At 70.7% G+C, this 57,671-nt stretch carries 38 protein-coding genes and 2 pseudogenes (1 of these 40 cut by a window edge); 14 read left to right on the top strand and 26 right to left on the bottom strand.

What is annotated here, in order from left to right; genetic code table 11:
* The 3 genes from WMF39_RS17395 to WMF39_RS17385 form a co-directional block, all read left to right on the top strand.
* Positions 1 to 1,025, top strand: partial view of a serine/threonine-protein kinase gene (locus WMF39_RS17395; RefSeq protein WP_437746611.1) — the 3' portion only. The gene continues 3,103 nt to the left of window position 1, outside the view; only the last 1,025 of its 4,128 coding nucleotides appear in the window; the start codon falls outside the window, past its left edge; it ends in the stop codon at positions 1,023 to 1,025.
* Positions 1,026 to 1,058: 33 nt separating this feature from the next.
* A complete protein-coding gene (locus WMF39_RS17390) occupies positions 1,059 to 1,796 on the top strand; it encodes an OmpH family outer membrane protein (protein ID WP_437746610.1) in 738 nt (245 codons plus the stop codon).
* A gap of 121 nt (positions 1,797 to 1,917) precedes the next feature.
* Complete coding sequence (locus WMF39_RS17385) at positions 1,918 to 3,099, top strand: hypothetical protein (RefSeq protein WP_437746609.1); 1,182 nt, start codon at positions 1,918 to 1,920, stop codon at positions 3,097 to 3,099.
* Between the two features lie 30 nt (positions 3,100 to 3,129).
* Here WMF39_RS17385 and WMF39_RS17380 read toward each other — a convergent pair whose 3' ends face one another.
* On the bottom strand, positions 3,130 to 4,224 hold the full coding sequence (locus WMF39_RS17380; RefSeq protein ID WP_437746608.1) for a hypothetical protein: 1,095 nt from the start codon (positions 4,222 to 4,224) through the stop codon (positions 3,130 to 3,132).
* 38 nt (positions 4,225 to 4,262) lie between these two features.
* Positions 4,263 to 6,374 carry a hypothetical protein gene (locus WMF39_RS17375; RefSeq protein ID WP_437746607.1) on the bottom strand — a complete coding sequence of 704 codons (2,112 nt, stop codon included), beginning with the start codon at positions 6,372 to 6,374 and terminating at the stop codon, positions 4,263 to 4,265.
* Between the two features lie 64 nt (positions 6,375 to 6,438).
* Here WMF39_RS17375 and WMF39_RS17370 point away from each other — a divergent pair, with 64 nt between their 5' ends.
* The 3 genes from WMF39_RS17370 (at position 6,439) to WMF39_RS17360 (ending at position 10,591) form a co-directional block, all read left to right on the top strand.
* Positions 6,439 to 6,891 (top strand): hypothetical protein, encoded by a 453-nt coding sequence (locus WMF39_RS17370; protein WP_437746606.1) that lies wholly within the window; start codon positions 6,439 to 6,441, stop codon positions 6,889 to 6,891.
* 73 nt (positions 6,892 to 6,964) lie between these two features.
* Positions 6,965 to 8,605 (top strand): hypothetical protein, encoded by a 1,641-nt coding sequence (locus tag WMF39_RS17365; protein ID WP_437746605.1) that lies wholly within the window; start codon positions 6,965 to 6,967, stop codon positions 8,603 to 8,605.
* A gap of 237 nt (positions 8,606 to 8,842) precedes the next feature.
* Positions 8,843 to 10,591: a glycoside hydrolase family 43 protein gene (locus WMF39_RS17360; protein WP_437746604.1), complete on the top strand. Its 1,749-nt coding sequence runs from the start codon at positions 8,843 to 8,845 to the stop codon at positions 10,589 to 10,591.
* A gap of 47 nt (positions 10,592 to 10,638) precedes the next feature.
* Here WMF39_RS17360 and WMF39_RS17355 read toward each other — a convergent pair whose 3' ends face one another.
* From WMF39_RS17355 to WMF39_RS17310, 10 genes are all read right to left on the bottom strand, one after another.
* On the bottom strand, positions 10,639 to 13,617 hold the full coding sequence (locus tag WMF39_RS17355; RefSeq protein ID WP_437746603.1) for a hypothetical protein: 2,979 nt from the start codon (positions 13,615 to 13,617) through the stop codon (positions 10,639 to 10,641).
* Between the two features lie 247 nt (positions 13,618 to 13,864).
* Positions 13,865 to 16,615 carry a hypothetical protein gene (locus WMF39_RS17350; RefSeq protein WP_437746602.1) on the bottom strand — a complete coding sequence of 917 codons (2,751 nt, stop codon included), beginning with the start codon at positions 16,613 to 16,615 and terminating at the stop codon, positions 13,865 to 13,867.
* Between the two features lie 248 nt (positions 16,616 to 16,863).
* The gene (locus tag WMF39_RS17345; protein WP_437746601.1) at positions 16,864 to 21,135 is read right to left on the bottom strand and encodes an RHS repeat-associated core domain-containing protein; all 4,272 of its coding nucleotides are present in this window, start codon (positions 21,133 to 21,135) and stop codon (positions 16,864 to 16,866) included.
* Positions 21,136 to 21,205: 70 nt separating this feature from the next.
* Positions 21,206 to 21,778, bottom strand: a complete 573-nt coding sequence (locus WMF39_RS17340; RefSeq protein ID WP_437746600.1) for a hypothetical protein — start codon at positions 21,776 to 21,778, stop codon at positions 21,206 to 21,208.
* Positions 21,778 to 24,543, bottom strand: a complete 2,766-nt coding sequence (locus WMF39_RS17335; protein ID WP_437746599.1) for a type VI secretion system Vgr family protein — start codon at positions 24,541 to 24,543, stop codon at positions 21,778 to 21,780. The genes WMF39_RS17340 and WMF39_RS17335 overlap by 1 nt, the downstream gene beginning before the upstream one ends.
* A gap of 13 nt (positions 24,544 to 24,556) precedes the next feature.
* Complete coding sequence (locus WMF39_RS17330) at positions 24,557 to 26,830, bottom strand: type VI secretion system Vgr family protein (RefSeq protein WP_437746598.1); 2,274 nt, start codon at positions 26,828 to 26,830, stop codon at positions 24,557 to 24,559.
* A gap of 28 nt (positions 26,831 to 26,858) precedes the next feature.
* Positions 26,859 to 29,084, bottom strand: coding sequence for a type VI secretion system Vgr family protein (locus tag WMF39_RS17325; RefSeq protein WP_437746597.1), 2,226 nt, complete (start codon positions 29,082 to 29,084; stop codon positions 26,859 to 26,861).
* Positions 29,085 to 29,411: 327 nt separating this feature from the next.
* Positions 29,412 to 30,626: a cytochrome P450 gene (locus WMF39_RS17320; RefSeq protein WP_437746596.1), complete on the bottom strand. Its 1,215-nt coding sequence runs from the start codon at positions 30,624 to 30,626 to the stop codon at positions 29,412 to 29,414.
* A gap of 78 nt (positions 30,627 to 30,704) precedes the next feature.
* Positions 30,705 to 30,959, bottom strand: coding sequence for a hypothetical protein (locus tag WMF39_RS17315; protein ID WP_437746595.1), 255 nt, complete (start codon positions 30,957 to 30,959; stop codon positions 30,705 to 30,707).
* A 162-nt stretch (positions 30,960 to 31,121) separates the two neighbouring features.
* Complete coding sequence (locus WMF39_RS17310; RefSeq protein ID WP_437746594.1) at positions 31,122 to 35,915, bottom strand: alpha-2-macroglobulin family protein; 4,794 nt, start codon at positions 35,913 to 35,915, stop codon at positions 31,122 to 31,124.
* Here WMF39_RS17310 and WMF39_RS17305 point away from each other — a divergent pair.
* On the top strand, positions 35,914 to 36,069 hold the full coding sequence (locus WMF39_RS17305; protein WP_437746593.1) for a hypothetical protein: 156 nt from the start codon (positions 35,914 to 35,916) through the stop codon (positions 36,067 to 36,069). The two genes, WMF39_RS17310 and WMF39_RS17305, sit on opposite strands and share 2 nt — an antisense overlap.
* A 30-nt stretch (positions 36,070 to 36,099) precedes the next feature.
* On the opposite strand, the pseudogene WMF39_RS17300 reads toward WMF39_RS17305, so the two are convergent.
* A pseudogene (locus tag WMF39_RS17300) lies at positions 36,100 to 37,233 on the bottom strand (IS1 family transposase).
* 285 nt (positions 37,234 to 37,518) lie between these two features.
* Between WMF39_RS17300 and WMF39_RS17295 the strand changes: the two are divergent.
* Positions 37,519 to 38,106, top strand: coding sequence for a hypothetical protein (locus WMF39_RS17295; RefSeq protein WP_437746592.1), 588 nt, complete (start codon positions 37,519 to 37,521; stop codon positions 38,104 to 38,106).
* Between the two features lie 185 nt (positions 38,107 to 38,291).
* On the opposite strand, the gene WMF39_RS17290 is transcribed toward WMF39_RS17295, so the two are convergent.
* From WMF39_RS17290 to WMF39_RS17265, 6 genes are all read right to left on the bottom strand, one after another.
* Positions 38,292 to 39,326 (bottom strand): DUF4238 domain-containing protein, encoded by a 1,035-nt coding sequence (locus WMF39_RS17290; RefSeq protein WP_437746591.1) that lies wholly within the window; start codon positions 39,324 to 39,326, stop codon positions 38,292 to 38,294.
* A gap of 150 nt (positions 39,327 to 39,476) precedes the next feature.
* A complete protein-coding gene (locus WMF39_RS17285) occupies positions 39,477 to 39,650 on the bottom strand; it encodes a hypothetical protein (RefSeq protein ID WP_437746590.1) in 174 nt (57 codons plus the stop codon).
* A 1,208-nt stretch (positions 39,651 to 40,858) separates the two neighbouring features.
* Positions 40,859 to 41,302: a hypothetical protein gene (locus tag WMF39_RS17280; protein WP_437746589.1), complete on the bottom strand. Its 444-nt coding sequence runs from the start codon at positions 41,300 to 41,302 to the stop codon at positions 40,859 to 40,861.
* Positions 41,299 to 41,448: a hypothetical protein gene (locus WMF39_RS17275; RefSeq protein WP_437746588.1), complete on the bottom strand. Its 150-nt coding sequence runs from the start codon at positions 41,446 to 41,448 to the stop codon at positions 41,299 to 41,301. The genes WMF39_RS17280 and WMF39_RS17275 overlap by 4 nt, the downstream gene beginning before the upstream one ends.
* A gap of 36 nt (positions 41,449 to 41,484) precedes the next feature.
* Positions 41,485 to 42,207, bottom strand: coding sequence for a hypothetical protein (locus WMF39_RS17270; protein ID WP_437746587.1), 723 nt, complete (start codon positions 42,205 to 42,207; stop codon positions 41,485 to 41,487).
* A 177-nt stretch (positions 42,208 to 42,384) separates the two neighbouring features.
* Positions 42,385 to 42,858 carry a hypothetical protein gene (locus tag WMF39_RS17265; protein WP_437746586.1) on the bottom strand — a complete coding sequence of 158 codons (474 nt, stop codon included), beginning with the start codon at positions 42,856 to 42,858 and terminating at the stop codon, positions 42,385 to 42,387.
* A gap of 89 nt (positions 42,859 to 42,947) precedes the next feature.
* Here WMF39_RS17265 and WMF39_RS17260 point away from each other — a divergent pair.
* Both WMF39_RS17260 and WMF39_RS17255 read left to right on the top strand, forming a co-directional pair.
* Positions 42,948 to 43,260 (top strand): annotated as a pseudogene (locus WMF39_RS17260) (IS1 family transposase); the annotation flags it as partial.
* A 413-nt stretch (positions 43,261 to 43,673) separates the two neighbouring features.
* Entirely contained in the window at positions 43,674 to 44,216 is a 543-nt protein-coding gene (locus WMF39_RS17255) for a hypothetical protein (protein WP_437746585.1), read from the top strand.
* Positions 44,217 to 44,712: 496 nt separating this feature from the next.
* Here WMF39_RS17255 and WMF39_RS17250 read toward each other — a convergent pair whose 3' ends face one another.
* The 4 genes from WMF39_RS17250 to WMF39_RS17235 form a co-directional block, all read right to left on the bottom strand.
* On the bottom strand, positions 44,713 to 45,774 hold the full coding sequence (locus tag WMF39_RS17250) for a beta-ketoacyl synthase N-terminal-like domain-containing protein (protein WP_437746584.1): 1,062 nt from the start codon (positions 45,772 to 45,774) through the stop codon (positions 44,713 to 44,715).
* Positions 45,771 to 46,802 carry a DUF2169 family type VI secretion system accessory protein gene (locus WMF39_RS17245; RefSeq protein ID WP_437746583.1) on the bottom strand — a complete coding sequence of 344 codons (1,032 nt, stop codon included), beginning with the start codon at positions 46,800 to 46,802 and terminating at the stop codon, positions 45,771 to 45,773. The genes WMF39_RS17250 and WMF39_RS17245 overlap by 4 nt, the downstream gene beginning before the upstream one ends.
* 64 nt (positions 46,803 to 46,866) lie before the next feature.
* On the bottom strand, positions 46,867 to 48,324 hold the full coding sequence (locus tag WMF39_RS17240) for a YkgJ family cysteine cluster protein (RefSeq protein WP_437746582.1): 1,458 nt from the start codon (positions 48,322 to 48,324) through the stop codon (positions 46,867 to 46,869).
* Between the two features lie 114 nt (positions 48,325 to 48,438).
* Complete coding sequence (locus WMF39_RS17235) at positions 48,439 to 49,740, bottom strand: DUF1566 domain-containing protein (protein ID WP_437746581.1); 1,302 nt, start codon at positions 49,738 to 49,740, stop codon at positions 48,439 to 48,441.
* Between the two features lie 563 nt (positions 49,741 to 50,303).
* Between WMF39_RS17235 and WMF39_RS17230 the strand changes: the two genes are divergently transcribed.
* The 3 genes from WMF39_RS17230 to WMF39_RS17220 are packed head-to-tail and all read left to right on the top strand — an operon-like array spanning position 50,304 to position 53,970.
* Positions 50,304 to 51,323, top strand: a complete 1,020-nt coding sequence (locus WMF39_RS17230) for a sugar-binding protein (RefSeq protein WP_437746580.1) — start codon at positions 50,304 to 50,306, stop codon at positions 51,321 to 51,323.
* A 32-nt stretch (positions 51,324 to 51,355) separates the two neighbouring features.
* Positions 51,356 to 52,858 (top strand): sugar ABC transporter ATP-binding protein, encoded by a 1,503-nt coding sequence (locus WMF39_RS17225; RefSeq protein WP_437747992.1) that lies wholly within the window; start codon positions 51,356 to 51,358, stop codon positions 52,856 to 52,858.
* The gene (locus tag WMF39_RS17220) at positions 52,855 to 53,970 is read left to right on the top strand and encodes an ABC transporter permease (protein ID WP_437746579.1); all 1,116 of its coding nucleotides are present in this window, start codon (positions 52,855 to 52,857) and stop codon (positions 53,968 to 53,970) included. The genes WMF39_RS17225 and WMF39_RS17220 overlap by 4 nt, the downstream gene beginning before the upstream one ends.
* A 283-nt stretch (positions 53,971 to 54,253) precedes the next feature.
* Here WMF39_RS17220 and WMF39_RS17215 read toward each other — a convergent pair whose 3' ends face one another.
* Positions 54,254 to 55,303, bottom strand: coding sequence for a hypothetical protein (locus WMF39_RS17215; RefSeq protein WP_437746578.1), 1,050 nt, complete (start codon positions 55,301 to 55,303; stop codon positions 54,254 to 54,256).
* Positions 55,304 to 55,372: 69 nt separating this feature from the next.
* Here WMF39_RS17215 and WMF39_RS17210 point away from each other — a divergent pair, with 69 nt between their 5' ends.
* Positions 55,373 to 56,449 (top strand): glycosyltransferase family protein, encoded by a 1,077-nt coding sequence (locus tag WMF39_RS17210; RefSeq protein WP_437746577.1) that lies wholly within the window; start codon positions 55,373 to 55,375, stop codon positions 56,447 to 56,449.
* Positions 56,450 to 56,498: 49 nt separating this feature from the next.
* Here WMF39_RS17210 and WMF39_RS17205 read toward each other — a convergent pair whose 3' ends face one another.
* Entirely contained in the window at positions 56,499 to 56,756 is a 258-nt protein-coding gene (locus WMF39_RS17205; protein WP_437746576.1) for a hypothetical protein, read from the bottom strand.
* Between the two features lie 107 nt (positions 56,757 to 56,863).
* A complete protein-coding gene (locus WMF39_RS17200; RefSeq protein ID WP_437746575.1) occupies positions 56,864 to 57,655 on the bottom strand; it encodes a Stp1/IreP family PP2C-type Ser/Thr phosphatase in 792 nt (263 codons plus the stop codon).
* Positions 57,656 to 57,671: the final 16 nt, after the last annotated feature.

The following is a 57,671-nucleotide window of genomic DNA, read 5'->3' as shown; positions in this document are numbered from 1 at the left end:
CCGCGCTGATGCACGCCGGCGATCTGGCCGCCGCGGCCTCTCTGGGCGCGTCGCTCGTCGCGGACGCCGACGGGGCCGGCGACGCCGTCATCGCGGCAAGGGCCCGCCTGAACACCGGCTCGGCGCTGAACCAGCTCGGCCTGTTCGAGGAGGCGCAGGCGCTGCTCGAGCGCGCGCTGCTCGACGCGCGGAGCCGGAAGCTCCGGGCGATCGAGGGGTTCGCGCTCCACAACCTCGGGATGTCGTACGCGCGGCTCGGCAACATCGAGGAGGGCGTCGCGCTCGAGCGCCAGGCGAGCGGGATCGCCGACGCGTGCCAGATCTCCCGCCTCAGGTTCGCCGGCCGGCTGTACGAGGCGCTCTTCCTCGTCTGGCGCGGCGCCCCCGGCGACCACGCGACCGCCCACGCCGTCGCGCGCTGGCTCTGCGAGGAGGCGGCGCACCACGCGGCCGCGCTGCAGGCGATGGCGAGCTTCGCGATGGCGCGCGTCCAGCTGGCGCGCCGCGAGCTCAGGGCCGCGGTCGACGCGGCGCGCGAGGCGTCGCGCCACCTCGCGGGTGGGCCCATCGAGGAGTGGAGCGACGCGATCCGCGTCACGCTCGTCGAGGCCCTCCTCGCGATCGGGGACGAGCGCGAGGCGAACGCCGCGCTCGACGCCGCGTTCTCCGCCCTGGCCGCGCGCGTCGAGGCCCTGCGGGATCCCCGCCAGCGCGACGCGTTCCTTCGGGGGAACGACGACGTCGGGCGTCTGATCGCCCTCGCTCGAGAGCGCCTCGGCCGGTCGCTGCCCTCGACGTCGCGGCCGCCGCACGCGGCGGACCCGTCCGCCCAGCGGGCCGCCGGGGCGCCGTCACGGAGCAAGGTCGCGAAGACCGCCGGCGCCTTGGGACGGAAGGAGCGCGCCGAGGCGCCGAGCAACAACGATCCGGCAGCGCACCGCAGCGCGAGCCCTGCGCAGAGCAAGGACGCGCACCCGGAGGGCGCGGCGGCGGCAGCGCACGAGAAGGGCGCGCCACGTTCTTGACGTTGGGTGGCCGGGTAGCTAAGGCCATCCGCGATGCGAAACAACGCTCCTGAGCGGCTCGTCGCGCGCAGTTCCACGTTCTCCACCCCTGCGCGTCCGGCCGGCGCGAGCCAGGGTGCTGCGCTGGCAGCCCGCCCGACCTCGGGCCGGTGGCTCACGGCGCGCGTCCTGCCGCTGCTCGCGGCCGCGGCGCTCGGCAGCGCGGCGCTGCTGTCGCCCGCGCCCGCGTCCGCGCAGTCGAAGATCGCCGTCGTCGACGTGCGCCGCGCCATGCTGGAGACCGAGGAAGGGCTCCGCGTCCAGGCGACGCTCAAGAAGCTGTTCGACAGCCGCCAGGTGGAGCTCGACACGAAGCGCCGCGCGCTCGACGACGAGCGGGACAAGCTCGACAAGGAGGCCCAGGCGGGCAAGACGCCGAAGGACGTCCTCCAGCGCAGGTTCGAGACCTGGCAGCGCCAGGCCGCCGAGTTCCAGGCGACGACGCTCGACGCCCAGCGCGAGATGCAGCGCAAGGAGAGCGAGCTCACGACGCCGATGCTGCAGAAGGTGCTCGGCCTCCTCCGGCGCCTCGCGGCGCAGGAGGGTTACGACCTCATCCTCGACAAGTCGGCCGTTCCCTACTACCGCGCCGATCTCGAGCTCACCGATCGCGCGATCCAGATGTACAACAGCGGGCAGGCCGGCGAGGCGCCGCCCGCGAAGGGCGCGCCCCCGGCCAAGGGCGCGCCGCCCGCCGCCCCGGCGAAGCCGGCCGCGCCCGCCAAGAAGTAGCCGCGCAGCGTACGTCACTCGCGGGGCGCTCGTGGCTCACGCCGCGCGGCGCGATATCCTCTGGGCGGGGGCACGGAGCGCGAACGGGCGCTGCGCGGCCACCTGGCACGGAGGTGGTTCGGTGGGCTCTTTTCTCGTCGGCCGGGGAGCGCACCTCACGGCCTGCATCGGGCTCGGCGCCGCAGGCGCCCTGGCCGCTCCCGCCGCCTGCCTGTACCCCGAGTACACCTTCGATGAGCCCGAGCCTTCCGGCGGCACCGGGGCCATCAGCAGCTCCAGCGGGGACGGGGCGGAGGACTGCGCGAACGGCGCCGACGACGACGGCGACGGCCAGATCGACTGCGCCGATCCCGCGTGCGGCGATTTCGTGTGCACGGCGGCCGTGCCGGAGGGCTGGAGCGGCTACTTCGCGCTGTTCGACGGTGAGCCCGCGATGGACCCGGGCTGCCCAACCGAGTTCGCTGCGGGGCCGCCGTTCGTCGGAAACCGAAGCCTGTCCGCGCCGCCGGCGAGCTGCACGTGCTCGTGCGGTCCCGCGGAGGGGCAAGCCTGCGACCCGGTGGACGGGATCACGATCACCGTCGCGGACGCGCCTTGCGGGTCGGAGCCGCACTGCCTCTTCCCGCTCGCGACGCCCGGCTGGGCGGCCCAGGTGTGCAGGGGCCCCGACGGAGTCTTCAGCGACAGGCTGACCTGCGGGCCGAGCAGCAACGCGGAGTGCTCGGCGACCACCGGCGCACCGTGCGCCGTGTCGGTCAGCGTGAGCCCGCTCGCGGCCTCCGGCGGCGAGTGCGCGCCGAGCGCCGTGCAGGTGCAGAGGCCGGACCCGCGGTGGACACGCCTCGGCCGCGCGTGCGCCGCGGCCGAGCCGCTCGGCCGGGGCTGCAACCTCGGCCAGGTCTGCGCGCCGAAGCCGGCCGCGCCGTTCGAGGGCGGCCTCTGCATCGCCAGGGACGGCGACGCCGCCTGCCCGCCGGGCCCCTACACGGAGCGGCGCGTCTTCTTCACCGACATCGAGGACAGCCGCGGCTGCGACGACGACTGCGCGTGCGGCGCGCCGTCGGGCGGGACGTGCCCGACGACCGTCGCCCTCTACTCCGACGTGCAGCTGCACACCTGCGCGATGCAGGTGACGGAGCTGCCTGCGGGCAGCTGCGTGGACCTCGAGGACAACCCTTCCGTCGTGGGCCGCAAGGTGACGTCGCTCGGCGCGCCCACCGGCGGCGCGTGCCGGCCGAGCGGCGGCACGCCCAGCGGAGAGGCCCGCGGCGCGAGCCCGCGGACGTTCTGCTGCCGCCCCTGATGCGCCCGGCGGCCCGGAGGGCGCCCGGCCTCAGAAGCTGCCGGCGACGCTGAGGCCCGCGAGGTCGGCGCCAGGCGCCTGCGGCAGGACCTCCGCGCGGCGGACGCCCGCGCGGGCGCGCCGCCCGGCCGCGGCAGCGGCTGCGCGGGCGCTCGCGTCCGGCGCGGCCGCGGCCGCGCTGCCGCTCATCACGAGCAGCGTGATCCCCGCAGCGACGCCGGCGACACCGAGCCCGATCGCCGCCTCGGCGACGCCCGTGTAGAGCCGGCCTCGATCGGCGACGGGCCTCGCGGAAGGAGGGCAACTCCTGTCGCCGCCGCACAGCGCGTCGAGATCGCTCAGCGTACCGGCGCGGAGGCCGAGGAAGACCCCACCCACGGCGCCGCTCGCGATCCCGGCGCCGAGCACGGCGAGGCCCGGCACCTTCGACGGACGCGTCGCCGGCAGGCGCGCCAGTGTGGCCCTCGGCGGCACCTCCACGGGCGCGCCTCCCGGCGACGCGCTCGCGGGCCGCGACGCCGCCGGCGGATCGGCGATCGCGATCTCCACGGTCTTCGCGTCCCGCTCCGCGAGCGTGACGGTCTCCCGCGCCGCCTCGCGATCGCCGACCCGGGCCGAGACCACGTGGGGCCCTGGATCGACGGGGATGTCGGCGCTGATCTCCGAGGCGCCGAGCGCGGCGCCGTCGAGCAGGATCGTGGCGGTGAGCGCCCCCGCGCCCCGGCGGATCGCGAGCCGCGGGATGCGCGCCTCGAGATCCTCGATCCGCGCGCCGACGTTCGCGCTGACGTCGTTCGCCCGGGGGTCCCCGTCGGCCGCGGCCGCGGCGATGCGGTAGTTGCCGAGCGCCGAGACGAGCTTGCCGAGCCGCGCCTCGCACTCCGCGATGTTGAACAGCACCTGCGGCGTCCGCCGCACGCTCGCGACCGCATGGAACTTCGCGAGCGCCGCGGCGCAGTGGTTCGCTGCGCTGAGCGCGACCCCCTCCTGGAAGAGCGCCCGCGCCTCCGCGAGCTCCTCCTTGGACTGGGCCCGCGCCGAGGGCGGCGCGATCAGCGCGGCGCCGAGCGCCGAGGCCGAGATGACCTGCCGCCAGCTGATCCTCCGAAGTCCGCGTCGCTCCATGCATCCCCCCTCGCGAGCACCGCCTCTTCGCGCTCGGTTTACCCTACGCGCCGGCGGGGCCGCGTCCAGCGGCCCGGGGCGCCGGAGGCGCGCGCCGCGATCGGCCGCCAGGCCTGGATCGCCTCCTCCTGCGCCACCACGAAGTCGTGCGGATCGAAGCGCACGAAGTGCCCGGTGCGGAGGATCAGCTCGCGCTGGAGCAGCCGGCGCTCGCCCGGGGTGACCCGCCCCGTGTCCAGCTCGTCGAGCACGACGTCGGGTGTGTAGGGGCGCCCGCGGCGGTAGCGCGCGCTCATGTCCCAGCCCTGGCAGCGCTCGCGCCAGAAGGCCCGCCAGCGCGCGGCGTCCACCGTGGGCTGCTCCGCCATCTCCGGCGCCGGCGCCTCGGGCAGGTCGTTGGGATCGCTGACCAGCTGCGCGAGCTTGAGGTCGCGAGGCTCGCCCACGTCGGGCTCGGGCGGATCGGCGACGAAGATCTCCTCGTCCTCCACCGCGACCTCCTCCCACATCCCCGCGCCGGTGATCCGCTCCAGCGCGTAGGCCGCGGCGAGCTTCACGTCCCCGTCCACGTCGCGCTCGAGCAGGTCGATGAGCAGCGGCACCGCGGCGGCCGCGCCGGCCCAGCCCACGGCGAAGATCAGGCCGCGCCGCGGCGCCTCGGCGACGCGCGAGGCGAGCAGCCGCGCGTCGGCGTCGTCGCCCGCGAGCGCGAGCAGGAGCGCCGCGGCGTCCGCGCCGTCGGCCTCCTCCAGCGCGCCGCGCAGCGCGAGCGGGGCGTGCGGGTGATCCGAGAGCGCCATGGCCGTCCAGGCGGCCTCGCGGAGCGCCGGGTCCGGCGCCGCGGTCGACGCGAGCGCCCGCTGGATCAGCTCGGGCAAGCGGGGGCCCGGCGTGCAGCCGAGGTGGTGGAGCGCGCACGCCGCCACGGGGGCCTCGTCGTCCGACGCTGCCGCGACGAGCTCGTCCTCGGTCGCGAAGCCGCGGTAGGCGAGCACGTCGATCGCCATCGCGCGGACCAGCGGCTCGGGCTCGCGGAGCAGGCTGCGGAGCGCGAGCGGCAGGAGCTCGTGCGGGACCAGCTTCAGGGCAGCGCCGAGCGCGTCGATGAACGCCCTGTCCTTGCCGCTCCGGAGCAGCGCGAGCTCGGCCGCGGCGAGCGCGTCGCGGCCGGCGAAGCAGCCGAGCACCATCGCGCTCGCGAACGCGACGCTCGCGTCCTTCACGGGCGCGTCGGCCACGAGCCGCGGCACGTGCTCGAGCGCCGGCGCCCCGATCGCCGCGATCACGTCGATGGCCGCGAGCATGCGCCGCTCGAGGATCAGCGCCCCGCGGAAGGGATCGCCGAGCAGCGGCGCCCGCTGCATGCCGACCATCGCGACCTCCTCGAAGCACTCGCGGGCGCGGGCGCGGAGGAAGGCGAGATCGTCGATCGCGTCGCCGATCTCAAGCGCGAAGCCCGGCGGCACGGGGCGCGCAGCTCCCTCGTCCGGGCGCGCCGCGGGCGGCCGCACCTCCGCCGCCGCGGGGAGCGCGCCGGGCGCGGGCGCCTGCTGCTTCAGCGCCTCGACGGCGGCCTCGAGCTCCTCGAACGTCCGCGGCCGCGGGATCGGCGGCGGGGGCTTCGCGACGAGCTCGGCCGGGGGCGGCTCCGGGACCTTGAGCAGCGGCGCGAGCGACGCCCGCTGGACCGCGTGCAACCGCGGCCGGTCGCGGCTCGCCAGGATCGGCGGCAGGTCGAGCGGCGGCGCCGGCGGCACGAGGGCGAGCCGCGCCGCCGCTTGCTCGAGCCAGCCGCGCGCGCCCCGGAGCAGCTCGTCCACCGCTGCGAAGCCGGCGTCGAGCCCGATCGCCTGCCCGATCCGCGCGGCGATCTCGTCGGTCTCCGCCAGGGCGGCGCGCACGGCGCCGAGGGGCTCGGCGCGGCCGTCGAAGGCGTCGTAGATCGCGCCGAGGGCGCGCTCCAGGGCGCGCGCGGGCCCGGTCAGGTCGGTCACGGGCTCGACGTCGTGCTCGAGCGACAGCGCCGCGCGGCGGAGCGCGGCGTGCGCGTTCTCGAGCTTGTCGTGGGCGAGCAGGTCCGTGCCGGCGGGCGCGGAGGGCTGCCCCTCCTGACCGCCGGGCGCGACGAAGGGCAGGTATGAGAAGGACACGCGCCATGAATACACCTGCGCGAAGGAGGCCCCAAGACGCGCGCTGAGGTAGCCTGGCCGGACGATGAAGGAACCTCCGCAGAGCGCGCAGGGCGTCGATGACGTCGTGGCGTACGCGACGCTCGCCGCCCGGCTCGCGGACCCGAGCGCCGACCGCGCGGCGCTCCTCGCGGCACACGGGCTCGACGAGGCCGGCTGGGAGGCGCTCGACGACGCCTGGCAGGCGCGGCTCTCCGAGGCGGACGACGACGACAGCGAGGAGGCGGGCGTGCCGCCGCTCGTCGTCGCTTTCGCCGAGACGTTCGCCAGGGTCCAGCGCGCCCGCTCGAAGGGCGAGCTGTCGTTCGAGCGTTTCCTCGAAGCGGCTCGCGCGATGAAGCGCGGCACCGACATGGCGACGGTGCTGAGCCGTCTGGATCTGACGCTCGAGGACTACCTGAGCGCGCAGCAGCGATGGACCGCGGCGATGCTCGAGGACGACGCGCTCATGGCGCGGTTTCAGCGGGCGATGAGGTAACCGGGACGGCCGCGAGGGGACATCGGCCGGGCCGCCGCGGCGCGCCGGCCGGCGGCGGCGAGGGGGTATGTTCGTGGACATGGTGGAGCGCGACGAGGAGGTCCGATCGATCCGGCTCGAGGAGCTCGCCGCCGTGGCCGGGGCCCTCGAGGCGGGCCTGCCGCGCGACGAGGTGCTCTCCGGCGCTGGGCTCTCGGCCGCCGCGTGGGAGGCGGCGCGGGAGCGGTGGATGTCCAGGCTCGCCGCGCAGGCCGCGCGCGGGCAGCTGCGATCGAGCCGCCGGTACATGGAGCTCGTCGCCGCGCACAAGCGCCGCGCCGAGGAGAAGGCGCGGGGCGCGCGCAGGAAGCTGGAAGGGCCGATGCCGGTGGCGCCTGCTGCGCGCATCGCCCCGCTGCAGGGGGCGCCTCTCGATGGGGCGACGCCGCCGCCCGCCACGGCCGTGGGCGCCGCAGCCGTGGGCGCCGCGGCCGTGGGCGACGAGGGGGCTGCGCGATCTCCCTGGGCCAGGCTGAATGCCGCCACGCCGCTGCCCGGAGTCGTGCAGCCTTCGCCGTTGCCGCCGGCCGTGCCTTCGCCGTTGCCGCCGGCCGTGCCTTCGCCGTCGCTGCTGCCGGCGGTGCCGTCGCCGTCGCCGCCCCTGCCAAGCCTGGAGCGGCCATCGACGGCGCCGCGAGCCCGCATGACGCTCCTCGGCACGACGCCCCTCCCGGGCCGGGATGCGCTGCCGTTCCGTCAAGACGTGTCCACCGCGCCCGCGGTCGAGGGGACGAGTGCGCCACCGGCAGACAGCCCGGAGATGGAGATGACGGCCATCGGCACGGTCGGCTCGCTGGGGGCCGACAGAGCCTTGCCCTTTTCCGGCACGGCCCCGTTACCTCCGCTCGATGCCGCTCTGCCCTTCTCGCGACCGGCCCCTGTGCCTCCGGCCGACAACGCATTGCCCTTCTCGCGACCGGCCCCTGCGCCTCCGGCCGACAACGCATTGCCCTTCTCGCGACCGGCCTCCTCGCCGCCCGCCGCCAATCCCCTGCCCTTCTCGCAACCGGCCCCTGCGCCGCCGGCCGACAACGCCTTGCCTTTCTCGCGACCGGCCTCCTCGCCGCCCGCCGCCAATCCCCTGCCCTTCTCGCAACCGGCCCCTGTGCCGCCGGCCGACAACGCCCTGCCTTTCTCGCGACCGGCCTCCTCGCCGCCCGCCGACAACGCCCTGCCCTTCTCTCGCCCAGCCTCCTCGCCGCCCGTCGACAACGCCCTGCCGTTCTCGCGACCGACCCCCTCGCCGCCCGCCGACAACGCCCTGCCCTTCGCTCGTCCGGGCCAATCACCTGCGCCATCGAGGCCCGCCAGGGGGGAGATCGCTCCGCAACCGCCCCAGATCCCGACGGGGCGCTGGGCCCTGCCCTTCCTTCAGCCAAGCGCCGCCGAGCCGTCCGCGAGCCCGACGCCCGCGGAGCCCGCCGCGCAAGCGCACGCCGGCATGGAGGACGACGAGACGATGCGCCGCGTGGAGCGCATCTCCCTCGCGCGGTACGCGCGCCTGTGCGCCGACCTGCGCGACCATCCGAATCACATCCCGCAGATCCAGAGCCACTATGGGTTGACCCCGCAGAGCTGGGTCGCGCTGCACAGGATCTGGCATGAGCGCCTCGAGGCCGATCCGGCGCTCAAGGCGCAGTGGCAGGCGCTCATCGACCAGAGCGCCACGAGCTGAGGATACCCGCGATCGAGTCGGGCGCCGCTCAGCGCCGGCGTCGAGAGGTGCCGAGGCTCACCGCGCGCCGGATTTTGATTGACATCGGCCATGTGAACGTTCACATTTTACCCCCAGGGATATCCTTTCGCTTCGCCCTGGAAGCCTGCGCTCGGGACCTCGCCTGTACCAGTTCGGGGGCGAAGCGCCGCCCGAGCGGCCATGATCAAGGGCTCTGGACCAACAGGTAAGGTGAACATGCGTCGCTCACGTACATTGGCGAGATCGGCTTGTTGCGGGTTCGCGCTCACCTCGGTCGGGCTCGTCGCGAGCCCTTCCGCGCTGGCCGATTACCCCATCGCCTCACACCGCTACCTCGCCGACCCGGCCTCGCTGGTGCACGACGGGCGAGTCTACCTCTACGCCTCGAACGACGACGACAACGTCAAACAGGACGGCTCGGACGACGGCTACAAGATGGCCTCGTTCGTGGCGGTCTCGAGCAGCGACCTGAAGAACTGGACCGATCACGGTGAGGTGCTGCGCGTGCCCAGCGGCGCGTCCTGGGCGAGCTTCGCGTGGGCCCCGGCGGTCGTGGAGCGCAACGGCACCATCTACGTGTACTTCGGCAACAACGCGAACGGCATCGGCGTCGCCTCGAGCACCAGCCCGACCGGACCGTTCAAGGACGCGAAGGGCAGCGCCCTGGTGACCTCGAACACGCCCGGCGCCTCGGGCAACAACATGTGGCTCTTCGATCCGGGCGTCTTCGTCGACGACGACGGCCAGGCGTACCTCTACTTCGGCGGCAACGGCGAGCAGAACGCGCGCATCATCAAGCTGAATAACGACATGGTGAGCGTCTCGGGTTCGGCCATCGCGCTCACGGTCCCGTACTTCTTCGAGGCGTCCTGGATGCACAAGCGCAACGGCGTTTACTATCTGTCGTACTCGACAAACACCGCCAACGGCCTACGGATCGATTACCTCACGAGCACGAGCCCCACGTCCGGCTTCACCCACCGTGGCACGGCGGGGCCCCAGCCGCCGAAGAACAACAACAACAACCACGCGGCGATCTTCGAGTTTGGCGGCTCCTGGTATCACGCCTACCACAATCGCTCCGTCGCCACCGATGCCGGAGAGCCTACAACCTATCGCCGGAACATCGCGCTCGAGACGCTCACCTACAAAGACGACGGCTCGATCGTGCCGGTGACCTACACGACGGACGGGCTCAAGCAGCTCGCGAACCTCGACCCCTACGCGCGCGTCGAAGCCGAGACCTTCAACGCGCAGAGCGGCATCGAGACGGAGCGCTGCGAGGAGGGCGGGATGGACCTCTCGTTCATCAACAACGGAGACTGGGTGCGCCTCCGCGGGGTCGACTTCGGCGAAGGGGCGGAGAGCTTCAGCGCGCGCGTCGCGAGCGGCGCGGAGGGGGGCAGCATCGAGCTCCGCCTGGATGCGCGCGACGGCAAGCTCGTGGGCACCTGCGCGGTAGGGGCGACGGGGGGCTGGCAGAAGTGGAGCGACGTGTCGTGTGCGGTCGACGGCGCCACAGGCGTGCACGATCTCTATCTCGTCTTCACCGGCGGCGGGTCGAACCTCTTCAACATGAACTTCTGGCAGTTCTCGCCCGTCGGGGGCGAGGGCGCCGGCGGGGGTGGCACGGGGGGAAGCACGAGCGGCGGTGGCGACGGCAGCGTCAGCGGCGTCGGCGGCGGAAACGGCAGTGCCGTCAGCGTCGGCTCCGGCTCCGGCTCCGGAGGAGCGCCCTCGACGGGTACGGCCACGGGTGGGGGATCCCCCAGCTCAACGTCGGCCGCCCAGGCGTCGTCGGGGGGCACATCCGGCGGGGAGTCGGGCGATCCGGCTGGTTGTAGCTGTCGCGCGGCGAGCCGCGCGCCGTCCGGAGGTGCCCTCGCGCTGACAGCGCTGCTCGCGGCGTCCCTGGGGCTCCGGCAGCGCGGCCGGAGGGGGCGTCGTCCGGGAGTGACGAGCTGAATCGGTAACCCAGGCGGCGATGGGCACATCGCCGCCGGCGCGTGGGGTCAGCCCTCTTCGGGTCCGGGCCCGATCTCCGAAAACCAGTCGTCGAGGCCGGCGAGCGTCCTGGCCCAGGCCACGAGCGCGGCTTCACCTCCCAGACGCAGGAGGAGCGTGTCCAGGCACGCGCCGTTGTCATAACGTCGATCGTACGTGAAGAGAGGCGTGATCTCGGCGATCGTGGGGCGCCAGTTCTCGGGCGAGGCGCGCTGCCGCCACACGTCGCACAAGCTCTCCACCGACATCCAGGGGAACATGCTGCAGAGCGAGTCGTCGGACTCTTCGGGCGGCTCGCGGAGCGCCTCCTTTACCGTCTCGGCGACGGCGGTGGACAAGCTCTCCCTCGCTTCCAGGGAGAGCGACGGGAACACAGACGCCCACGCGGACAGCCTGTTCGATGCGCGGGCAGCGCCACGCACGAGCTCCGCGAAGCGAGCCGCGTGCCCCTCGCTCTTCAGCGCCTTCCCTACCATCTCAAGCATTCCAGATGGTTCCTCGTCTTCCAGATCCGGACGCACGAGGCGCTCCACGTCGGCAAACGAGCCCAGAACGAGCGCGATCTCCAACTCGGCCTGATGTCGGTCGTCGTCCCCTTCCATCGCGGCGCAAAAGCTGGTCGCAAGGTCCCTGTCGCCGAGCTTCACTGCACGGAGGGAGAGCGCCGCGAGCGCGTCGTCAATCCGAGAGCCCATGCACGGCAACATCTTCTGGTGAATGTACCGGAGCTCCTCCAGCGTCGCCGATTCCGCCCAGTTCTCGATGGCGCGGCCCTCGCCGCGAAAGGTCTCTGGCGGCTCCGAGAAGAACATGCGTGCCAGCTCCGCTCGGACGTCCGCTGTAACGAAGGAGACGAGCTCGGAGGCGACGTAGTTGCGGTCGGAGACGTCCGTCCGCTCTCTCACCTCCGCGAGGGGAGCATCCTGCACCTCGGCCGCGAGCCACGGAGGCAGCTGCCCGCAGCGGAGCGGCCCGAGCGAATCCGCGGATCCTCGCGACTCGCCTTGCCAGCGACGGACGAGCGCTCGGGCCTCCTCGGGAGCGAGCCGGTTCCATTCACTCTCGGGAACATGAAAGAGAAAGCGCTGCGCTGTGAGCGGAAATCGTTCGGAGGACAGCAGCCATCCCATGGCTCGCTGAACGATCGCGCTCGCTCCAGCCGAGGTCCCCAGGAGCCGCTCCGTCAAGACTTCAAGGCGATCTCCGAGCTTTGGCAGGCTGGAGATCTGCTCATCCACGTCGTCGAGTCGCTCGGCGCGGCGCTCCTCGGGGTAGAGCGGCGCCAGCAGGGCAGCCCAGAACGCACGGCGCTCTGGATGGAGCCCAGCAAGGCGCCTGGCCGCCAGCAGCAGAACCTCCTCCCGCGCGGGGAAGCGCAGCCGCTCGGCGATCCGCCGGAGCGCACCGATCACGAGCGCTTTCACGACACGGCGCCATTTCAGCTCGCCCAATACGAAGCCTCTGCGGTCTCGCTCGTGCGCCGAACGCGTTGCGCTCGCGCCGGACGCCGCGATCCCTTCAACGGCGCGGTCGGCTTCGCGCAGCAACGGCGTCGGCCACAGGGCGTCCGCCTCGGACACGGCGGGCCGGACCGCCCGCCACAGCCGCACCCTATCGTTCTCGCTCAGCGGCTTGGCGAGCTCGATGCCCGCGTCCGGCCGAAAGATCCCTTCGTGGATGGCGCCGGCGATCATCTCCGGGAGCGCGTGCACGAGCGACGTGATGAGCTGCTCGAAGATCGTACGCAGCCGCAGCGCCTGCACCATGCAAGGGCCGCGCGCGGCTTCCGACGTCGCCTCGCCGAACGCCACGTGGCTTCGCCGCCACGCGGCCACGACGAGCGCTCGAAACCCGAACGCACCGCCATCCAGGGGTTCCCAGGCGGCTCGCATCGGCTCTGCGATCACGCGATCGAGCTCTTCCACCGTGGCATCGTGTCGCAAGAGCCGCATCGACCCATACCGAATGGCGTAATCCGCTCGTGAAATGGAAGCGCCGCCCCCTTCGGAGCGACCATCAAGGGTCGCCCGAATATATGAGGTCAAGAGCGCCCGCCCGCGCGCATCGCTCAGATCGCCCAATCGCGCCGCGAGATCTTGCACGAGAGCTCGATGATGAAACGCGGTGCCATACACCGTGCGACAGAGCCATGGATCGAGCGCACGCAAGGTGGCACCCACCCGGGCCTCGGCCCGATCGCCGCCCACGATCTGGACCAGCTCCGCTTCTGCTATCGGCCCGCTGGCAGCGCTCAACACGCCTACGGTATCTGCGTCGACATCACCGGGCAACGCCGCCACGGAGCGCTCCGACGGCATCTCCAGGACGACGTCCGACCAGCCGTCCAACCAATGAAGGGCCTCACCCCATCGGGCGGCCGTGACACCGGGGTCGTTGTCCGCAGACACCCACACCCGGACGTTCCCGGGCAGCCCTGCTGACCATCCGATGCGCGACCATACCGCCGGATCATCGTTCTCGTGGGCACCGTCGAGGACGAGCAGCAGTGGCATCTCGGGGTTGTCGTCACCGTCGAGGATCGGTCGGATGTCATCTGCCACGCGCGGGGCGAGCGCGCGCTCGGATGCCTTCCTGGAGGTCAATGCTCCGAGCCGCGCATGGAGCGCGGCGACCCATATCGAGGGATCCGCCATGCCGCCGTGGACCGAGATCGGGATGAACGCCACGCGGGCCAGCCCTCGCCGCGTGAGATGAAGACAGAACGCACCGAGCAAAGAGCTCGCGCCAGAGCCCGCAGGAGCTCTGATCAAGGCCCTATCGCCTGGGCGGGAGCTCGCCCAGAGCGCTTCCAGCGCTGACCACGGGCCCTGTTCGGGCGAGGCTGGAGCCCCCGGCTCGCCATGAAGCCAGGCCGCCACGGCCGGAGAGGCGAGGAGGGCCCGCGTGGCCTGCCAGACCCCGTCCGGCGCGCGCTCCAGCCCGCCCAGCAGGCCCGAAATCGCAGCTTCTTCGCCGATGTCTGCCATCGCTACTTGCGGGTCGGGTCGGTGTTGTCGTCCTCGGGCGGCACGAACTTCAGCTCCGGCGGCGGCTGCTTGTCCGGTCGCTTGTAATTGCCTTGCTCGTCCATGAATGCGCTCGGATGGCGCGAGTTCTTCTGGTACGAGCTGTCCGGGTTCAGCCTCGCGTTCCGAACACGCTGAAATTCCGGCCCGGCGGCGCTCCGCATGCGACCCCCGCCGGCAAGCGCCGTCCCGCCGCAAACGCGCGCGATCAGTCCGGCCAAGGTCCGATCTCCGAGAACCACTCGTCGAGCTCCGCGAGCGTCCTGGCCCAGGCCACGAGGGCGGCCTCACCTCCCATACGCAGGAGCAGTGTATCCAGGAGCGCGCCGTTCCTATAACCCCGATCGTACGTGAAGAGAGGCGTGGCCTCGAAGATCGTGGAGCGCCACTTCTCGGGCGAGGCGCGCTCTCGCCACACGTCGCACAGGCTCTCCACCGACATCCAGGGGAACATGCTGCAAAGCGTGTCGTCCGACTCCTCGGGGCGCTCGCGGAGCGTCTCCTTCACCGTCTCGGCGACGGCCCCGGACAACCGCTCCCGCGCCTCCAGGGAGAGCGACGGGAACACGGCCCCCCACGCGGCCAGCCTGTTCGACGCTCGGACCGCGCCGCGCACGAGCTCCGCGAAGCGGGCCGCGTCCTCCTCGCGCTTCAGCGCCTTCCCTACCATCTCAAGCATCCCAGAGGCTTCCTCGTCCTCCAGGTCCGGACGCACGAGGCGCTCCACGTCGGAGAATGAGCCCAGAGCGAGCGCGACCCTTAGTTCGGCTTGATGCCGGCGGTCGTCTCCTTCCATCGCGGCGCAGAAGCTGGTCGCAAGGTCCCTATCACCCAGCTCCACAGCACGACGGAAGAGGGCGGCGAAGGCGTCGTCATCACAAGGTCCGACGTGTGGCAAGATGTCCTGGTAGATGTGGCGGAGCTCCTCCAGCGTCGCCAGCGCGGCCCAATTCTCGACGGCGCCGATCTTACCGCGAAAAGCCCCCGGCGGCTCCGAGAAGAACAAACGTGCCAGCTCAGCCCGAAGTTCCGCACCGACATGGGGAGCGTACTCGGAAGCGGCCTGGACCCGCGTGGCGCCCTCAACGCGTCTCACCGAAGCAACAAGGTCGCTTCGGACTTCATCAGCGAGCCAAGCCGGGAGGTTCCGGTCCAGAAGCGGCTCGATATCTCCCAAATATCCCCGGGATTCACCCTGCCAGCGTCGAACGAGAACCCGCGCCTCCGCGCGTCCCATTCGGCTCCACTCGCATTCGGGCACATGCGGGAGAAAACGACTTGCCATCACGGGGAACCGATCGGCAGACGCGACCCAGCCCATAGCCGTGTGCACGATTCCGGCTGCATCCTCCGAGCTCACCCGAAGCCGCTCCGCCAGTACGTCCAACCGATCCTCCAAGCTCGGCAAGGCGACTATCCCAGCATCCACCTCATGAAGCAATCTGACACGACGCTCGTCCGGACAGAGACGCGCAATCCTGGCACTCCACACCAGCAGATCTTCCTGACGCAAGCCCGAGAGACGTCGCTCGGCGAGGAGGAGCACCTCGTCTCGCGCTGGAGAGCTCAGGCGCTCCGCGATTCGTACAAGTGCACCAATGACGGGCGCCGCGATCATACGACGAGACTTCAACTCGTAGAGGATGCGGCTCTTGAGCTCTGCTCCACGCTCGACCGATGAATGGATCGAGCCGGTTTCCGCCAGCTCAGCGACGGCGCGCTCGGCTTCGCCCAGCAACGGCTCTGGCCACGCCACAGCAGCTGGCGACACTGCAGGTCGGACGGACTTCCACAGACGTATCCGCTGCTCCGCGCTCAGCGGCTTGGCCAGCTCAACGCCTGCGCCCGCTTGAAAGATCCCTTCGCGGATGGCGCCAGCGACCGTCTCCGGGAGTGCATGTACGAGCGAAGTGACCAACTGTTCGAAGATCGTTCGCAACCGCAGCGCCTGTACCATGCACCGGACGCGCTCGGCTTCCGACACCGCCTCGAGGAACGCAGAATGGCTTCGCCGCCACGCAGCGACGACAAGCGCACGAAACCCAAACGCGCCACCGTCCAAGGACTCCCAGGCCGCGCGCATCGGTTCGGCGACAATACGATCGATCTCCTCACCGGTCGCCTCATGACCCACGAGGTGAATCGAGCCGTACCGAACGACGTATTCTGCTCGGGAAAGGGCGACATTGACCTCTCCGAAGACACCATCGAGAGTCGCTCGAACGTAGGCATTCACGCACTCGTGTCCGCGAGAAAGCCCGTGGTCGATCGAGCGGCGGACGACCTCTTCACCCCATGCTCTATCCAGGAACGCTACGCCGTCCTCGGTGCGGGAAAGCCATGGTCCGAGCCGCTCCAGCGTATCCTTCACTCGATCCTCCGACCGGCTGGAACCAGCGACCCTGGCAAGCTCTGCCTCCGACATTGGCCCGCTTGCGGCCGCCAGAATGTACGCCGTATCGAAATCGACGTCCTCGGGCAGCTCTGCGACTGGGCGCTCAGGCAGGTCCTCGATCAAAAGCTCTGACCACTCGTTCCCCCGATGAAACAACCGATCACGCTCCGCAGCCGTTCGTCTCGATCCATCACTCTCGACACCAGACACCGAGACCCACACGCGAACATCAGTGGAGAATGCCTCAGACAATCCGAGCCGCGACCATACAGCCGGGTCGTTATTGTCACCAGCGCCATCGAGAATGATGAGCAGCGGAATCTCCGGGGTTTCGTCGCCGTCGATGAGCGGCCGGATATCATCGGCCACGCGCGGTGTGAGCGCGCGCTCGAACGGTCCCGTCCGGGTCAACTGTCCGAGGCGCGCGTGCAACGCAGCAACCCATACCGAGGGGTCGGCCGTGCCGTAACGGACCGAGATCGGTATGAACGCAACCCTGGAGAGTTCTCGCCTCGTGAGAGATATCGCAAACGCGCCGAGCACCGAGCCTATTGCAGCGCCCACCGGAGCTCGAATGAGAGTCCGTTCACCAGGCCGCGAGTTTGCCCAGAGAGACTTGAGCCTGGACCAAGGGCCCGGCCCGCCCGCCTCGAGATGAGATTCGCCCACCTGGGGAGAATCCAGTTCGCCACGGACGCTCGCGGTCGAAGCCGCGGTTGCAAGGATCGATCGAGTGGCGCGCCATACCGATCCCGGGGCGCGCTCCAGACCTTCCAATAAAGAATGAATCACGGCATTGTCGTGGGAATTTCTCATTTCTTGGTCGAGGCGGTGGTGTCGTCTTCGGGCGGCACGAACTTTGGTTGCGGTGGCGGCGGCGGCTTGTCGGGCCGCCTAAAATTGCCCTGCTCATCGCGGAACGCATTCGGATCACGCCTCGTCACTTGCTGCGATCCGTCCGGGTTCAATTTCGGCACCACATTGGTACTAGATGGATTCTGAAGCGCCACCCCCTTCCCCGGATCGTCCCTATCCGCGTCATAGACGCCGTCTGTCCGGTGATCCCACTTTTTCCCATCATGCATGACTCCACCCGCCGCCTTGCCCGCAGTGAGGCCCGCCCCCTGCTTGACGGCGTCAGGCACGCCTTTGTTCGGATCAGCGTCGATGTTCTCCGGGTGGATGCCCAGTTCGCGGAAGACTTGCGCGCAGAATGGGCAAGGCTTCTCGGGAGATATGTTTTTCTTGCTCTGCCTGTTGTACGCTTCGATTCGCGCGCCGCGGCGATACTCTTCGCGCAGCTCGTTGCGAACACGGGCGTTTTGCTCGGCTTCGGACATCTTCGCCCACCCCTCCTTCTTGCTGAGGCGGCCGCGAATGTCTTTGGCTTGTTGGTTCAACGCATCGATCTCGGCGCATCGACCCGCTTTACTGGATGCTTTCGGCTTTTCTACACCATTTGCATCGACATTCCGAGGATCATTGGGAGGCTTATCAGGATCCTTGAACTTGTCTCGCGCATTGACGACGGCATCCTTGAGCGCCGGGTCCAGGTCATTATCACTCTGAACCGTCGAACTCTTCCCTTCGATGCTCTTCAGCTGATTACCATCCGCGTCCTGGCGTCTGGTAATGGACGCGAACATCAACCCCGTCGGGTCCACCATCTTCGTGGGCCGATTGCCGGCATACGAGAACCCGTTCTGCCCGCCGAGCAGCCCGACCGGGTCGACGCTGATGTACCGTCCTACCGCGGGGTCGTAGTAACGATAACGGTTGTACGCCAGGCCCGTCTCGTCATCGTAGTACTGCCCGAGGAACCGCAGCGGCGTGTCCGTGCGCGCGCCCTCCCGCGGGCGCGCGGCGCCCCACACCGTGCGGTCGAGCTCGCAAGCGACATTCCCGGCCGCATCAAGCAGGCGTTCCGGTCTGCCGACAGGATCGTTCAGGTAATAGTACCACTCGGCCGACACGGCGTCGCCTTCGCCGCTCCTGGCGTCCTTCTGCGCCCACGGCGCCGACGTCTCCTCGTCGGTGCAGTACGTCCTCTCCTGCGTAACCCGCTCGCCCTCCAGGCCCCACTCGCGCTTGATCTCATGAACGAGCGTGTCCCCGTCCCAGATGAACCGCGTCGTGGACAGCGTGTCCATGCGCCCGCCTTCGTCTCTCCTGAGCACGCGCTTCTCGAGGCGCCGGGCAAAGGGGTCGTAGGCATGCTCGATCCGGACGCCGTCGGGGCGCACCACCGCGCTGAGGAGACCCGCGCCGTTCCATTCGTAGCTCGTCGTGGCTTCCTGACCGCTCGGCATGACCACGCGGCGCTTGATCAACCTCCCGTCGCCATCCCACACGTACGACACGGGGCCGCGCCGAAGCAGCACGTTGCCGCGCCCGTACTCGCGCTCCGGCGCGCCGCTGCCGAGCTCGCGCACGTTCCCCTCGGCGTCGTACCGGAAGTGCTCGCCCTGCCCGTGGACGTCGGTGCGCGCCAGCACCTGCCCGCGCGGATCGTGCTCCCATCGCTCGGCGCCCGAGCGATCGTCGTCGATCGCGGCCACATCACCCTGCGGCGTGTAGTGAACCGCTTGTCGAAGGGTGAGGTCATGGGGGAGCGCCCCGATCCAGTCGGGCTGACCTGCGGCCACCACAGGGCCTGCGACCCCGCGAGACACGGTGCGCTGGACCATGCGGTCAAGCCCGTCGTAGACGACATCCACACGCCCGCCGCCGGGCAAATAGCGAGCGGTCTCTCGCCCGAGCGCGTCGCGGACGACGCCGAGCTCTTCGCTGCCATCGAGCGTCACCCGCAGCGCGCGGCCGGCGACGTCGCGCACCCAGGTCTGGCGGTGTCCGCGGGAGGTCTTTCGCTCGACGGCATTGCCCATCAAGTCATGTTTCGTCTCCACCGAGAACGTCTCGCCGCCGCTCACCTGCCGCTCACACGTCACCCAGCCCAGGAGATTGCGCTCGAAATAAATGTCGCCCGTGGGGCCGTGCGCCGCGATGATGTAGTCCAGCTCGTCGTACTCGAACGTCTCGACGCCGCCGTCGGGGTACTGGTGCTCCACGACGCGGCCGACGAGATCGTACACGTACCCGGTCTTCTCTCCGAGGCCGTTCTCGAACTGCACGACACGCCCCATCGCGTCGTAACGATAGCGAAGGGTGCGACCGTCGAAGGTGACCTCTTCCGAGACGAGCCTGGCGGCGTTCAGCCGGATGCGGTGCACCTCTCCATGGCTGTTGTGCACCTCGACGAGGCGCCCTTCGCGGTTGTATCGATATTTGCTGATCCGCCCGTCGGGCTCCCGCGTCTCGACGATGCGGTTGTACCCCGCATAACGGTGCGTGGTGGTGTGGCCGCTCGGGTGCCAGATCGACGTGCAGTTTCCCGACGGATCGTACTCGTAGCGCGTCACGCCGCCGTCCGGCGTTCGCTCGGATCGGAGGCGGCCGGCGTCGTCGTAGGCGTACGTGACCATCGCCCCCGACGCGTCGCGCATGCTCTGGCGGCGGCCCCAGTAGTCGTACGTGTACTGCGTCACCGCGCCCGTGGGGTCGGTCCGCTCGATGAGGTTTCCGTGATCGTCGTACCTGTACAGCGTCTGCCCGCCGTTCGGCGCGACGGTCCGCGTGGTGAGCCCGCGGCGATCGAAGTGCACCTCGAAGGTGGCGCCGATGGCGTCGCGCCACACGAGCCCGCCCGTGAGGCGCCCCGTCTCGATGACGCCCCCTGCAGGATCGACCGCCCTCCGGATGTGCCCGTCGGCGTCCCGCTCGAACGTGGTCACGCGGCCGAGAGCATCCGTGATCCGGAGCTCCCGCCCGCGGGCGTCCCGCTCCCAGCGGGTCGTCGCCCCCGTCGCGTCGGTGAACGACAGCAGGTTTCCCAACGCGTCGTACGTGCGGCAGAAGACGCCGGCGGCCGTGACCGCCTTGTCGACGCTCCCGAAGTCGTTTCCGAAGAAGCGCTCGACCGAGATCGAGTCGGCCGCCTCCACGTAGTTGTCAGGCCCGTACTCGAGCTTCGTGTGAAAGATGCCCTTGGCGGCCGTGGTCCCGTCGGCGAGCACCGCCGGGACGTCGGCGGCGAGGCTCTCGTCCTCGCGCCCCGGGAACGCGCCCCAGGTCTCGACGCACCGCGCCTCCCCGTCATAGCGGAAGGTGAAGCAAAGGCCCGTCGGGTGCTCCTGGCACGTCAGGAGATGGTCCGTATACGTGTACCTGGTCGCCGCGCCCATCGCGTCCTCGGCGAGCACCAGGTCCCCCGCGTCGTCGTAACGATACCGCGCGAACGGGACGAGCTGGCCCCGGTGCGCCGCGTTCTTCACCTCGAACGACGCGATGCGCCCTTCCCTCGTGGAGCGGACCTCGACCTTGCGACCGACCGAGTCGACGATCTGCGCCAGGACACCTTCCTTGTAGAAGAACGAGATGCGGTTGTCGTGAGAGTCGGTCTCCGCCGACAGGAGGTAGCGGTCTTGCCAGGCGTGCTCGAAGACGAGCCACCGGCCGTCGCCCCGATCCAGCACGAAGCCGGTCTGGCCGCGGACGAGCAGCCACCCGGAGGGGCCCACCGCCGACTCGCCGACGCGCATGGGCGTGAAGTCGACGTACATGCCGTTCCCGGTCCAGAGCCTCGTCCGGCCGCGGTGCACCTCCACCTCCCACGCGTACGAGTGGTACCAGCCACGCCCGAGCCCGACGTCGCGGTCGCGCGCGGCGCTCGTGTAGCTGCGGGTCAGCGTCAGCGGCAGCGGGCCCGGCAAGTGCACGTCGGTGACGGGGATCGTGAAGACACGGCCTGTCACGATGTCGACAGGGTCTCCCTTGGAGCCCTTGCCGCTCCCCTTCTTGCCGTGATGGTTGGGGCACGCCCCGCCGTTCTGGCCGGAGCCGCAGGCGCCTTTGCCGCCCCCCGACGCGTTGTCGCCCCCGTTCTTGCCGTTCGCGCCTTGCTTGTCCTTGCCCGCGCCGCCTCCGCGGCCGCCGGCCCCGCCGCCGTCACCGCCGCCGCCGAGAACGAAGACTCCGGGGTTCATCCCCGGGATGGCCGGGATGTTGGGGACAGGTGCCGTTCGCATTGCTGTTTCTACGCTCCCTGAGTGAAAGCTAGGACAGCCGAGCCTTCCAGCGGACACGCGGTGCGTGCCGTCAATTCAACCGCAAGAGCCTCCCGACGATCCGGAACAGCCCCCGCGACGCGGCGCTGATGCGGCTGCCCACGACCTCGATGTCGCCGTCCTGGCGAATGCGGACCGCACCACGGCCGGAGCGGAGCAGCAGCTCCTGCTCCGCCTCGATGGCGATGCTGGTCGCCTTGAGGTGGAGCGTATGCGGCCGCTGCGTCGTCAGGGCCGCGACGATCAGCGGGGGCTCGCCCTCGCACAGCTCGACGAGCACGGCGTCGCCGCGGGCGCGGGCGTCGGCGATCACCTCGGGATCGACGTCGGGCGCGATCTGGGCGTCGACGGGCCCCTCGGCGCCACGGACGTGGATCGACGCCTTCCGCCCCGCGATCGAGGCGACGCGCGCGGTCCGCATGGCAGCGCCGAGCGGCTGCGCCTTCCGCGCCGGAAGGGGCGCCGCGGCCGGCTCGGCGAGCACGTCCTCCAGGGTCACGCGCGGCGACTCGGACGCCTCTTCCGCCGTGGCCCCGGCGTCCGGCTCCTCCAGCGAGAGCGACGCGGAAGCCGCCCGCGAGCCACCGTCGAACGGAGTCGCCATCAGACCTCCGAGACCTTCTTCGGCAGCTGGATCTTCGGCGCCAGGATGGTCACGAGCGGGGACGTGATGGTGACGCCGGCGCCGTCGATCACCACCTCGCTGGCGCCGCACTTGAAGACGATGGCGCCCTTCGCCTCCACCTTGTGGAAGGCCCCGATGAACGTCGCAGGCCCGACGGCCTGCACCACGTGAGACCCCTTGAGCTTGTCGACGACCGCGCCGCCCACCATCGCGGTGCGCGAGCCGGTGACCGTCTCGCTCTCGCCCCCGTTGCTGAGGACGACAAGGCCCGTCGCCTTCTCGCTCTTCGAGCCCGTGACGCTCTCCGCGTAGCTGCCGAACGCCACCTGCACCGTCGCGGCGCCGACGTCGATCGTCTTCTTGCCCGTCACGTTGTTGTCGATGTCCTGGATCGCGCCCAGGACCTTCATCGAGCCCACGTCCTCCTTGTGGGTGCCCGTGACCTTGGCTGTCGTGTGCCCGGGCCCCTTCTCGCGGTCGGTCGCATCGACGCCATCGACGGCGCCGTCCGGCCCGCCGACGTTGGCCGTCGACCCACCGCCGCCGCCGCCCCCGTCCATGCCGAGGGCCGAGGCGAGCGCCTCCGGCTTCACGAAGACCTTCCCGGCGAGGCTGCTCTGCGCCACGTTCGACGCGATCGAGGCGAGCATGTTGGGCGCTGCGGCGCCCGGCGCGCCGCCGGCAGCGCCGCCGCCGCCCCCGCCGCCGCCCATCGAGGCCGCGAGCTGGCTCGCGCCGGGGATGCCCGACGCGCCCGCGATCATTCCGGGCATGCGGCTCATGTCTCCGCCGGCGACGGCCTGCATCGCGCCCGACACCCCCGCCGCCTTCTGGGTCAGCCCGTTGATCGGCGCCATCACCTGGTTGATGGCGCCGTCGACCTGCCCCTGGACCGCCGCGATCGCGTTGTTGGCCATCACGCTCGCGAACTGCACCGCCGCCTGCGCCGCGAGCGCGAGCATCGCCTCGAGGGGGTTGCCGTCCATCTCGAACTGGTTGCCGCCCACGGTGGTCGTCGCGTTGCCCTTCGCCGTCAGCGCCGACACCGCGTTCACCTCGACGTTGCGGTTGCCTCCGACGCTGATCGTCTGGTTCGCGCCCACCGTGTTCTGCGAGCCCTTCGTGATCTTCGTCGTCTGGTTGCCGCCGACCTCGAGCGACGCGTTGTTCCCGACGACCGACGTCTCGTTGTTGCCGATGTTCCGCTTGGCGTTGTTCGCCGCGACCGTCTTCATGTCGCGCTGGGCGTGCACCATGATCTCCTCGGAGCCCGCCTTGTCCTCGAAGCGGATCTCGTTGGCTCCGCCGCCGCCCGGCGTGCTCGAGGTCTGGATCGCCGTGCGGGTCTTGCCCTCCGGCAGCGCGTACGGCGGCATGTAGACGCCGTTGTAGAGGCGCCCGGTCACGATCGGCCGATCGGGGTTCCCCTCGAGGAACTCGACGATCACCTCCCAGCCGATGCGCGGGAGCATCATCGAGCCGGAGGTCTGGAGCTGCGCGACCCGCATCCAGCACGACGCCTTGTCGTCGATCACGTCGCTGCGATCCCAGTGGAACTTCACCTTGCAGCGGCCGAACTCATCGGTGTGGATCGCCTCGGTCTGGGAGCCGGCGGGCGCCACCACCGTCGCGGTCTGCGGCCCCTCGATGAGGGGGATCGGCGTGATGCGCCGCGGCCTGTACTTCACGGAAGCCGGCACGAGGCGCGCCCGCGCCCTGGAGCGCGGCGTCGCGCGCTCGCCGCCGAGCGCGTCGTCCTCCTCGTGGACGTAGGTGTGCTTCACCGCGAAGAGGAAGTACTCGCCGTCGAGCTCGCCGGCGTCCGTGATCGTGAGCTTCTGGCCGACCGCGAGGCGCGAACAGACGGTGTCGATCTCGATCGTGTGCCGCTCGACCTGCTCTTCCTCCAGCCGGATCTGCGCGAGCCGCTGCCCCTCGCTCGGCTCGAAGTAGCCGCCCGGGTAGTCGTAGCGCTCGAGCGCGTCGTTCTCGCCCGACGCCGCGGTCGCCGTGAGATCGAGCTTCGGCCGCTTGAAGTCGAAATCGCGGAGGACGAACTTGCCGGAGCGCACCCGCTCGAGCTCGCGGATCGCGTAGATCGCGTCGCGCTCGTCGGCCGCGCTGAGCCCGGTGCGCCGGCGGAACGGCAGCGCGGGGTCGCCCGGGATCGGCCCGGCGACGGTGCTGTCGTCGTCGAAGACGAGGAGCTCGCCGTCGGCGTCCACCTCGACGAAGCTGTAGATGCCCTCGTGCTCCATGAGCCGCGAGATGAACGCGAGCGCGCTCTCCTGGTACTGCACGCAGTACTCGCGCTTCGGGCAGTCGCCGCTCAGCCGCCACGCGACCTTGGTGACCCCGTGATCCTCGAGGACCTTCGCCACGATCTCCTTGGCGCTCATGTCCTGGAAGATCCGCGAGTCGACGCTGCGCGCGAGGAGCGCGAGCGAGGAGACGACGCGGACGGCGTAGCGGACGCCCAGCAGCCCCTCGACGCCGAGCTCGGTGGTGCCGATCGAGGTCGCGGCCTCCACCGTGCCCGCGATGAGGCGCGGCACCTCCCCGGGCACGCCGAAGGAGAGCGCCGCGGGCTTGCCGATCATCGCCTCGAGCTCCTGGAACGTGTGGAGGTACACCTCGACGTCGAGGACGAGCGGCCTGCCGGCCTCGTGGGTCGACTCGAAGCGGAGCACCCGGGCCGCGGGGACCTCGTCGATCGTGAAGTGCGCAATCATCTCGCGTGCCACGTTCGCCTCCTCCTCAGTTGTCGAGCACCAGCGCGGCGGTGTCGGAGACGTCGCCGTCGAGCTTCGCCGAGACGCCGATGATCGCGACGCTCGCGGGCGTCAGCGAGAGGATCGACGCGCCCATGACCAGCGTGAGCGCGCCGGTCGCCTCGAAGACGGCGTTGTTCGCCTTGACGAGCTGCGCGCCCCCCGCGAGCTCGGTGTACGTGCCGAGCGAGCTCTCCACGCGGTTCCCGTTCGCCACGTTGACGATCGCGCCGCCGACCTTCACGTTCATCGATCCGCCGACCTGCACGCCGCGGCCCGACTTGACCGCGATCACCTTCGCGCCGGTGGCCGTCTCGCTCCGGTCGCCCTGGACCGTCACGGAGCGGTGCCCCAGCGCGAGCTCGACGAGCGCCGCGCCGACCTCGTGGTTGAAGCCGGCCAGGGTCTGATCCGTGACCGAGCCGACCACGAGATCGATCTGGTTGCCGGACACCGTGAGCGAGCTGTTGCCGGTGACGTCGCGCTTGTGATCCCCGCCGATCTTCATGTCGCGGTTCCCGCCGATCGAGAGCGAGTGATCGCCGCCCATGTCGTCGACGTGGAAGGTCTCGATCTTCATCGACTGGTTGCCGGAGACCGAGAGCGTCTGGTTCGACCCGATGCTGGTCGTCATGCTGTCCGTGACGTTCGTCGTCTGGTCCGCGCCGATCTTCTTCTTGTGGTTGTTGCCGATCGACTCGGTCGCGTTGTTCTTCACCTCGGTGGACATGTCCTTCGAGGCGTTGATGAACATCTCCTCGCCGCCCTTCGTGTCCGACATCCGGAGCTCGTTGGTGCTGCCCCCGCCCGGCGTCGTCGCGGTCTGGAGGGAGCTCTTCCCCGCCTCCTTCGGGAGCGCGTAGGGCGGCGGCGTGAGCGCGTTGTACATGCGGCCCATCACGAACGGCCTGTCCGCGTCGCCCTCGACGTGGCGCACGGTGACCTCCCACCCGACGCGCGGCAGCAGCATCGACCCGCCCGTCGGCACCTGGCTCGTGCGGATCCAGCGGCTCGAGGTGTCGTCCTTCTTTCCGGAGCGATCCCAGTGGAAGGAGACCTTCACCTGCCCCCCCGCGTCGGTGTGGATCTCCTGCCCCGAGGGCCCGGTGGTCATCGCGGTCTGCGTGCCCGGGATCACCTGCTCGCGGGCGCGCCGCGGGGGCCGGTAGCGCGTGCTCCCGGTCGGCACGCCCCAGAACTCGCAGCTCGACCGGAGGTCGCGCGCGCCGTCCTCCGCGCCCGCGCGGCCGGAGAGCTCGAAGTTCCGCGGCCGGCTGCCGGCGATGCGCGCGCGGACCACGAGGTACTCCTGGTTGAGCGGGTCGTAGGGGTGGCCGTCGACCGAGAAGCGCCGGCCCGGGAGCAGCGCGAGCGAGCCGCTCTCGCCGTGCACGACGTCGCGCTCCGCCTGCACCGAGTCGAGCAGCACCTTGGCGAGCCGCTCCGCGACGCTCGCGTCGGCGGTGCGCGCCGGGTGCTCGTAGATCTCGAGCACGTGCTCCCCGGGATCGCTCCCCTCGGCCGACGCCTCCGGCTTCGTCGAGGGCTTCTCCGGGTCGTAGTCGCGGACGAACACCTTGTCGCTCCGCACGGAGACCTCCCGCGAGAGGCGGACGACGCGATCCGCGAAGCCCTCGACGCCGAAGTCCTGGAAGAACGGCAGCGACGTCGCGCCCTCGATGTCCTCGAGGCCGGTCGGCGAGTCGCCGAAGACGACGACGTCCTCGTCGTCCTTCATGTGGATCGCGAAGTAGATCCCCTCCTCGGCGAGGAGGCGGTGCACGAAATCGAGGTCCCGCTCGCGGTACTGGACCGTGTAGACCCGCGTCGGGTGGGGCTCGGTCACGCGCCAGTCCTGCTGGGCCGCGGGCACGCCCGCGCCCTCGAGGACCTCCTTCACGATGTCGACCGCGCTCTTGTCCTGGAAGATCCGGCAGTCGGAGCGCTGCCCGAGGTTCCAGAGCGCCGGCGCGACCTCGATCCGCAGCGTGGGCACGTCGTCGGGATCGGGCACGAGCTCGGCGAGGACGATGGTCCCGGCGAAAGAGCGCGTCTGCGTGTCGTCGCTGCGCGACAGCGTGAACACCGCGCGCTTGCCGAGGACCTCCTTCGGCCTCGGCAGCGCCGCCTCGTCGTCGAGCAGCTCGCACTCGAGGCGGGTGAGCTCCGAGAGCTGCTCCGTGAGCTCGAAGCGCAGCACCCGGTAGATCTTGCCCTCCACGCTGAGGGAGGGGATCGCGAGGACATGATGATCAGCCACTCTTCACCTCACCAGGGCGCATGGGCCCTCACGATCCGAGCTTCATCGACGCGCCCATCTTGACGACGAGCGCGCCCTTGACCGCGATCTTCGACCCCTTGATCACGACGGGTCCGCCGCCGAGCTTGAGCTCGCTGCCGCCGCCCTTGAAGACGCCGACGGCGCCGAGGAGGGTGATGAGCGGCGCCTGCACCACGAGATCACCGTCCAGCTTCTGGTAATGGAGGCCGCCGACCATGTTGGTGACGCCGAGCGCCACGTGGGAGAGCGAGCCCTTCGTGAGGTGGAGCTCCGCCGCCAGCGAGGTCTGGTCCTTGTTGGCCGTGATCTGCTCGCCGTGGCTGCCGTTGATGATCTGCGCCTTCACGGCGCCCACCGTCTCCGTCATCCCGCCGAGGACGTTGTCGTTGATCGAGCCCAGGCTGCCGGAGAGCTGCAGCGCGCCGACCTTGCGGCTCATGTCCCCGGTGATGGAGTGCCTGACGCCGTTCGAGATCGTGATCTGGTTGCCGCTCACCGTGTAGGAGCGGTTGCCGGTGACCTTCTCGACGTAGTTGCTGATCGCGTTGGTCGTGTCGTTGCCGCCGATCGAGATGCTCTGGTTGCCGGTGATCTTGTGCGAGAGCACCGCGCCGACGTCGAGCGATTGGTTGCCGGCGACGGAGGTCGAGTCGTCGACCTTCACCGAGCGGGAGCCGTTCACGCTGATGTGCTGCTCCTCGTTGACCGTGACCTCCTCGACCTTGTCGTTCTTGATGGTGACGTTGAGGTCCTTCTGGGCGTGGATGCCGAACCCCTGGCTCCCCGCGGTGTCGGACATGCCGATCTGGTTGTGGCCGCCCGCGCCGGGCGACGACATGCTCTTCAGCGTGCCGGACGCCTTGGCGGCGGGGAGCGCGTCGGGCGGCGTCTTCTCCGCGTTGTAGGTGCGCCCGAGCACGAGCGGCCGGTCCGGGTCGCCGTCGAGGAACGCGACCGAGACCTCCCAGCCGACGCGGGGGAGGATCATCGAGCCGCCCATCGCGATCTGCGAGACGCGCAGCCAGCAGCTCGAGGTGTGGTCCTGCTGGCCCTGCCGGTCCCAGAAGAAGCGGACCTTGATGCGGCCGTACTTGTCGACGTGGAGCGCCTGCTCCTGGGTGCTCGACCCCGTGACGACCGCCGTCTGGATGCCGCGGATGCGCGGCCGCCGCGCGCGGCGCTCGGCCGCGAAGGGCGCGCCCTTGGGGACGCCGCGGAAGTGGTTCTCGACGTCGTAGTTCGTCACGCCGCCGGTGAGCGTCTGGTTGCCGCGCGAGACGAGGCGGGTGACCACGAACTCGCCGTTCAGGCACGGCTCCGCGGCGCCCTCGACGGCGAACGGCTCGCCCACCTTGAGCCCGGCCGCGCGGCTCTCGCCCTCGCACACGTCGGCGTCGGCGGAGAGCTCGCGCATGCGGGCCTCGGCGCGGCGGCCGCCCACGCTCCCCTTCGTGAAGCCGGCGGGGTACTCGAAGTAGGGCGCCGCGATGGCCTCCTTGCGGGGCAGCGCGGACTCCGGCTTCACGTCGGGCTTCTCGAAATCGTGGTCCCGGAGGTGGACGAGGCTCGTGCGCAGCGCGCGCGTCCTCGTGAGCTTGGAGAGCGGCAGGCTCCCGGGCAGGCCGCCCTGCGCCATGCGGAAGTTCACCGGCAGCCCCTCCTCCACCTCGAAGGCGGCGGGGTCGTCGGTGATGATCATCGTGTGCCCGGCGGCCTCGTGCCGGAAGTAGTAGAAGAGGCCGTTGTCCTCGAGGAGCCGCGAGACGAAGTTGAGGTGCGACTCGCGGTACTGGACGATGAACTCGCGCGGCTCGTACTCCTTCGCGATCCGCCACTCGACCTTGTCGCCGAAGCCGGCGTCCTCGAAGACCGACTGCGCGACCTGGACGATCGTCTTCTCCTGGAAGATGCGGCACCCCTCGCGGTGCGCGAGCGCGGCCAGCGCGGGCCGCAGGCGGACGTCGAACTGGCGGCTCTCGCCCACGATGTGCGCGAAGCCGGCGCGGTCCACGATGCCGTCGTACAGCCGCTCCTGGCCCGACGTGTCGACGACGCGCAGGCAGAGGCGGCTGCGCAGGCAGTCCTCGACCCGGAACGACGTGTCCAGCGTCGCGAAGCGCACCTCGACCGTGTAGGGCGTGGAGATCGCCTCGACGGCCTCGAAGCGGGTCACGGCGACGTCCGCGGGGAGCTTGTCGCCCTCCAGGGAGAAGGTGGCGAAGGTAGCGGCCATTGGGGGCATGGTAGGCGATCGGCGGACGGCGCCAAGCCCCGGCGCTGGAACCCGACGCGGCGCCGACGCGGGGAGAGGGGCGTGGGGGGCGGATCCTGCGGATCCGAGACCCTCGCGTACCCACCGCGCGATCCGAGCTCGCCGCGCGCCCTGCGCCGCGCGCGTTCGCGGAGCGCCCGAGGCCCGGGACCAGCGCGAGCGCGCCTACCGCCGTCGCGCCGAGCCGTGCGTGCCGCCCGATCGAACGCGGAGCGCGCTCCACGGCGAGATCAGGGTTCTAGAATTCAGGCGAGCTCCAACCTGTTCGGCACGCCAGGAGGTTCTTGATCAGGGCAAGACGCCGCGGACCGGCAGCCGCGATGGGGTTCGCACGAAGACCATCGTGCTCCACTCGATGGTGGGGTTGACCAGATCGATTCGCTTGAATCGAGCGAGCAAGGATTCGAGCGCCACCCTCGCCTCCAGGCGCGCGAGGAGGTGGGCGACGCAGAAATGGACGCCGTGCCCGAACGCGACCGACGCCCCCGTCCCGGTCTTTGGCACATCGCGGTCCATATTGAACTCGTCGGGATCGGGAAACACGGCCTCGTCGCGGTTGGCGGACGCGAGGATGACCGTCACTGGAGCGCCGGCGGGCACCTTGACGCCGCCCACCTCCGCTCCGGGCATCGCCTTGCGGAAGATGTTATGGGTAGGCGGGTCCCACCGGAGCATTTCTTCGATAAATCGAGGGATGAGCGCCGGGTTTTCGCGCAGCCGCTCCGTGTCCGCGGGGCGCTTGGCGAGGGTAATGATTGATTTGCTTATCAATGTGGATGTGGTATCGAACCCCGCTGGGACCAGGACGAAGATGAAGGACATGAGCTCTTCCGGGGTGAGCTTGTGGCCGTCGATTTCGGCCTGGAGGAGCGCGCTCACAAGATCATCGCCGGGTGCGCGCCGCCGCGCCTCGAGGACGTCGCCGAGGTAGCGCTCCATCTCGGCGACGGACGCGCGGACGCGCTCGGCGTGCTCGGGGCTCTGCGGGACGGGCGTGACGCTGAGGATATCGTCCGTCCACCGTTTAAAATTGGCGTAGAGAGAAGGATCCAGGGTGAGGAGCTCGCCGATAACGCCCGCTGTCATCGGGACGGCGTAGTCGGCGACGAAATCCGACTCACCCCTGGATTGCAGGGTGTCGGAGAGGCGCTCGGCGATGGCGCGGACCATGGGCTCAATGCTCGTGATGATCCCGGGACCCAGGGCGCGGCTGACGAGGTTCCGGAGCTTCGTGTGCTCCGGCGGGTCCATTGCGAGCAGGGAGTGCGCCCCCGGCTGCCTCGGGAGCCAAGGCGGGTGAAAGGCGTCGACGTTGCCAGCGGACGAGAATTTTTGAGGGTTCTTGAGGACGGCGATGACATCGGCGTACCGGCTCACCGCCCAGGCGCCCAGCGGCTCGAGCACGCACACCGGCCCGGAGCGGCGCATCTCGGCATAGGTGGGGAACGGGTCCGCCTGGAAATGGGGGGCGAATAAATCAAACTTCCGCAGCTCTTGGGTCATGCGAATAGCTCTCCTGGGAGATATTCTACACGATACGATCCACTTATTGACCGATCGCGCGCGAAAGCGACATTACCATCAAGCTCGCGGCAAGAACGCGTCATACTTGTCTTCAACCTCGTCCTGCCAAGAGTTCATGGCCGCGACGTACCGCCCGGCCACCTGATCGACGGAAGAAGTTCCAGAGAAGAGGTGTCCAATGAAATCGGTGTCGTTGCCGCCCGTCTGCTCGCGCGGCGCGCCGGCGGTGCTGCGGGTTGCCCGCAGCTGACGTTGTTCAAGACGTCGAGCGCGCAGGCGTTCAAGCAGGGGCGGTGCGATTTGGAAGGGCATGCGAGGACCTCCTGCGGGGTTGCCGTGTCTGCCTAACCATCCGTCGATGGGTCAACGGAGGACGCGCCAGCTCGCGGCTGGGGCGATCGGCCGAGGGCGCACGGCGCCCAGGATACGCAGGATACGATGGACGGAGGCGACAGCGGGCAAGCTCGCCGGCGCTCACTCGATCACGATCGGCCGCGCCGGGACCACCGCGCGCGGCAGCTCCTCCTGCGCCACCCGGGCCTGCGCCTCGGGCGCCGTCACCTTCCCGGCGAGCGCGAAGCGCACCGGGATCTCCACCAGCGTCGCGAGCCGACTCGCCTCCAGGGAAGCCCGCAGCGCGAGGACGCCGTTCACCTGCCGCACGCCCCCGAGCGGTGCGGCCAGCGACACCCCTGGGGGCAGCGGGATGCGCACGTCGACCTCGACCGAGCGGCCCAGCGCGTGGCGCAGCGAGACCGCGAGCTTCCCCGTCGTTCCCGCGCGCGGGCGCTTCGGCCAGGAGATCTCCACCTGCACGGGGCTCGCCGCCGCGGCCGGCGGCCGGCTCCAGCGCCGGAGCGCCGGGCGCTCCAGGCGCGCCACGACCGCGGGCCCCACCACGTCGACCGTCACCTCCGTCGCGCCCGCGTCGAGCGGCACCACGAGCCGCCCCGACGGCCCGACCTTCACGTCGCGGCGCGCGCCGCCCGACGTCACCGTGACCCGCGCCTCCTCGCGACCCTCACCCCCGTGGGCCAATAGCGCGCGCACCACCGCGCGCGTGCTGGCCGGCGCGCCGTAGCCGCCGCGCACGTCCCGCTGCACGCCCACCCAGCCGAGGAGCCTCGCGGGCGGCGCCGCGCTCCGGCCGAGCCCGGCGGCGCGGAGGAGCGCCGCGTAGACCACCGCGCGCGCGCTCCGATCCTCGGCCTGACCCGGCGGCAAGGTGATGCCGCCGGTCGGGAGCAGCGCCACCCAGGCGCGCAGCCGGTCCGCCACGTTCGCGGCCAGCGCCGCCCGGTGCGGCCGCTCCGCGAGCGCGAGCAGGACCCGGGCGAGCGCCACGCGATCGCCGCTCCGGATCACCTCGTCCAGCGTCCTCGTCACGAGCGCGTCCCAGCACGCGTTCACCGCGCCCCCCGCCGGAGAGGGCTCGACCTCGAGCGCGTCGAGCGCCGCCGCGGGCTGCAGGGGCTCGGGCGGGCAGCGCGCGTCGATCTTCGGCAGCTCCTCCGCCACGGACGCGGGCGCGAAGGTGCGCGCCCGGAGCGCCGGAGGCCAGGAGGCCAGGTCCTTCTTGCTGTCCTTGTACGCGAGCAGCCGGCCCACGGCGCGGCGGCCGATGTCCTCCGCGCGCGCGGCGAGCGGCGCGCCATCGCCCCCGCGCGCCGCGGCCCAGCGGCGCACGAGCGCCGCGACCTCCACCGCGTCCGCCATCGCCCCCGCGGACGAGAGCCGGTCGGGATCCATCACCTCGAGCGCCGCGGTGAGCGCGCCCGCGAGGCCGCGCTCGACGACGAGCCGCGGGCGGCCGGTGGGCTGGTAGCGCTGCGCGTCCGCCGCAATGCGCAGCGTGGCCGTGGCGCCCCCCTCGACGATCTGGGCGATGTTCAGCTCGGTGGGCTCGCCCGCGGGGCGCACGTCCCACGCGTGCACGAGCGTGTCGCCCGGGGTCCCCTGCGCCTTCAGGGCGACCGCGAGCTCCGCCCGCCCCGCGCGCAGCGCCCGCACCCGCGCGCGCACCGGGGCCGCGCCCCCCGCGGGCACGTCGACCGCCACCGCCCGGCGCCGTGGGTCCGCGAGCTCGGCCACGCCGCGCGCCGTGAGCTCCACGATCGCGCGGAGCGGCCTCGGCGAGCGGTTCCGGACCGAGATCTCGACGTCGACCTCGTCGCCCTCGACCCACGCGGCGCCCGCCTCCACGCGCGCCGAGAGCGGCTGCGCGGTGGGCACGTCGAGCGTGGCGGTGGCCGGCGTGGCGCCGTCCGGCACGCCCACGAAGACGAGCCGGAAGGTCGTCTCGACGTCGCCGAGCGGGACGCGCATCCGCAGCCGACCGTCCTTGTCCGTGCGCTGGGGCGGCGACCAGAAGAACACGCCCCGCGGCGCGCCGTACGAGGTGCGGTGAGCCCCGCCCAGCCTGCCATGGCCTTGACCGAGCCCGCCGGCGCCTTCGCCCACGCCGGAGAGGCCGAGGCCGCCCAGGCCGATCCCCTCGCCCAGCGACGTGCCCGTGAACTCCTCCAGGAGGCTCTCCCACGCCGACACCGTGGCGTCGCCGACCTCCATGTCGAACTTCGCGTCGACGAGGCGATCCTCGCCGACCGCCCTGGCGTACGGCGTGCCCGAGCGCAGCACGCGCTCGAACGGATCGCGCACGTCGTCGCCCGTGCCGATCCGGCCGTCGGGCCCGGGCGCGTGCAGGGCGAAGCCGCGCCGCACCGTGAGGAACGGCGCGGGCGGCGCGGTCGTCGGGGTGAACTGGATCGTGCCGCCCCAGGGATCGAGCAGGAGCGACTCCTCGAGCTGCGCGTCGCGCACCAGGCGGCGGAGCAGCGCGTTCGGATCGCGGAGCGCCGGCTCGTCCGGGTCGAGAAGGCGCTCGCGCCGGAACGCGCGCGCCGCGGCGAGGATGCGGAAGAGCTTGAGGCGGGTGACGCGGCGAGCGACGTGATCGAACGTGACCTGCGGGTCCACCGCCAGGAGGTCCGCGAGCGAGAGCGGCTCGCCGCCGGGCGTCTCGGGGGGCGCATCCATGGCGGCGGTGACCAGGGTCATCAGCTCGGGGTTCCACGCATAGGCGCCGCCCGGCCCGCGGCGGCGCACGTCGCGCAGCCGCTCCGGATCGCTGGCGGCCTCGAAGACCGCCCCCTCGAGCGAGCGAAGCACCTGGCCGAACGCCTCGTCGAGCGCCGCCCGCGCGGAGCCGGCCGGATCGTTCGCCGGCGCGATCGCCTCGCGCGCCCTCGCGCTGAGCTCCGCGCGCCGGAGCGGCTCGAGCGCTGGATCGCCCTGCAGGAAGGCGCCACAGCGCTCGGGCTCGACCATGCCCTGGCAGAGCCGCGCGCGCGAGTCGAGCGCCGCGAGGCCGCCGACGCTGCCCCCGCCGTGCAGATCCACGACGACGGCCGCGACGGTCCCGGGCAGGCCGCGGCCGCCCCCGTCGGTGAGCGCCAGGTCCACGTCGACGGCGCCGCGCGGGGCCGCGCGACCGCCCGTGATGCGGGCCTCGAGCCGAGGGAGGACGCGCGGCGTGACGAGCACCGCGCCGCCGGCCTGCCGCGCGGCGGCGCCCGGCCGGGGAGCGGCGGCGCTGAGCGTCCAGACGCCGGCCGCGCCCTCGGGCAGGCCGAGCGCGCCGCCCTCCGGGCCCCCGGCGATCCAGGCGCTCGCCGCGCGGGCCGAGTTGCCTGCCTGGACGATCACGCTCCAGCCGGCGCCGTCCGCTGCCCTGCCGCCCTCCGGCCGCCCGCCAGCGCGCGGGCCCGCGCCGCCGGCGTCGATCACGCGGAGCGGGAGCGCGTCGCCGGCGCGGGCGAGGAGCCGCTCGGGCCGGAGCAGCGCCGATGCGTCGCGATCGACCGAGACGCACAGCGCGAACGGCTCGCGCCGCGACGCGAGCGCCGGGAGCTCGCCTGATGGCCGCACGCGCACCGCCGCCGCGACGCCGCCAGCGCACGGCCCGACGTTGCGGAAGGCCCCGAGCTCGACGGGCGCGTCCCAGGTCACCTCGGCCTCGCCGTACGCGTCGGTGGTCACGGCGGCCTGGAGCCCGTCGCCCTCGACGGTGAAGGCGCCCTGCACCGGCTTCCGCCGCGCATCGCGGACGCGCAGGAGCATGCGCTGAGCGACGCCCGGAACGATCGCGCCCGCCTCGGGGAGCAGCGTCGCCTCCGAGGTGGGGCTCTCCACGGAGACGGTGGCCTCGCGCTCGAGCGCGTGCCCCTCGAACGTCGCGCGCGCGACGACGCGCAGCGTGGTCCCCGCGCCCTGCACCACGGTGGTGGGCGCCACGGCCGCGCCGCGGACCTCGCCGGCCGCGTCGGTGCGCGCGGGCGTGGTGAGCTTCTCCCACGCGGCCTTGTCCTCGGGCGGGCTCGTGCCCTTCGGCCCGGTCCAGGTCCGCACCGGCAGCCCGGCGACGGGCTGGCCGGCGCCATCGCGGATCCGGATCACGTAGCCTGCGCGATCCCCGGCGCGCAGATCCTGCTCGGACCACTCGGCCAGCATCTGCGGGGCGCCGGGCGTCTCTTCGCGCGGCGAGAGGGAGATCTCCGCGGCGTTCGACGAGGTCCCCGCCGCGCTCCGCGCGCGGGCGCGGAGGATCCAGCGCCAGCCGGGCTCGTCGATCCAGGGGACGGGCACGCGCGTCATGGCGACGCCGGCCGCGTCGGTCGTGACCACGGCCGTGTGCCGGGCGACTCCGCCCTCGAGCAGGCTGACCTCCACGGGGACCCGCGGGGCCGGCTGCCCCGAGGCCTGGCTCTGCACCGTGATCCACGCCGACATCGCGCTGCCCGGCACCACGCGCGTGTCAGGGACGTGCAGGTCGACCTGGAGCGGCGCTAGTCGGTGCACGGTGAGCGTCCGGGTCCGCTGCCGGTCGCCGGCGCGCACGCCGAGCAGCAGCCGGAGCTCGCGCTCGGGCCCCTCCGGGATCGGGACGTCGAGGTGAGCGCGCCCCTTCGCGTCGGTAGTGACCCGCACGGGCGGCGGGACGGCGCTGACCTTGCCGAGGTGCTCGGGATCCCAGGTCGCCTCCACGGTGACCGCCTCGAGCGGCCGGAGCGTGACCGCGGTGGGGAAGCCGAGCGCGAGGACCTGCACCGGAAGGGTGGCGCCGGGCGCGCCGCGGTCGGGCGCGTGAAGGAAGAGGTCGAGGCCGCGGGCGACCGCATCGCGGCCATCTGTGGCCGCGTCGGAGGTCGCGGCGGCGCCGAGGGAGGCGACGAGGAGGAGGCCGGCGAGCGGAAGGGAAGGCCTGGGCATGGTGCCTTTCGACACGGCAGAGGGGCGCAGGTTCCTGCGCTGCACGGCGCCGCGCGGGGTGGCCGGCGCGGCGCGCGATCGGGTCGGCGCGCCGTCCGGCGACGAGCTCCGGCGCAAGGGGGTCGACGATCTCAGGACTGAATTTCATCGGTAGTGGCCAAGTTTGGCCAGGCCCTTGATCTGGCTAAGTTTGCCCCTCCTCTGGCGGATCGCGGAACAGCGACAACTGCACCGGCTTCCGGGGCTTCGGACGCCACGAGAGCAGGTCGAGCTGACCGGTCGGCTCGACGGGGGCGGGTGCGCTCGGGGTCGCTGCGACGGGTACCGGGGCGGGCGGAGGTGGCGCAGGGGCGACGGGCGGGCTCGGTGCGGCACCGCCCGGCACCACGCGCAAGAACCCGCGTCCTGCCGGGAGCTCCCGGGCGGCTCCCTCCGGCTTCACGTGGGAGAGGGGCCGAGCGATGGGCTTCTCGCTCGGCGTGTCGGCCATGAGCTCGTCGAGCAACCCCTCCACGGACCACACGTGGTCGGTGACGCCGACCTGCATCGCCGGGATCACGCGGAGGGTCTTCACCACGTGGCAGAAGTTGTAGTGCGTGTAGGCGAGCGCGACGGCCGCCCTATGGTTCTCCATCTTCTTGGAGAATGCCAAGCAGAGGCGACGCAGGCGGCCGTTGACGTGCCGCATGGTGAGGTTCAGGCGTTCGGAGTACGCCGTGCTCGCCTTCGCCATATCGGGCGCGCCGAAGACCGCTCGCTTGACGATGAACGGGTCCCGGGGCGGCTCGTATCGATGGTCCAATCCGCGGCGGCTCCCCTTGCGGTAGTGCTTGATGGTCTGCGCGAATGTGCTCGACGGGCCGAAGCTCGTCCCGACGGACGTGACGTACGGCGCGAAGCCGTCGCTCGTCATGAGCTGCGGCATCACCACGAGCCGCGCGCGGATGTCTTCGATGAAGCGGTCGGTGCTCTCCTGGTCCCGCTTCCCCACGTAGAACGAGACGCAGAGCCGGCTCGATACGTCGATCGCGGCGAAGATTCACCCCTCGCCGACATCAACCGCATCTTCGGTCGGGTCCACGCGGTGGGGCTTCTTCGCCACCCACCCCCAGAGTTCATCGAAGCTGATCAGCGAACAGGACAGGTCCCGCACGCGCCGGTCATGAAGGCGGGCAGCGCCCTGCCCAGCCAAGAGGGCGAAGCGGTTGATCGTCGGCCGGCTGACGCCGGTCATGCGCTCGACCGCGCGCTCGCTGTTGCCGTCCACCAAGGCCGCGAGCACGGCAAGCTGCCGCTCGCGTGGGAGCACGTTCGCCACGGACCCTTGCCTCTCCCCAGGCGCGGCCGTACCGTTCGCGGTGCGATGGGCGCGAGGTAGGCGACTGCCTGGCGTTTCGCAGCCCTGCTTCCGGGGACCAGCCGGAGGCAGGGCGCTTTCGGTTAAGGCCATTAGGGTAGTACTTGAGAGATCGCCGGTTCATGAGCCCGGTCGGACAGCGCATGTCCTAGCCCGCGTGCGCGTTTACAGCCTGTTTGACGGCTCTTCCTCGCGGTGGCGCGCGGGCGCTATCGGAACGCGCTGAGCCCGTGCTAGCGTCGCCGGATGCGCGTGCGGCTCATCCTGGACATCGGTGGCCCGATCAGCGGATGCTTCGCGTACGTCATCATGGCTGCATGCTCGACGTCGGAGCCTGCGGCGGCGTCCGACGTGCCCAACGGCGAAGGCGCAGAGGCTCAGGTCTCCGCGGCGCATTCGAGCGGCGGCGGCTTCATGGGCGCTGGCGGTCACGGTGGAAGTTCCCCAGAGACTGGAGTTGCAGGCAGTGGCGGCATGGGTGGTGATATCAGCCCGGGCATCACATGTGCCGCTGGCCTGGAACCAACGGTCGGGACAGAGTTTTCAATAACACTTGATTGCCCAAACCCTGAATCCGACAGGATGTGCTGGTATACGCATGCCGAGCGAGAGTTCCCCTTCTGCATAGGCTCTTGGCAGTACGGGGACTGCGTGGCCATCAACCAGAGCGGAGCCCGCTGTCCATCCGATGGGATGGTGGCCAAGTGTGTCATTGCTGAAAACCCGATCCAGGGGACGACGGTCGACGGGACCATGGAGGTGTGGTTTTATGCCGCCACGGATGGAGTGGTGAGGTGGTGCGAACTCAATCACGGGACCGTCGTCTACCCGTGAAGTACCTCGCGGTAGGTCGTCAGTGCTCCGGATTGGCTTCAGTAGATGAGGGTGTCCGGGATGCGGGTGGCTCCGATGTAGTTCCGGACATCACCCAGCGGCGAAGGATCCTCACCGCCGCGACGAGCGCAATGGAGACCGTTCACAGCGGGTTGGCGCGAAGGCTGCCAGGTTGTCATGGGGCTTCAGCGTGTCGGCCCAGGGCCCGGCGTGTTTGGGTTCGGGTTGAACGGGACCCCGTCAAGAGGACTGTCGTCAGGGTGATGAAAAAACCAGCGCCGCGCGCGGTTTGCGACAAATGCATTTAGCCGGCGAGCGAAGTCGGGTTCGACATCGATGATGTTCTCGGTGCTTCCCGATTCAGGATGATCCATCAGCAGTGCGCGATGGCGGTCGAGCACGAATACGATCTTGTCGGCCGTCTCCAGACCAACGCCGCGCCACGCGTCATTCGCATCTCGCCGTTTATGTAGGGCGATGGGCCGATCCGTCGTGAGGAATGGGAACTTCGAGCGCACCACAATCCATGTTCGCGCGAAGAAATAGTGCATAAAATCGTTCGGACCTTTAAGCATAGCTTCGACGGTCTCGTTCTTGTGCGGAGTCACCGACAGACTCTTTGCGGCTCTGCGGAAGGCGTCGGCGGTCTTCGCCACGGCCTCGTCCGATGTGTCATCTCCCCGCTCCTTGAGGAAGTTGCGCACGTAGTCGGGCGAGGAAGCGGCGATGCGCATGATCATCCGCGACGTCTGCGTGTAGAGTCTGGTTTGAAAATCACCTGTGTCGTGACCTCGGACGAACTGGAGCGCCATGAACATGGCGAGGTTCTCTCGGTCGAGATCGTCCGGAAAGTAATCTGCTCCGAGACGATCCAGGTTTGCGAAGGCGTAGCCGGCCGCTGTTTCGAAGACACCAATGATGTGCTCCGCCTCGTGTACGCGTCGTGGGTCGTCTGTTTCTATGTTATAGAAGTCGGTTTCGACGGCGGCATCATGCACGCCGATGACGATCCCCGAGTCCGGTCCGAGTTTTGCCTCGATACGCTTGACGCGTGGCGTACCCTTCGGACCCGATCGAGCCGCGAACCGCTTCAGATACATCTCGGGTACGTAGTGATGCCGCTTGGGAGGGTTCTCCCAGTTCGGCGGCGGCTCGTTCCTGTCAATTCGTGCCTTCTCTCGCTCCCATACGGCGATCCGCGGATCATCCGAAAACTTCATACGGTGAGCGTGACCGAGCGCGGCTCGACGATCCAGCCGGGATCTGACGACCCGCCGGCAGCGTGCCGATGCCGCCCGGCTACTGTGCTCGAAGGAACGCACCAGGGGGGTGAGCCGCGCCGAGGTGGCTACGTCCCACGCCCGGAGGGGCTACTCGTCGGGAAGGAGCCCGGCGACCCGACCGAGCAACTTCGCCAGGCAGACGACGAGATCGCGCCGGTCGACGGGTCGACCATCGGCGCGGGCGGTGCGGATGAGGCGGTCGACCTCGATGGCGATGGGGATGCAGCGGACGATGAGCAGAAGGAGCTGGCTGGTGTACATGACGGGGGTCTTGGGCGAAGGCGTGTCGGATACGGCGCAGGCGCGTAAGGGAGCCCACGTCGCACCGCCGCAGCGGCGCAGAGGCTTTCCCGCCGTCTGCACCCGCCGCTCCGCAGCCGCCGCCTGTGGGCGCCCACCGTCGTGCCGTCGGAGCCGGAGCCCCCGCCGCCGTCAGATCCACCACCAGCGCCGGGTAGTGCTCAATTTTGAGCAATGGGCCTTGGGGGCCTTGACCGGACACGTGTCCGAGGCCTGGCGCGCACGCGCAGAATCATGCACCCAACTCGCGTGTCGGCTTACTCCGTCTTCAGGAGACGATGCCTCCGACCTGGCTGGCGGATTCCAGCCAGGTCGGCAGGGGTCAAGGCGGAAGCTGACGAGGGCTCCCAGAAGAACCGCCAGAGGAGCCGGACCACCGCGACAGCCAGATGCCGACGAGCACGCCAAGCAAAAAGAGTGCGTCGCCGCCCATCACGGCGCCCCATCGATCTTGATGTTTTCAGGGTTCGAAGGCAAAATTCGACCGAGAGAGGTCCGCATAGAGGATCCCTTTCTGGGCCAACCCGAAGCTTAGCGGGCACGGGTTGGCCCATTTTTTTGTATTACCGAAACAGCCGCCTGTTGACGGCTTCGGAAGTCAAGTCAGGTGCAAGCGCAACAACCGTGCCTTCAGGTTGGTGAAGGGAGAACGAGTCCGGTCAAGGACTGGTTCTCTCCTGCCTCTCATGCAGGGTTGGATGCGCGACGTCAGCACGCCCTTCACCTTCAGACGAGGAGAGACGATTGCGTCTTGTCCACGGACGCGGGAAGCCTCGGGCTATTGGCTCACGAAAGTGACAGAAATCACAACCGGCGCGCCGTCCTCGGGCGGCGCGAACTGCGCGCTCTGGACCCGCACCACGACCAGGCGCGCATCGTCCCGGAGAGGCAGGAGGGCTTCGCCGATGGCACCTCGCCGTTGGACCGATCTTCGCGGTGCACCGGACCGACCCCTTCATGCTCGGGTCCTCTTGAAGACCTTTGTTGTAGCAACGACGGAAACCGGCCGCCTCAGGGGCCGGCGTCGTCAAGGGCGGCGTAGCGGGATTGAACATGGGCGGCGCCGGAAACGGCGGCGCCGCCCACCTGGGCGTTGCTCATCGACGGGATCCAGGACGACGGGTCGCGACGGGATCCAGGACGACGGGTTCCACGACGGTGCGATCGCCTTACCGGCGGCGGGCGCCGAAGTGGAACAGGAACGAGAACCCAGCGACGGTCGTGGCCGTCCAGTCAGTGTCGTTCGCGGTCCGCTGCTTGCGCGAAACGGGCAGCTGGGGCTTCGCCGGCGGCAGCGCGACGGCTGCCCCGATCCCGACACCGACGGCGATCGGATCCCCGACGGGCGCGACAGGTGTCGGGACGAGGCCGAGACGATCGACGGCTTCCAGGACGACGACGGCTGCCCGGATCCCGACAACGACATCGACCAGGTCCCTGACGCCAGCCATCAGTGCCCGGGCAACGCCGAGGATCGCGACGGCTTCCAGGACGACGACGGCTGCCCGGATCCCGACAACGACATCGACCAGGTCCCTGACGCCAGCCATCAGTGCCCGGGCAACGCCGAGGATCGCGACGGCTTCCAGGACGACGACGGCGGTAGTGCTCAATTTTGAGCAATGGGCCCCGGGTCGTCTTGACTGTCGCTCCGGTGCATGAGCCACGCCCGCAGCACGGGTTCCTCCTCCACGTCCCACCCGCCCAGCTTCATGGGCTCGATGCAGGCGATGTGCGCCTCTGGGATGACCTGCGTCATGAGATCGTTGCCGTCCTCGCGCCGGTCGATGTCCTTCTAACGGTCCGTCTCCTCAACGTCGGAGCGGTCGGCGTCGTCCGGACTGCCATCATCCACCTCCTGCTCGCGCTGCTCCATCGGGGCCAGTATCGGCTCAGCGATCACGAACGCAGCCCTTCCGAGCCGCTCGCTCCGCTCCAAGAACTCGTCCCAGTCGAGCTCCGGTATTGGGGCGCGTCCTGCCGCCACGCGGATCGCCACGTCGCGCATGTGGGCAATGACGTCCTCGGGCGTGGGCGGCGGCTCCTCCGCCACCTCGGCGGACAGCACGCGCCTCACTCGGCCGGGCTTGTATCCGCGTGCGGTGAGAACCAGCGTCGCCTCTCGCTTGGTGGCCACGCCGACGGCGAGCGCGGCCAGGATCGGCTTCGCGGCCTCGCCCTCCCAGTCCTCCCAGAGCTCGCGGGCGTGCTGCGCCAGCGCAGCGGACCAGCGCGGGTCCGGGGCGTCGGCGGGCTCCCTCGGCATCGGCTCACCCGGCGCATCCACCGCATCGCCCCACGTCTTCATCCGTTCGAGCAGCACGCGAAGCGGGGCGGCGTACGGCAGGTCCGTCGATTCCTTGCGGCGGCCCCCGTCGGAGAGCTCGACGCGCGAGCCCATCTCATCCCACCGCATCTCGGTGGTCGCCGCGGCCTCATACTCTTCGGCGTGATCCGTGCCGCATCTCGGCAGCGCTTCCACCAGCGCACGCACGGCGGCACGGTCGGCGGAGAGCACGGCGACGAGCCGCTCTGAGCATGAGCATAAGGATGGAGGGACTTTCGCCCCGTCAGCACCAAATTGATTGAGGGACGCTCCGCGTCATTCCTCTGTGCGTCCGCACGGTCGCCCGATGGTTGACGCACCTGGTCGATCGTTCCGACCTCGCTAGCAAGAGCACGAGTTCGCGGGACGCTACGAATTCGCGGGAACGTGAATGTCAAGGAGCTTGTTTTTTGAGGGCTCGGACGGCGGCCCTGCCGCGCTTCGCGGCGGGGCCGACGTCGAGCATCGCGCCGGGCGAGCCGGGTTCGGCGCGACTCGACGCACTTCCGGCGCGAAATCTGAACATCCGCTTGTGATGTGCGACGCAGTGCATCCCTCAAAATTCGTGCTCCGAGCCCCCTCAAACTTCGAGGCTACGCTCAGCTCCACCTCGGCTTCGCGCTCGGCGAGTTTCTCCTCGGCATCGGCCCTCGCGCGGCGTTCGGCGAGCGCCTCGTTGGCATCGGCCTCTGGATCGACGTAGTCCAGGCTCAGCACGCGCCACTCGCGCTCCTCGCCCTCCTCCTTGAGGATCGAGCCCACAGCCGGCGGCTCCTCGAGTTCCGCGAGCATCCATAGGGTGCGACCACCGCCATCGGTATCCATGGTGAGCCGCACGCGCATGTCGTAATGCTACCATGGGCTCCGCGCTGCCCGTCAGCGCTCGCGACCGACGACGCGAAAACGCCGTCAAACAGGCTGCAAACGCGCGCGCGAGCACGTCGCACGTGGAGCGTGCAGAACCTCACGATCCGCATGCACATCCGCCGCTTCACGCGGCTCTGCAGCGGCTTCAGCAAGCGCCTGCCGCATCACAAGGCGGCCGTCGCGCTCCGCATGGGGTTCTACAAGTTCTGCCGCCCGCACGAGGCGCTGCGCGTGACGCCCCGCCATGGAGGCCGGGCTGACCGATCCCATCTGGAATGTGGAGGAGCTCGTCACGGCGGCGCCCACCGAGCCCCGAAGCCAAGGGCGCTCAGGTTGCCCGAGCCGCCCGCTGGCGCGCCCACGGCGCCCGCCAGAGCACCGATCACGTTGGAGTCCCGAGAAAATCAGCAGAAGGGAAGAGCAACCGCAAGGGCGCAAGGAGCGCAAGGGGGCGGGCAAGAGAAGTTCTCGTCTCTGGTCCCTTGCGCCCCTTGTGCCCTTGCGGTTGCTCTCCTTTCCGCATTCCTTGGCCTTGTAGCTTGCTTCCCGGCAGATCGATCGAGTCTCGCAAACCATTGAAACCATGCAACTTTCAACCTATTTGATGCTCTATGGCGTTACCGAACGGGCGCGGGTTCCTGCGGCTGGTCGGGGGCGCACCGGCTGCGCCTGTGGCGCCTACGCCGTCAGAGCCACCGCCAGAGCCGAAACCGAGGTCGATGAGGCAGTTGTCGCTCTTCGACGAACCCGAGGGATTGCCGCTTGTTTGTGGGTTGTAGGCGGCTCATACTATGGCCCGCATGGTGTGGGTGGTCCTCCTGGGTGCGCTCCTCTTCGCGAGTGCCTGCGACAGCACCGTCATCGTTCCCAAAGACGGCCGTGGCGCGAGCGACGGCGACGACGGCGGAACGTCAGCACCAGGCGCCGGGAGCAGCGACACCAGCGGCTCGTCCTCATCACCCGGTTGGACGGTGCCGCCGGATCGGACCTACAGCCACATCGATTGCGACGACGAGCCCGCCACCTCCACGCTCTTCGTGGAGATCTGGCCGGCCGGCTCCGGCTGTCTGGCCCCGGCGACCATCGTGGACGATGTGCTCGTGTTCGGGATCGTGATGTGGGACGGGCAGCCGGGAACGTTTACGCTCGGTGTCGAGACGCCGCACGGCATGGCGCAGGCCGGCATGGGTTTGCAGCCCGATCCCATCACCGGCACGCTCACGATCGAGCCATACGTCGGTACGCCTTCGGCAATCGCGTGGGATCTATCCGTGGGCGCTGGCCGCACCGACCTATCCGTTTGCGGCCACTTCGACGACTTCCCGTGCCGGTGAGCCTCATTCGCCTTTGACGAACGGCGCGTCGAACGAGCCCTCCGTCACGTTGACGTAGACCGCGCACGTGAGCGAAAGGGTGGACCCGCTCGTCCTCGCATCCTCGCCAGACGCGGCGCCACGAACGTAGTGTGAATGCGGCTCAGGCCTTCGGACAGCCCGGCTTCGTCGGTCTAGCCTAGAACGGCGACAGCATCGATCGAGTATACGCTCCAGCCAGAGAGGTAATCAATCATTCGCCGTCACTGCGGCAGTTGCGTGTCCGAAAGAAGCATCTGACTAGCTTGGCTTTGATTGTCTCGCAAATGAGGCAACCCGCGCAGAAGGCGCCTACACATAAGACGCCAATTTTTGTGGTTTTCTCGGCGTCCGTGGCGCGCTCGGCGGTTCCAAAGACCCCACCTTCGGCCGAAGCACGCATCTTGCGCGGGCGCCACAGTTCGGCGGTCGTCCCGTTCGGCGGCTGCACCTGGACCTGGTCCGCCAGGTTGCGCCGTCACCCCGGCGCCACGACCACCATCGCCGCGCGCTCCCCGCCGTCGCTCCCGGCGAGGGAGACCGCACACGGGTGCGGCGCGAAGCCCCGCGCGAACGCCTCCGACGCGATCGCGAGGTGCAGCGGCATGGCCGCGGCGCCGAGCGCGCCGATCCGCTGGGCGGGGCACTCCAGCTGCTGCGGATCGCAGAAGAGCTGCTGCGTGCGCACCGACGCGGCCTGGAGCTCGAAATGGCGGAAGGTCTCGAAGGTGATATCGGTGAGCACCCAGCCGGCGCGCAGCCCGCGCTCGGCGAGCGGCGCGAGCGCGGCGCGGAGCGCGGCGGTGAGGCCCGTGGCCTGGAACGCGGACTCGTCGTTGTCCGGGCGGGCCCGCTCGTGCGCGGTGGAGAGGCCGACGATCTGCCCGAGCTCGCGGAGGAGCGCGCGCCGCGCGACGTCGGGGCGCGCGAGGACCACGAAGGCCGCGCACTCGCCGGGGACGAGGGCGTCGAGGTTGTCCGGCCGGAAGAGCCGGCCCGCGGCGTCGAGCGCGGCGATGCGCGCCGGGTCGTAGTCGGTGTGCACGCCGCCGAGCAGCGCCGCGTCGATCGTGCCTCGCGCGAGCGCGTCGCACAGCTCCGGCAGCAAGAACCCCGGCGCGGCGGGGCCGCGCGTCGAGACCTTGACCGCGATCTCCGGCGCGCCCCCGTACGACTGCGCCCGCGCGGCGAGCTCGGCGGCGACCCGCTGCGCCGGGGCCTCGCCGCCCGGCGGCCGCTGCCCGAGGTGCTCGTCGAGGCACAGGCCCATCTGCATGCGCAGCCCCCGCGCCGCGGGGCCGAGCTTCTCGAGCGCCTCGCCGAGCGCGCGCTCCGCGAGCAGGACGGCGCGCGCCGCGCCCGTGACCCGCGGATCGAGCGTGGGCAGGAAGCACATCGTGACGGGCTCGCCCTGCCCGTCCACGAGCGGCGACTCGCGCATCGCCGCGGCCGAGGCGCGGTGCGAGAACGCGGTGTCGATCGAGCGCAGCCCGACGGGCGTGACCGCGCCCGCGGCCACCATGACGGCGAGGGGCCTCACGCTCGCCCCCGCTCGCGCACGATCACGCGCGCGTCCTTCATCCGCCGGGGCGCCTTGACGTGCGCGCGCCAGACCATCTCGACGGCCACCGGCTTCTGCGGGCCGGAGGCGTAGAGGTCGACGAGCACGGTGTCGAGGTGCGGCGCGAAGGCGACCGGCGCGCGGTCCTTCACGTGGAACTCGATCTCGACCTGCACCTTCGGGAGCTCGAAGCTGAGCGCCCCCTCGGGCGTGAGGTTGAGCGCCCGCACCGGCTCGCCGCCCGCGAGCGGCGGATCCGCGATGAGGCCCGGCGAGGCGCAGAGGTTGAAGCGGTGGTCGAAGTCCTCGGGCAGGAGCGGCGCGCGGTTCTCCCGCCACGCGGCGTCGTACGTCCCTGCATACGCGCGGCGCGGCTCCCAGTGCCGGCCGACGGCCCCGATCCCCGCGGGCGGCGGCGCGGTCTTCGCGGTCCGGATCGGGTACGAGGGGTCCTCGATGGCCGGCGCCGGCTGGTGGGTGAGCGAGGCCGGCGCGCGCGTGACGCCCGTGCCGATCGGGTTGCGCGGCTCCTCGAGGGGCGCCGCGGGATCGTCGTCGTCCCGCCCGCCCCAGGCGTGGTCGTAGCGCATGTCGATCTGCTCGATGGGCGCCGGCGCGGTGAGGGCGGCGCCCTTGTCCACCCAGAGCCGCTTGCCGAACACGACGAGCGATTTTCTGAGCGGGCCCACCTCGACGCGCACGTCGAAGGAAGGCACGGCCTTGCCGTTCGGCGCGTACGCCGTGGCCACGAAGATCACGTCGGTCGCCGGCTTGAACAGGCAGACGTCGGCGGGGTACGCGACGCTCTCGGGCTTCTTCTCCTCCCAGGGCAGGTCGGCGAGGCGGACCCCGCGCGTGCGCTCGGGGGGCGCGAGCTCGAGGCTGCCGTCGCCCTGGAGCTCGAAGCTCGCCTTGACGATCGTGACCAGCTGCTCGCCGTCCCGGTCGACGAGCAGCTGTGGGTGCGCGGCGAAGTCCGTCTTGTTGTCGAGCGGGGGCTGGCTCATCGCGGGCGCATTATCGACAGGATCGGAGGCGATGTCTCTCCGAGTTCGACGGAGGCGCGCGCGATCACCCGGCCATGGCCGCCTCGGCGGCGTACGCGTCGAGGCCGTGGCCGCGCAGCGCCGCCTCCACGAGCGCGATCGGCTCGGCGCAGGCCGGGTCGTCCGCGCCCTCCCCGGCGACGACCGCCGGCAGCGCCCGGGCCACGACGAGCCGCACGGCGCGATCGCGGAGCGCCAGCGAGAGCGGCAGCGCCCCGAGCAGGCGGTGGCCATGCAAGGCCGCGCGGAGGGTGAAGCGCTCCCGGTCGGGCGCGCGCACGGGCGAGAGGAGCAGCGCGCCGAGCAGGTCGGGCTCGCCGAGCGCCAGGGTCGCGTCCGCGATCCACCGCGTGGCCCTCCGGGCGAGGTCCCGCTCGCTCCGCCATGCGGCGTCCTCGCGCGCCCGCCGCGCCGCGCGGCCATGGAGCGCGGCGAGCCAGGGCGCGATCGCCGCCGGATCCAGCGGATCGGGCCGCTCGAAGCGCGCGATCGCCCCCTCGGCGAGGCCCTCGGCCTCGAGCGCGGCGGCGAGCGAGAAGAGGCCCGCGGCGACGTCGGGCGGGGGCGTTGCCGCGGCGAGGCGCCGCGACCAGGCGACGACCTCGGCGCGGGAGGCGGTCGCGCCGGGCGCCACCTGCGCGCGGTCCGGCAGCCGGGCGACGTCGATGCGCTCGTCCAGATCTCCCCGCGTGACGAGCCGCGGATCGAGCAGCGGCGCGCCGCCGGGGCGGCCCGCGCTGGCGAGCACGCAGGCGCACTCCACGGCGACCGAGACGCGCACCGACTCGCCGTCGTCGACGAAGCTGGTCGGGAAGGTGCGGCACCCGAGCGGCTTGGCCTCGGGCCCGCCGTTCGCGTGGAGCGAGCAGCGCCCGTCGCCCTCGAGGTAGGCGCACCGGCCGTCCCGCATCGCCACGACGGAGGCCGCGCACGGCCACGTCCCGCGCTCCGGCGTGAAGACCCGCTCGTGGCGCGCGCCCCCGCTCAGCACGTCGGGCCGCAATGCCCGCGCCCGCGCGGCCTCCTCGGGATCGAAGAGGATCGAGGCGTAGATCCGGCAGCAGCTCCCGCGGCCGTCGCAGTGCAGGCTGAAGTCGGGCAGCACCTCCAGCGGGCGCTCGCGGGGATCGCGCTCCCCCGGGTCGAGCGCGGGCGCCGCGGGCGCCGCGGCGCTCCAGGGCCCCGCGTCCTCGCCGGCGTCATCCGCTCCCAGCAGCCCCGCGGCGTGGAGCTCTGCGAAGAACGCCTGCGCCGCGGGCACACGCGCGTGTGCGCCCTCGCGGGCCGCCGCGATGACGATGCCCTCCACGTCGCGCGTCCCGTCGGCCGCGGAGAGCAGGACCCACTCCCGTGGGCCGAGCTGGAGCAGCTGCCCGGTGCGGGCATCGTGGAGGATGACGCGCTCCTCCTCGCCGACCAGGTGGCGCCGCGCGAGCACGTGGGCGGCGAGGCGAGGGCGCGCCGGCGGCGTGCTCGGGCTCACCCGAGCCACGCTATCCGACGCCGGCGGCAGCGCGCCACCGAAACGAGGCGCGGCGGCGCCCGCCGTCGCCGCCGCGCTCTCCCCGGGCGGAGCGCGACGGCCGCGGCCACGCCCTCAGCGCACGCACTTCACCCACGCGGCCGTGAAATGGTTCCACTTGCCGCTCTCTCCGGCGTTGAACCCGGTGAAGCCATCGTCGAAGTTGAGCGCCCAGGCCGCCGAGGCGTTCCCCGCGGCCGCGTGGGAGCTCCAGTACCAGTCGTTGCTGCGGGCGCCGTACTGCGTGCCGGGGAACATCGCGCGGTTGATCGACGGCGCCACCTGCGCCTCGTCGACCAGCGTCGCGAGCTCCCGGATGCTGGGCAGGCGCCACGTGTGGCCGTTGAGATCGAGCGTCGCGCAGTAGCTCTCCGCCTCGGTCCAGGCGAGCGTGGCCGGCGAATACCCCTGCTGCCAGACGAGGCCTGTGTACATGTCCATCACCTCGCCGGGCGACACGACGGCGTACTGGTCGGGCGGGGCCACGGCCGGGCTGCTCGGCGCCTCGCCCTCGCCGTTGCCTCGCACGCAGCGCAGGCTCGCCGCGGTCGCCTTGGAGTAGGCGTTGCTGACGATCCCGTCGCTCAGGTTGAAGGCCCAGGCATAGTCGCGCCCCGCGCCGGCGCCGGCCTGCCGGATGGTGAGGATCCAGTCGGACGACGTCTTGTGGAAGCCCCCGCGCGCCCCCGGGAACGCGCCCCTGTCGATGGCCGGGCTCCGGGTGAAGTCGACGATCGACGTCATCTCGATGCGCGTCGGAAGGCGCCAGTCGGAGAACCCGCCGAGCGTCAGGTCGTCGCAATAGCCGATCGCCTGCTCCCACGTGTACGCCTCGGAAGGAGGGGTCTCTTGCCATTCGAGACATGTGACCTCGTCGCGCACCACGCCGCCCCCCACATCGGTATAACTCGCGGGGTTGGGCAGGCCGCTGCCCGCCGGGTTGGGCATGGGCCAGCACGCCCACTTGTGCGTCCCGCAGGCCGCGGCCCTGCTGCATCGTTCGGGCGCTCCGCCCGCGCCCCCGCTGCCCGGGCCACCGCCCTCCCCGGCCGCTCCGCCGTCCCCCGGCGCGCCGCCGCCCGCGGTGCTCTCCGCGCCGTCGCCCTCCCCGCCTGCTCCGCCGTCCCCCGGCGCGCCGCCGCTCGCGGTGCTCTCCGCGCCGCCGACCCCGGCGCCCGTCTCCGAGGCTCCGCCTGTCGCGAGCGCGCCGCCCGTCCCCCACCCGCCGCTCCCCGCGATCGCGTCGCGGTCGCCGCCCTCCTGGCCGCACGCCGCGGCCGCGAGCACCACGCCGAGCGCGACCCCCGTCCGGGCACGCGCCGCGGTGACGGACATCACCCAGGTCGCGTCGACGACCCACCGCTTGCTTCGATTCACAGGCACCTCCGCGCGCTCAAGCCAATGCCGCAAGACAAATATGTTCGAACAGCACCAACCTATCACACGCTGCGCGAGGGTCGCCAAAGCACGTACCGGAAGAACGGCAACTTCCTGCCAGTCGACAGAAATCGCCCAGCGCCGTCATCTCAGCGCGTGCTCGATGTGCTGAGTCGCAGACCCTGCGCGCCTTCGGCAGGCGCAACGCCCCTGAACGCACCGGGCGACCGCGCGTTCCCGTGCCCTGACAATTCTTCGATCAGCCTTAACCCGTGACGTTCCGCGCGCAGAGCACCCACCGATCGTAGTTGACACCGAAAATGTGAACGTTCACAGTGCATTCCCGCGGGCGTCCTTTGTCCTCCAGATCCATTCCGATGGTAGAGATCGAGGAGTGGTTCGGCCTCCAGGGACGCGGAGGGTAGACCCCAGCCACCGGGGCGCACTGTGGGAAGAACGCGCCGCCAGCTTTGCGGCAGATCACGGGGACAACGGCCGGGTAAGGGCGACGCCACGCGTGATGTCGACACGTTCTTGAGAGTGAATCAGCAAGGAGACCAGCCGTGAAAGAGACGAAGTCCTGGGGCAAGGGTTGGGCGGCCGTGGCGCCCTTCCTGTTGGCGCTGCTCGCGATGACGGGGTGCAACGAGAAGAGCGAGGGGCCGGCCGCCGCGCCAGCCGAGGGCGGCGGCTCGAAGCCGAAGATCGTCAAGCTCGCCTTCGTCACCAACAACGCGTCCGAGTTCTGGAAGATCGCCCAGGCGGGCGTCCGGAAATACGAGCAAGAAAGCAAGGTCCAGGTCGACGTGAAGATGCCGTCGAACGGCACCACGGAGGAGCAGAACCAGATCCTCGAGAACCTTTCGAGTCAGGGCTACGACGCCATCGCCGTGAGCGCCATCGCGCCCGCCGATCAGGTCCCGGTGCTCAACAAGGTGGCCGAGAAGAGCAAGCTCATCACGTTCGACTCGGACGCCCCGGCGTCGAGCCGACTGCTCTACATCGGCACCAACAACCACGAGGCCGGCAAGGCGCTCGGCGCCCACATCGTGAAGCTCCTCCCGGACGGCGGCAAGATGGCCGTGTTCGTCGGCACGCTCTCCGCGGACAACGCGAAGCAGCGCCTGCAAGGCATTCAGGACGCGATCGCCGGCAAGAACATCGAGATCGTCGACAAGCGCGAGGACAACACCGACCGCGCGAAGGCGCGCTCCAACGTGGAGGACATCATCAACGCGCACCCGGACCTGAAGCTCGTCGCAGGCCTGTGGTCTTACAACGGCCCCGCCATCGCGGCGGCCATCGAGGCGCTCGGGAAGAAGGGCAAGGTCCTCGCGGCGGTGTTCGACGAGGAAGAGGAGACGCTCACGGCCATCGAGAACGGCACGATCTCGGCCACGGTCGTCCAGAAGCCGTTTCAGTTCGGTTACCTGGCGAGCAAGTGGGCGCATGAGCTCTCGGTCAAGCCCGGCACGGCGATGGGGCAGATCCCGGCCAACAAGAGCATCGACACCGGCATCGACGTGATCGAAAAGACCAACGTGGCGACCTTCAAACAGCAGCTCGCCGAAATGAAGAAGTGAGCGTGACAGCGTCCGCTCCGGATCTGCTCGCGATGCGCGCGATCACCAAGCGGTTTGCCGGCGTGGTCGCGCTCCAGGGCGTCTCTCTCTCGCTGAAGCCGGGCGAGGTGCTGGCCCTCATGGGCGAGAACGGCGCGGGCAAGAGCACGCTCATGAAGATCCTCGGGGGCGCCCTGCAACCCGACGAAGGCGAGATCCGCATCGACGGGAAGAACGTCGCCATCGAGAGCGTGCGCGCCGCCAAGCGCCTCGGCATCGCGCTCATCCATCAGGAGCTGATGCTGGCGCCGAACCTGGACATCGCGGCCAACATCTTCCTCGGCAACGAAGGCGGCGCGACAGGGCTGCTCCTCCGTCCGCTGCCGAAGGGCGACATGGCCGCCCGCGCCAGGGAGCTGCTCCTGCGCGTGGGCTTGCGGCTCTCGCCCTCGACCCCGGTGTCCGCGTTGACCGCCGGTCAGATGCAGATGGTCGAGATCGCCAAGGCGCTCGCCCTGAGCGCGCGCATCCTCATCATGGACGAGCCGACCTCGTCGCTCACGAGCGGTGAGTCCGAGCATCTCTTCGGGATCATCCGCAAGCTCCGGGCGGACGGCATCGGCATCGTCTACATCTCGCACCGCATGGAAGAGGTCATGACGCTGGCGGACCGGGTGACGGTCCTGCGCGACGGCCGCCACGTCGGGGACCTCACGCGCGCGGGAGCGACGCGCGAACGGATCGTCTCCATGATGGTGGGCCGCGAGCTCAGCGCGCACTACTTCCCGGAGAGACGGCCCCGTACATCGACCGAGCCCGTGCTGGTGGTCGAAGGGCTCGTCGTGCCCGGCGCGCCCGCGCAGATCTCCTTTTCGGCCGGACGCGGGGAGATCCTCGGCTTCGCCGGCCTGGTCGGCTCGGGCCGCACGGAGCTCATGCAGACGATCTTCGGGGTCACGCCGGCGCTCGGGGGACGCATGACGCTCGAAGGCAAGGAGTTTGCTCCTCGAAAACCCAGGGACGCCATCGACCGCGGCGTCTACCTCGCGCCGGAGGATCGCAAGCGCCACGGCCTCGTACTGCCGCTCAGCGTCGCAGAGAACACCTCCCTGCCCGACATCGGCAACTACAGCCGCTGGGGCTTCCTGAACAGGGAGACGGAGCGCCGGGTCGCCGAATCGGAGGTGGAGCGCTTGAGGACGAAGACGCCCGGCATCCGTCAGCCCGTCGTGAACCTCTCCGGCGGAAACCAGCAGAAGGTGGTGCTCGGGAAATGGCTGGCCATGAACCCGCGCGTGCTCATCCTGGACGAGCCGACGCGGGGCATCGACGTCGGCGCCAAAGCCGAGATCTACCGCCACATGACCGCCCTCGCGGATGAAGGCATCACGATCTTGATGGTCAGCTCGGACATGGAAGAGATCATCGGAATGAGCGATCGCGTCGCCGTCATGCACGAGCGGCGCATCAAGGGCGTATTGCCGCGGGAACGGCTCAGCCAGGAGCGGATCGCGACCTTGATGACGGGCCACGCCGACAAGGAGGATCTGTCGTGAGGCGCGAGCTTGGGATGACCATCGCGCTCGTCGTGATGTGTCTGGGCCTCTACATCTCGAACCCGGATTTTCTCGGGCAGTCGAACTCGATCAACACCCTGCGGCAGATCTCGATGCTCGGGATCTTCGCGATCGGCATCGGGTTCGTCATCATCGCCGGCGGCATCGATCTGTCGATCGGGTCCGTGATCGGCCTGACGGGCGTCCTCATCGCCAAGCTCTCGTCGACCCAGCTCGGCGGCCTGGGTTACCCGTTGTGGATCGGCATTCCGGTGGCGCTCGGCGTGGCGCTGCTGTTCGGTCTCGGCCAGGGCCTCTTGATCACGCGGCTCAAGCTGCAGCCGTTCATCGTCACGCTCGGCGGCATGTTGTTCTTGCGCGGCGTCTCGCAGACCATCGCCGGGGGGGGCACGCTGAGCCTCGGTGGCTCGCCGCTGCTCACCCTCGCGAACGGCGGGCTGCTCAAGAGCGGGAGCGACGCGCTCGTCCCGTATCCGCTGCTGATGTTCCTCGCCGTGAGCGGCGTGGCGGCCTACGCGCTGCACTTCACGGTGTTCGGCCGTTACGTTTACGCGATCGGCGGCAATCGCGACGCGGCCGAGTACTCCGGCATCAACGTAAAGCGGGTGGAGACGTCTACCTATGTGATCTCGGCGGGCCTCGGCGGCGTGGCCGGCGTCTGTTACGCGTCGTACATCGGGCAGATGTCGCAGCAGGTCGGCATCGCGTACGAGATGTACGCGATCGCCGCGGCCGTGCTCGGCGGCTGCTCGCTTCGCGGGGGTGAAGGCACGGTGCTCGGCATCATCATCGGCTCCGCGGTGATGCGCGTCATCGACAACGGCATCAACATGTTTCAGCTGCCGTACGAGGACGCTGACCGCATCCAACGCATCTGGCGCCTGGACCCGAACTGGACCTTCATCATCATCGGCGCCGTGATCCTCGTCGCCGTGATCCTCGACCAGATCGTGCACATCGTGCAGACGAAACGGCGCATCCGGCATGCCTCCGCGGGCGCCGCCGAGGCGGCGCCGAGCCTGCAGGCGGCCGTGGCGGTGAGCGCAGCGGAGCCGCCTGCCGCGAGAGCGCCCGATCGCGAGAGCGTCTGAGCTTTCCGGCGATGGGGGACGAACCGCCATGTCGCCAGGAGCGCCCCGCCCTGACCCTCAGGGAAGTCGTTGCCTCCTCAGCCCGGCGGTCCGGCCCGAGCGGCGCCGGAGCTCGTGACCCCTGTCGCCCGCCCCGTCTCGGCGCCATGACGGGTCCATGTCAGTACACACGAAGAAGACGTCTATCGGCCTGTCCGGCAACAGCAGGCCGAAGAACAAGAACAAGCGACATCACTGGAAGCGCTACCGCGGCCAGGGCAAGTCACACCACGGGTGATCGCCGTCACGGCGAGGTGAGCCGGCGAGCATAGCCCGCCGCCCGACCCACGAGCGCGGCGGCCGCGATCACGCCGCGCGCCCGCAGCGTCTCCCGCGGCAACCTCACCTCGGCCGGCGGCGCGACAAACGCCTCGAGCCAGGCCTCGGCCGGCGGCCGCGCCAGCACCCCGCCGAGGTCGAACAGCGAGAGATCCGGGACGCCGGCCGCCTCCGCGGCGGCCACGTCCTCGCGGAGCTCGGCGACCGAGCGGTAGACTGGCTCGTCGCCGAGCGCGCCTTTGCCCACGGCGCCCAGCGAGGCGCCCGCCCTCGGACCGAACCGCCGGGCGGCGGCGCGGCACCCCCAGGCGAGCAGCGCGAGCGCGTCCTCCCGGCCGAGCGCGCCGCGCGAATACCCCGCGATCAACGACGTGTACAGCATCGCGCCGACGCGCCCCCACGGCGGCGCGGACACGGGCGTCCCGAGCAGCCGCTCCCAGCCGCGCGCCGGCCCGTCGGTCAAGACGAGCGGCACGATCGCGGCCGAGGTCGCCACCCCGCGCGCGTGCACCGCGCCCGCCAGCTCCACGTACGCGCGCTGCGAATCGCTCCACCGCGGGCTCCCTCGCGCTCCCCGCGGCCCACCGCCGAGCAGATCGAGCGCGCCGCGCCCCCCTGCGAGCGCCCGCCGCACCGCCTCGATCGGCGGCTCGAGATCGAACACGACCTCGGCCGCGGCCAGGCGCCGCGCGTCGAGCGCGTCCAGCAGCCGCGCGACGAACGCGCCGAACGCCGCCGCGTTGCCGGCGCTCGCCCAGCGCCCGTCCTCGTCCGCAATCATCGGCCACACCGCGACCGCCACCCCCGCGTCCGCGCACGCCGCCACGAGATCCGGCAGCCCCGCCGCGGTCTCCGGCCGCACCGCGATCGAGAGCTCCAGCGCATACCGCCGCAGCAGCGCGAGCGTCCCGGGCGCCCGCACCACCTCGAGCGGCAAGAGCTCGCTCCAGATCCGGCGCCGGGGCGTCACGCCCGCCGCCCGCGCCGCGGCGCCGCCTGCGCTCGGCCGCCGCACGGGCCGCCCGCGCCGCTGCGCCGCCGTTTCCTTCCGAACGCCCCAAAGCCCCCGCTACACTCGCGCGTCATGAAGATCCTCTATGGCGTCGTCGGCGAAGGGATGGGGCACGCCATGCGCTCGCGCGTCGTGATCGAACACCTGCTCGCGCAGGGACACGAGCTCGAGATCATGGCGTCGGGCAGGGCGACCGACTTCCTGTCCAGGCGCTTCGCGGGGGTGAACCGCATCCACGGGCTCCACATGATCTACGAGGAGAACCGGGTCCGGCGCGGCAAGACGCTCTGGTCCAACGTGCTCTCCGGCGCGACGGGCACGCCGAAGAACATCGCCGCGTACTTCGAGCTCATCAAGGACTTTCGCCCCGAGCTCACCGTCAGCGACTTCGAGTCGTGGACGTACCTCTACGCCAAGCTCCACCGGCTGCCGATCCTCTCGGTCGACAACATGCAGATCATCAACCGGTGCACCCACGACGCGGAGATCCTCGCCGGCCACGAGGCGGGGTTCCAGCTCACGCGCGCGTTCGTGAAGAGCAAGCTGCCGTTCTGCAACCATTACGTCATCGCCACGTTCTTCCGCCCGCCGGTCCGCAAGCAGGAGACGACGCTGGTGCCGCCGATCCTCCGCCCCGAGATCATCGCCGCGAACCGCCGCCCCGGGGAGCACCTGCTCGTCTACCAGACCGCCGAGGGGAACGACGCGCTGTCGGCGACGCTCGCGAAGACCGGGCTCGAGTGCCGCATCTACGGGATGCGCCGGAACATCACGGAGGAGCAGGTCGAGGGCAACCTCCGCTACCGCCCCTTCAGCGAGGAGGGCTTCATCGACGACCTCGCGTCGTGCCGCGCCGTCATCGCCGGCGGCGGGTTCACGCTGATGGGGGAGGCGGTCTACCTGCGCAAGCCGATGCTCGCCGTCCCCCTCGGCCGCCAGTTCGAGCAGGTGCTCAACGCCCGCTACCTCGAGCGCGAGGGGTTCGGCCGCGGCGCCGATTCGCTGGACGACCCGGCCGTCGTCGCGGATTTCGTGAAGGCCATCCCGGCCTGTGAAGAGAAGCTCGCGGGCTACTCCCAGGACGGCAACCGGCAGCTGTTCGAGGTGATGGACGGCCTGCTCGATCGCGCGCACGCCGGCGTGCTCTGAGCGCGGCGGCCGGCGCGCCGCGCTCGCGGCCGGCACGCCGCGCCCTCCCCTACTTCGGCCTGCAGCCCTTGAGGTCCGAGCCGGTGATCCCGTTGCACTCCTGGTCCGCGGGGCAGTCCGTCTGCTCGACGCACGTCTTCAGGCACTCGAGCGCCGCGCTGTCGTCGGGCTTGCCGCAGACCGAGCCGTCCTCACACTCGCCCTCCGCGCCCTCTTCGTCGCACGCCTCGCCGAGCGCCGCGCCGCCACAGCCCCACGCGAGCAGCGCGCCGACGAAGAGCCCCATCCCGATCCACCTGGTTCGCATGCATGACCTCCCTTGTCTTCAGCCCACCTGCAGGCGGCAGGGGCGCAGCGGCGCCGCTCACGTGATGACGCGGCGTGCTCCCGGCTCCCTCCGCACGCAGCCCGATGCTACCGCACGCTGCGGCTCTTGACGCCCTGGCGCTGGCTCCACGACGCCGATGCCGTCTCCTCGATCCGGATGAGCACGGCGGTGATGTTGTCGCGGCCACCGTTCTCGTTGGCGCAGTCGATGAGCTTGCAGCACGCGTCGGCGAGCACGGCGTTGTCCTCGACGATGCGCGCGATCTCGCGATCGTCCACGAGCCCGTGGAGGCCGTCGGAGCAGAGGAGGAACACGTCGCCGGCCTCGACGCGCTCCGCGCGCAGGTCGATGTCGACGCTGGGGCCGATGCCGAGCGCCCGCGTGATGACGTTGCGGGGCAGGTAGGCGAGGTCGCGCTCGGTGAGGTCGGGCCGCTCGAGGAGCGCGTCCGCGATGAGCGAGTGGTCGCGGGTCAGCTGCGAGATATCGCCGTTGCGGAGGAGGTAGCAGCGGCTGTCGCCGGCGTGGGCGACGTAGAACTTCCGCTCCCGCGGCGAGAACGCCGCGGCGACGACCGTGGTCCCCATCCCGCGGTAGAACCGCGAGTCGTCGGCGTGCGCGAAGATGCGCGCGTTCGCGTACGTCACGGCGGCGCGCAGCCTGTCGCCGGTCGACGCCTTGCGCCGCTTGCCGTTCGCCTCGCGGAAGTAGCCGGCGATGGCGCTCGCGGCGATCCGGCTCGCGACCTCGCCGGCCTCGTGCCCGCCCATGCCATCCGCGACGACGTAGACGTTGAACTCGGGGAGGAGGATGTATCGGTCCTCGTTGTGGGCCCGCTCCCTGCCGACGTCGGATAGACCTGCCGCGGTGGCGCGCATTCGCCCCGAGTCTAGA

Origin of the sequence: Sorangium sp. So ce1504, from assembly GCF_051521635.1 — a bacterium.
In the GTDB taxonomy this organism is placed as follows: domain Bacteria; phylum Myxococcota_A; class Polyangia; order Polyangiales; family Polyangiaceae; genus Sorangium; species Sorangium cellulosum_B.
Note: the sequence above shows the minus strand (reverse complement) of the source record. Positions and strands in the feature narration are given on the sequence as shown.

What these genes read in the sequence shown, in the direction of transcription:
- WMF39_RS17370 (WP_437746606.1), top strand. Translation starts at nt 6,439, where the DNA reads ATGAAGGAACCTCCGCAGAGCGCGCAGGGCGTCGATGACGTCGTGGCG.
- WMF39_RS17325 (WP_437746597.1), bottom strand. Translation starts at nt 29,084, where the DNA reads ATGGCCGCTACCTTCGCCACCTTCTCCCTGGAGGGCGACAAGCTCCCC.
- WMF39_RS17390 (WP_437746610.1), top strand. Translation starts at nt 1,059, where the DNA reads ATGCGAAACAACGCTCCTGAGCGGCTCGTCGCGCGCAGTTCCACGTTC.
- WMF39_RS17205 (WP_437746576.1), bottom strand. Translation starts at nt 56,756, where the DNA reads ATGCGAACCAGGTGGATCGGGATGGGGCTCTTCGTCGGCGCGCTGCTC.
- WMF39_RS17290 (WP_437746591.1), bottom strand. Translation starts at nt 39,326, where the DNA reads ATGAAGTTTTCGGATGATCCGCGGATCGCCGTATGGGAGCGAGAGAAG.
- WMF39_RS17255 (WP_437746585.1), top strand. Translation starts at nt 43,674, where the DNA reads ATGGCCCGCATGGTGTGGGTGGTCCTCCTGGGTGCGCTCCTCTTCGCG.
- WMF39_RS17200 (WP_437746575.1), bottom strand. Translation starts at nt 57,655, where the DNA reads ATGCGCGCCACCGCGGCAGGTCTATCCGACGTCGGCAGGGAGCGGGCC.
- WMF39_RS17245 (WP_437746583.1), bottom strand. Translation starts at nt 46,802, where the DNA reads ATGAGCCAGCCCCCGCTCGACAACAAGACGGACTTCGCCGCGCACCCA.
- WMF39_RS17285 (WP_437746590.1), bottom strand. Translation starts at nt 39,650, where the DNA reads ATGTACACCAGCCAGCTCCTTCTGCTCATCGTCCGCTGCATCCCCATC.
- WMF39_RS17345 (WP_437746601.1), bottom strand. Translation starts at nt 21,135, where the DNA reads ATGCGAACGGCACCTGTCCCCAACATCCCGGCCATCCCGGGGATGAAC.
- WMF39_RS17295 (WP_437746592.1), top strand. Translation starts at nt 37,519, where the DNA reads ATGCGCGTGCGGCTCATCCTGGACATCGGTGGCCCGATCAGCGGATGC.
- WMF39_RS17275 (WP_437746588.1), bottom strand. Translation starts at nt 41,448, where the DNA reads ATGACGCAGGTCATCCCAGAGGCGCACATCGCCTGCATCGAGCCCATG.
- WMF39_RS17355 (WP_437746603.1), bottom strand. Translation starts at nt 13,617, where the DNA reads ATGGCAGACATCGGCGAAGAAGCTGCGATTTCGGGCCTGCTGGGCGGG.
- WMF39_RS17340 (WP_437746600.1), bottom strand. Translation starts at nt 21,778, where the DNA reads ATGGCGACTCCGTTCGACGGTGGCTCGCGGGCGGCTTCCGCGTCGCTC.
- WMF39_RS17265 (WP_437746586.1), bottom strand. Translation starts at nt 42,858, where the DNA reads ATGCGCGTGCGGCTCACCATGGATACCGATGGCGGTGGTCGCACCCTA.
- WMF39_RS17225 (WP_437747992.1), top strand. Translation starts at nt 51,356, where the DNA reads ATGCGCGCGATCACCAAGCGGTTTGCCGGCGTGGTCGCGCTCCAGGGC.
- WMF39_RS17380 (WP_437746608.1), bottom strand. Translation starts at nt 4,224, where the DNA reads ATGGAGCGACGCGGACTTCGGAGGATCAGCTGGCGGCAGGTCATCTCG.
- WMF39_RS17310 (WP_437746594.1), bottom strand. Translation starts at nt 35,915, where the DNA reads ATGCCCAGGCCTTCCCTTCCGCTCGCCGGCCTCCTCCTCGTCGCCTCC.
- WMF39_RS17210 (WP_437746577.1), top strand. Translation starts at nt 55,373, where the DNA reads ATGAAGATCCTCTATGGCGTCGTCGGCGAAGGGATGGGGCACGCCATG.
- WMF39_RS17320 (WP_437746596.1), bottom strand. Translation starts at nt 30,626, where the DNA reads ATGACCCAAGAGCTGCGGAAGTTTGATTTATTCGCCCCCCATTTCCAG.
- WMF39_RS17360 (WP_437746604.1), top strand. Translation starts at nt 8,843, where the DNA reads ATGCGTCGCTCACGTACATTGGCGAGATCGGCTTGTTGCGGGTTCGCG.
- WMF39_RS17305 (WP_437746593.1), top strand. Translation starts at nt 35,914, where the DNA reads ATGGTGCCTTTCGACACGGCAGAGGGGCGCAGGTTCCTGCGCTGCACG.
- WMF39_RS17315 (WP_437746595.1), bottom strand. Translation starts at nt 30,959, where the DNA reads ATGCCCTTCCAAATCGCACCGCCCCTGCTTGAACGCCTGCGCGCTCGA.